Raw genomic sequence first — 57,671 nt, forward strand, 5'->3', positions numbered from 1 at the left:
TCTCAAATTGGACAATGGAATGAAGAGACTTTAGACTATAACAAAAAGTTTGAAGCAAAATGGCAAAATCCATCTCAAGAGACTCTTGAGGCTATGGGTAGTTCATTATACTTAGTACAATGTGCTCCTTGTCATGGTGTTGATGCTGAAGGTATTAATGGTAAAGCCCATAATTTAACAAAAAGAATGGCTAAAGAGCAAGTTCTTGATGTTATTAATAATGGTGCAAATAACTTAAAATCTGCATACCCAGGTGGAATGCCAGCTGGTATGGCTTCTGGTGCTGATGCTGTTGCTATTGCTGAATATGTTGCAAATGGATTCCAAGGTGAACAACCAGCATCATACGCAGTTTGTGCAGGATGTCATGGAGTAGATGGAAAAGGTATGCCTTATGTAGCTCCAAACATTAGAGAATATGACGACGCAATCGTTATGGCTGTATTAAAAGATGGTAAAAAAGGAAGCATTGGTGTTATGCCAAGCTTTGACGGAAGACTTAACGAAACTCAACAAAAAGCATTAGCAGCTTACCTTAGAAGTTTAGGAGAGTAATATGGCTGGAAATACACAAATGAACGAAAACGAAAGAGGAATCTTTAAATTACATGGTATTACAGGAATGCTAATTGCAACTGCTTTATTGCTTACAATTTTAGTAGTTTTAACTGTAAATGGAATTAAGGTTCAACAAAATGAGGCTGATAACTATTATAAAGTAAACCAAGATTTAAATGGTTTAAAAATGAATAGCAGCGAAAACCACAAGCAATATGAGCTTGTTGGTAATGGTAAGTAAGGAGTAAAGTATGGAAAAAATTATTGGTGTTTTACTTTTAGTTTCTGCCGTTATGACAGCTTACTATGCTTTTTTTGAATCTACACGTGTATTTGTAGGATAAATAAATATAAATAGGAGAATTAATGGCTAACAAAGAGTTGTCAGAATTAGAAAAATTAAAAGCATCAAGAAATCCATTAAGAGTTATAAAGGATATTTATAAGGAAGCTTTAGAAGGAGTTCCTTTGAGTAGTGATTCTATTAGTTTATTAAAATGGTATGGAATGTATCCCCATGTAAATAGTGATGGATTAGAAGAAAAAAAATATTTTATGAAAAGAATAAAAATCATTGATGCGAAAATAAACTTAAAACAATTAGAAGTTTTAGCAACAATAGGTGAAAAATATGCAAAAGGTTTAGTTGATTTTACAAATAGACAAAATATTCAATACCACTATATTGAAATAAAAGATTTACCTACAATTTTTGAATTATTAGACTCAGTAGGGTTAACTTCTAAAATGGCATCAGGTGATGGTCCTAGACCTATTATGACTTCGCCTGTTGGTGGAATTGACCCCAAAGAGATAATCGATGCTTCTTATTTAGTAAAAGAATTAGATTCTTATTTTGATGAAAATGATGATAGATTTTGTAATTTCCCAAGAAAATATAAAGTTGGTATTTCAGGTTGTGGAAGACATACTGCAGCACATGAGATTCAAGATGTTGCATTTACAGCTTTTAAAAATGATGAAGGCGAAGTTTTATTTGATTTAACGCTAGGTGGAGGTTTATCAAAATCTAAACAAATAGCCTATAGGGCAAATAGATATGTAAAACCTGAAGAAGTAAGAGATGTAGCTGTAGTATGTGCAGAGATTTTTAGAGACAATGGAAATCGGTATAATAGAAATAAAGCAAGAGTTAGACATCTTGTAAATGAATGGGGTTTAGAAAAGTTTGTAAATGAGATTGAGCAAAAACTTGGTTATTCTTTACAAGAAGGTTTAGTAGAACCACAAATTACACCTTTTGAAGAGAGAACTCATTTTGGAATTCATAAAGCAAAACAAGAAGGTGAATATTTTATAGGTTTTGCAACAAACTCAGGAAGAGTTGCTGGTGAAGATTTACGAAATATTAGTAATATTTGTAATAAATATGAAGTTGGTGGACTTGCTCTTACTTCTACTCAAAACTTTATAATATATGGAGTACAGAAGGATATTGTTGAGAAGCTTGCCAATGAAGTGGATGCTTTAGGTTATCCATATGAACCAAGCCCTTTTAGAGCAAGATTACAATCTTGTACAGGAAGAGAATTTTGTAAATTTGGTATAACTGAAACTAAAGAGTTCGCAAGAAAAGTAGTAAAAGAGTTAGAGTGGAACCATCCAAACTTTAAAGAGAATATAACTATGGCTATTTCAGGTTGTGGCAATGCTTGTTCTCATCCTCAAATCTCTGATATAGGTTTTGTAGGTACTAAAGTCAGAGATGAAAATAAAAAAAGAGTAGATGGCTATGATGTTATTTTAGGTGGACATTTACATGGTGAAAAAGGAAGTAGAATAGCTCATAAAACAGGAGTTAAAATAGAAGCAGAAAAGCTTGTAGATTTCATGGGAGAATTAATATCTTCTTATGAAAAAAACAACTTAGAACAAAGTACATTTAAAGAGTTTTTGAATGTAGTAAAATTAGATGGATAAGAAGAATTGATTTCTTCTTATCTAACTTAAAAAAACAAGCTTTATTTTATAAAAGTAAGAGTTATCTTAGTTCCTACTGATACTTCACTTTCTATATCAATTTTTATTTCTAATATATCACAAAGTTTTTTCACAATACTCATACCAATTCCAAGGCCATTTTCATTCTCTTTATAGTATCTTTGAAATACTTTGTTTGTATCTTTTATTCCTACACCTGTATCTTCTACAATCAGACTATTTTCTTCTACCTTTATAATTACTTTTCCGTTTTTCTTGTTGTATTTACAAGCATTTGTAAGAATGTTATCTATTATTCTATCAACTGCATTTTTATTACTTTTTATATGTAATTCATCTTGCGTGTTTTCAAAGCTTACTCTTGGATATAGTTTTTGTAGAAGTTCTATTTTATTTTCTACTAACTCTTTGATTGAAACATCTTCATCTCTTACAACTTGCTTTGGATTAATAAATTCCAAGTTTTTATACAAAGAAGAGATAGTTTTTGCACTTAATTCAATTCTCTCAATCTCTTTAAAATCACCTTTTCTTCTTAAAAGTTTTGTGTTTAGTAAAATAGAGGTTGCTGGTGTATTTAGGTCATGAATCAAATCTTTTAAAAAAGTTTCTAAAAGATTTAGTGCTTCTCTCATTGGTCGTATAGAGTATAAAGCAAAGGCTATTGATATAAATAGAATAAAAATAAAAATTACAACACTAAATTTAAAAATCTCAATTAAAAAATCATCATAAACTTTTTGATATTTTTCTTTATCATAAATTACTTTTAGTAAGTAAGGATTTTTAGTTGGCATTTTAAAATAGGCACATAATCCACCATTACATTCATATATTTTAAAGGTTTCAAGTTTATCACTGTATTCAACAATATCTAAAGTAAATTTCTCACTTTGAAAATCAAAAGTATAATCTTTCATTTGATAAAGAATATTCTCTTTTATATATTTTATTCTATCTTGATGATACATATAAAGTACGATAAAAGCAAAACTTATTAATGGAACAAAAAATAAAAAAGTAGTTGTTAGTAAGGATTTTTTTTCATAGTTTTTCAAGTTTATATCCTATACCTTTGATATTTGTTATATCTAAATCAAGTGTTTTTTTTAGTTTGCTTATTAAAACTCTAAGTGCAGTATCAGATGGTTTATTCATATAGTCAAAAAAAGTAGTTTTGTTAACTGTAAGTCCAATATTTCTAATAAGAAGTGAAAATACATCTTTTTCTACACTTCCTAAAGCTACTTCAACTTCATCTTGAAAAACTCTATTTTCTAGTAAATCAAAGCTGATATTTTTATATTTTATAGTCGGGTTTCTTCTTTTTAAAGTAGCTTTTATTCTAGCTAAAAGCTCTTCTGGTTCGAAGGGTTTTTTTATATAATCATCACAACCACTATTAAAACCCTCCAAAGTTGACTTTGTGTCAATAAGTGCAGTTATAAAAAAAGTAGGAGTATTGTCTTGGGCATCTCTTAGTAGTTTTAAAGTCTCTTTCCCATTTAATAAAGGTACATTTATATCAAATAAATATAAATCATATTTATTTTCATATGTTGCTTCTAGTACTTCTTCACCGTCATTAACTAAAGTGACTTCATAGTTTTCTTCTTCAAGTAAATCTACCATACTAGCTGCTAAAACACTATCATCTTCAAGTAATAAAATCTTTAATTTACAGCTCATGTTTTACCTTAAGGCTCTAATTTAAAAGCTTTTGAAGGAAGTTTACTTTTTGCTTTTATTATTGCATTTGATTCTTCTTGAGCTTTAATATTTCTTTTTGCAAGTTTTACTTTTAATTCTTCAAGTAACTCTTTTTTTTCCATTGGATTTTTTGTTTGGTTTATTTTTAAAAGTAGTGTATCAATTTCATTTGATTGTGAAAATAGAGTTGTAGAAATAAATAAAAAGGCAATTATAAATTTTTTCATTTTTTACCTTCTTCTATATTTTTTTTAATAGTTGAAATAGGGTGAATTTTAAAAGCTTTTAAACTACAACTATTCTTTTTTGCTTTTTCAAAGTTTTCATCATAAACTTTTATTGCTGCATTTATGTTTTTTGCAAAAACTGTAGGAGAGTTGCTTTCAACTAAAAAAAGTTGAGCTTTTGCTCCTAAAATATCTTTTTTGTCAAAATAAGCTTTATTAAATTCATTTAATATATAGTTTTTTGCAAAAAGCATGTCTTTTCTATGTTTTGAGCAATATTTATAAGTATTGTAAACTTTTTTAGGTTTTATAAGCTTTTGTGTTTTTATCTCTTTAGGTTCTTCTTTTATAGTGGGTTCATTAGTTTTTAAATCTTGTTTTTCTATTTGTTTATTTACACATCCACTTAAAATAAATATGAAAATGGTACTCAAAAATATTTTTAAAATATTTAACATTTTTACCTCTTAAGTATTTTTATTTTTGTGAAAAAAGGAAGATTATAATGGAAAAACTATTAAACATCAAATGAAAACAGAACTTACACTTAACTAACACATCTTATTTATAATTCCATCACATTTAAAAAACAGGAGATTAAAAAATGAAAATTATCGTAAAAAGTTTAGCTTTAGTATTAGTAGGTCTTACAAGTTTAGTGGCACTTGAAGTAAATGATAAAGCAAATGAGCAACAAATTGTAAAAGTTAAAGTTAAAAAAGAAGTTGAAAACAAAAAGCAAGAAGCAAAAGAGCTTAAAGAAGACGAAAAATTAAAAGCTTTTAAAGACTCTATTAAAAAGTAATTTTATAAAAGAGCTAAGCCTAAATTTTATAGGTTTATCTCTTTTAATTGCTTAAAAATTAAAGGTTTATTGTCTTTTCTACATACCATATATGTTGATAAATCACTGATGTTTTTATCAAGTTTCTCTAATTTTAATTTATCTTTATATCCAAATTTTTCAATAATAGTAATAGGAACAACTGATCTTCCCATTCCTGCATTCACGCACCCTAAAATAGTTTCATAGTTTTCAAATATTGTTGTTTTAAAATCATTATTACCAGCATTTTTTAAATAGTTTTTAAAAAAAGTATAATAAGCACAACTATCTTTATATGCAAGAATCGCATTTGAACTTTGAGAGTTTTTTTCATCAACAAAATATATATCTTCCTCAAAAACTTTTATAACTTCTAAATCTTTATGATTTGGATTTCCACTTACAAAAGCAATATCAATTTTATAGTTTAAAAGTTCATTTACAACTAATGGAGTTGTATTTGTATAAACTTCAAGTTTCATTTTTGGATATTGTTCATTCATTTTTGTAATAAAAGGAAGCAGTCTAACTGTTGCATTTGATTGTGTTGACCCAACTCTAAGAAGACTTTGATGACTTATATTTTTCATATTTAAAACTAATTCTTCTACTTTATTTACTACATCTAAAGCATAAGGATAAAGTCTTTCACCTTCAATTGTAAGTTCAACACCTTTAGGCACTCTATGAAATAACGAAAAACCTAAAATCTTTTCAAGTTGTTTTATTCTTGAAGTTACGTTTGATTGAGCAAAACCCAACTCTTTTGCTGCAATAGAAATACTTTTATTATTTGTAACTTCAATAAAAACTTTTAAAAGTTTTGAATCCATATCACTAATCCTTATATCACATATCATGATTTAATATTTGACTTAATATCATTTATGGTGATATTATACATGAAATTTTATTAATAGGATTAAAAATGTACCTTTTAAATAAAAATAACAATGCCTCAATCATTTTAGCTGGTATTTTAGCTTTAATTGTTGGTGTTGGTGTTTCAAGATTTGCTTTTACTTCTTTATTGCCTTCTATGTTAGATGATTTTTTAAGTGTTAGTTTTGCAGGATATTTAGCTTCAATAAATTATGTAGGTTATTTAAGTGGTGCAATTTTTGCTGTTTTTATAAAAGATATAAATACAAAAGTAAAATATTTTAGAATTGGAATGTTTTTATGTGTCTTTACAACAGTTTTTTTAGCAACAACACAAAATGAAACGGTTTGGATGCTTTCAAGAATTATTGCAGGTTTTGGCTCTGCTATGGCATTGGTTGTTGGTTCTGCAATTGTTATGACTAAGCTTAATATGGAAAGTAAAACAAAAGCAATGGGAATACACTTTTCAGGGATAGGTTTTTCTATTTTGGTTTGTGATTTAATAATGAGAGCAGTTTTTCAAGCAAATGGTTCTTGGGAAAATTCATGGATGATATTAACAGTTTTTGCTTTTTTTGCAACAATTTATAGTACATATATTTTATCTTTTGATAAAGAACAAAAAACAGCAAGCACTCGTCATAATTTTGATAAATCAATATTTTCTATGTATGTTATTTTACTTATAATCGCATATTTTGCAGTGGGAATTGGATTTGTAGTTTTTGCAACATTTTTACCTGATATTATAAACTCCCTTGATGGGCTTGAAGGTTATGGTAGTTTAACTTGGACTTTAGTTGGACTTGCAGGAATTCCATCTTGTATTTTTTGGATGAACTTAGCCCATAAAAAAGGCAGTGTAAATATTATAATTGTGTCAATGTTTTTACTTTTTATTGGTATTATGATACCAACACTTACAAATAATGTATATTTAAACCTATTAAGTGGTGTTTTATATGGAGGTACATTTGTAGGACTTGTTGGGCTATTTTTAAATGTTGGTGGAAAACTAGCAGGAAAAAATCCAGTAGTTTTAATGGGTGCTATGACAACAGCATATGGAATAGGCCAAGTAGTAGGCCCTTTATATAGTGTTGCTTTGATTGATTATTTTAAAGATTATAATTTTGCTTTATATGTAACAGCAGGGATAGTTTTATTTGGAATAGTTTTATTATTTATTGCAAAAAATATTGCAACAGAAGAACAAAAAAGTTTATAAGGATTGGATTATGTATGGAGTGATTTTTGAAGTAAAGATTGCACAGATGAAAAAAGAAGAGTATTTAAAAATAGCTTCAATGCTAAAAGAACAATTAGTTAAAATGCCAGGTTTTATTTCAATAGAAAGATTTCAATCTTTAGTTGAAGAATCAAAGCTTTTATCTTTATCATTTTGGGAAGATGAAGAGTCTTTACTTAAATGGAAAGCAAATATTGACCATATGGCAGCTCAGAAAAAAGGAAGAAACTCTATTTTTGAGGATTACAGAATTAGAATAGTTGAAGTAAAAAGAGACTATACGATGCAAAGCAGCACATTTAAAAACTAAGGAGAGAAAATGCCAATAATAAATGTAAAAATGACCCATGAAGATGGAGGTGCTACAAAAGAGCAAAAAGAAGAGTTATCAAAGAAGTTAACAGATGCTTTTGTAGAAGTTTTTGGAAGAGGTGAAAAGACTTGTGTTGTAACTATTGATGAAGTTTCAACAGACAATTATGCAATAGGTGGGAAAACTATTTCAAATATCAGAAAAGAGCAAGCAGTTTAATCTGCTTGATTCTTTTCTTTCTTGATATGTAAATCAAGTTGAGGGAATGGAATTTCAATATCATGCTTATATAAAGCATTGTAAATTAAAATTAAAAAATCAGATCTTAAAGAGTTTGGTTGAAGCTTATCATTAGCTTTTATCCAAACTAAAAGTTCTAAATCAACACTACTTGTATTCATGTTTTCAAGTCTTATTTCAGGCTTTTTATCTTCATTATCTTTTATATATTTTAAATCACTATTTTTTAACTCTTCTAAAACAACTTCTTTTACTTTCTCAATTTTTGTTCCATAAGCAACTCCAAAAGGAATATGAAGTCTTCTTGATGGGTCTTCTAAAGTCCAGTTTATTACATTGTTTTGAATAAAAGATGAATTTGGCACTACAATATCAATATTATCAAAAGTTTTAATAGTCGTTGACCTAATTCTAATATCAGTAACTGTTCCTTTCAATAAATCATTTATTTCAATAATATCTCCGATTCTAATAGTTCTTTCAAACATTAGAATAATTCCCGCAATTAAATTTGAAACAACAGTTTGTAAACCAAAACCAATACCAATAGATAATGCCCCTGCAATTAGTGAAATAGAAGACATATCAATTCCAAGACTACTCATCGTAATCATAAAAGTAATAATTACAATAATATAAAAACCAACATTTGATGAAAGTTTTATAGACATTTGACTCATGTTTGGCCATTTTTTAGCTAAATTCATCAACCATTTTTTATATAAAAGACCTATTGCAAATCCAATTACTATAAACATTACAGCTTTTATTAGACTAAATAGTGTGATAGCTTGTTCGTTGTATACAAATATTGGAGAAGTTATATATCCCCATGCTTGTTTTAAAATATCTTGACTTTGGTATAAAGAATTACTTAAAAAAAGTTTTGTATTTCCTAAGTGTTTTTTAGCCAAGCTTTTAATAAACTCATCAACTTTTTCATATTGATTTTTATCTTTTGATGAAAGTTCATCAATTCTATTTTCTTTTAATGAATATACTTTTAGAAGTTCTTTCTCTTTTTTATTTTTTATATGAAAAATTGCTTGTTTAAAAAGTATATTTAAACTCTTTTCTAGTTGCTCTTGAATTAAAGCATTTTTACTTTCAAGTTTATTTGAGAATAGTTGTATATTTTTACTGTTTTCTTCAATACTCTCTTTTTCTAATTCTATTTCATAAGCTGTTTTATCTTCAATAAGTTTTTTGATTTTTGTATCTATATCTTCTAAATCTTTTGATAAAACTTGAATGTCAAATTTTTTAATTTTTGAAATATAATCAAAAAGTGATTCAATATATTTAGCCTCAACTTTTTTTAACTCTTTTATTCTTAGTTCAATATTACTTTTTTGAATTCTATAGTAAGCATATTGTAGTTGATATGATAGTAAATTGTGTTTATTCTCTTCAACTATATCTTCAATACTTTTTTTAAGAAATACTAATCTGTTTTGCATGTCATTTAAAAGACTATTTTGCGTGTCTATTTTTACTTGAGTTTTTGCTAAAGTTGTAATGGCTTCAAAATATGTATTTATATCAATATTACTGTTTGTAAAATAAGAGTTATCAAACTTTTCAACAACAACATTTCTTGAAATTATCTCTTTTAATCTTTTTAGATTAACTTTTTGAGTATTTATAATCTCTTGTGAAAACTCCTCTTTTTTAGCTGAGTCTTCAATCTTTTTTTCTATCTCTTCATAAAATTTTGCATTGTTTCTATTTTCAAATAGAGTATTATCAATTTGTGCTGAATTTAAAAAGAGTGCTAGTGAAAAAATCACTAATAAACTTCTCATAATTTTTACCTTTTTTTTGCATAATTATATCAGAAATTTAGATATAATTAGCCAATTTAATTAAGTAGGAAAAATGGAAAATTTTTATGATATTTTAAAGCAGCTTGTAAGAATACCAAGTGTGGTTGGAGCTGAACACTCTTTCTTTGTTTATTTAAAAAGAGAACTAGAAGAAATGAATATAAAAGTAGAGTATTATGATGGAATTTTAGTAGCAATTGGTGATGAACCAACAAGTGGTTATATCTCTGCTCATGCCGATAGACACGGACTTATTTGTACTGGACACAATGAGTTCCAGTATGCAGCTTTTATTACAAAAAACCAAGCGGATTTAGAGGGTAATTCTAACTCAGAGCAGATATTAAAAAACTTTGAAATGAGATTTGTTAATCAAAAAGTTCAAGCTTATGAACCTTGGTCTGGTTCATACTTAGGACTTGGTATGATTGAAGATGCTTTTTTATGTAAAAGAAGAAACAATGTTATCTTTAAAGTAAAAGATTTAGAACATCTTTTACCTGGAACACCAATTGCATTTTTAGATAAATTAAATATAGAAAATGATTTAGTTTCAGCACAAATTGATAATGTTTTATGTGTAGCTATGATTTTACATCTTTATTCATTAGGATATAAAGGAACTGCATTTTTTACAGCTTCTGAAGAAGCAGGAAAAAGCTGGAGATTTTTATTAGAGTATTTTAGAAGACATGATATCTCTACAAATGAATTACTTGTTTTAGATACAAGTCCATATAAAGAAGTGGAAGATTTAAATCATTTAGATATCGTATTAAGAAATAGAGATGAAAATGCATATTTTAGATCACCACTAAAAGCAAAAATTAAAAAAGTAGCTTTAAGAAAAAAGATTAAATACCACTATAAAGATGAATATATGAAAAATATTATGAATCAAACAGGTATAAAAACTTCATTGGGTGTAACTGAACTTGGAAGAATCATAAAAGCAAGTAAAGGAACAATTCAAGGAACAACACTTCAAGTTCCAACAATTGGTTATCATACTGTTGAAGAAACAACATCAAAAAATTCTATTGAAAGTATGTTATTGATTTTAGAAGAGTTATATTTATAGGTTGAATTATGGAAAACATAGATGGATTAATTTATGCTTATCTTTTAGATAAAAAAGGTGGAGCGAAAAAAATATCGTTACAGGAGTATGAAAATAGAAAAGCTGATGATATTATTTGGCTTCATTTTGATTATACAAATGAAAATAGCGTAAATTGGTTGGAAAATAATAGTGGCTTAGATGAGATAGTAACAACAGCTTTACTAACACCTGAAACTAGACCTAGAACAGTATTTTTAGATGATTCTATTTTAATAGCTCTTAGAGGAATAAACTTTAATGTAAATGCTCAACCTGAAGATATGGTATCTTTAAGAGTTTTTATTAATGAAAACCAGATTATTACAACTAAGAAAAGAGATATGCTTTCTGTTGCTGAAATTGCACAAGAGCTAGAACTTAAAAAAGGTGTTAAAAACTCTTCTGAGTTTTTAATCACTTTAGTTGATAAAATTACTTCAAAAATGCAAGAGACAATTGATGAACTTGAAGAGAGTAGTTTAGATTTAGAAGAGAATGTTTTAAGTGATGAAAGTGCAAGCATAAAAACTAAAATTTCGTCATTTAGAAAAGAGCTTTTATCTTTAAAAAGATATTTATATCCTCAAAAAGATGCTTTAAATAAATTAGTTTTTAATTCAATTTCATGGTTAACAGACTATGATAAAATCAAATTAAAAGAAGTAACAGACCATTTAATTAGGTATATTGAAGAGATTGAGACATTAAAAGATAAACTAAGTTTAATTCAAGAAGAGTTTACAAATAAGATTAGTGAACAAATGAATCAAAGGGTTTATATCTTATCAATTGTTTCAGCAATTTTCTTACCACTTGGTTTTTTCACAGGTTTATTTGGAATAAACATAGGTGGAATGCCAGGAGTAGAGAATAAAGATGCTTTTAATCTTTTCCTTGTAGCTTTAGTTGTTCTATTAGTAGTTCAGTTATTTATCTTTAAAAAGAAGAAATGGATTTAAGGATTCTATATTATTCTATAGAATCCTCTGTATTTAATTCAACAAATTCACTTGTTTCAATGGCATCTTCGCTGAAATACTCTATTTTATTTTCAGCTGTTTCTAGGTTTTTAAATCTTCCTACATGGAAAACTGCATCTCCCTCATGAACTAAAGGAATCTCTGATTTTCCTATAATTACCCCATCAAAAGAGGCTTTTATATTGTATGAAATATCTTCAATTGGATCATCAATATAAGCTATGATTTCATCAGTTTTAACTGTATCTCCTAAGGCTTTTATTGTTCTTAGAATTCCACTTTCACAAGCTCTTATCCAGTTGCTACTTCTTGTGATTATTGGAAGTTTTCTTGCTTTTCTTTTTGGTGTTTTAGGAAGCATATCTATTTCTCTTAAGATATTAATAACTCCTTTTACACCAATTCTAATTGAAGTTTCATCAAATCTTAGTGCTTCTCCTGCTTCATAAAGAAGTACTGGAATTCCTTTTTCTTGAGATTCAGCTCTTAATGAGCCATCTCTTAATGAAGAGTGTAAAACTACAGGAGCTTCAAAGGCTTTTGCTAGTTTATATGAAAACTCATCATTTAGGTTTGTTCTAATTTGAGGTAGGTTTGATTTGTGAATAGAGCCTGTATGTAAATCAATACCTAAGTCACAAATGCTAACAATTTCATCGAAAAATATTTTTGCAACTCTACTTGCAAGAGAACCTTTATTTGATCCAGGGAAGCTTCTGTTTAAATCTCTTCTATCTGGTGTATATCTTGAAAGAGTCATAATTCCATAAATATTTACAATAGGAATTAAAATTAGATTACCTTTTAATCTTTTTAAAATATTTAGTTTTCTAAGTCTTCTAATGATCTCAATTCCATTTAACTCATCACCATGAACAGAAGCACTTACAAACATTGTAGGTCCTTCTCTTTTTCCTCTAAAAACATAAATAGGAAGGTTCGCTGGTGTCCCATAAAGTTTTGGAAGTTTGATATTAACTCTTTTGTTTTCACCTTTTAATATCTCAACTCCTCCTAAGATAAAAGGTTTTTTCTCTTGCATTTAGGCTCCTATTTTGTCTTTTTTTATTTTTCTTTTTGTTGGTTCATTTGGTGTAACATTTCTTTCAATGTAGTTCATTATTTCACCAGCAATATCAATTTGTGTAGCTGTTTCAATTCCTTCAAGCCCCGGAGAAGAGTTAACTTCCATAACTAAAGGGCCTCTTTTAGAAGGAATCATATCTACACCACAAACCCCAAGTCCCATAGCTTTTGCAGCAGCTAGGGCAGTTGATTTTTCTTTTCTTGTAAGTTTATGTGCAACAGCTGTTCCACCTTGGTGTAGGTTTGACCTAAAGTCACCTTCTGCACCTTGTCTTTTAATCGCTCCAACAACTTGTCCATCAACAATAAAAGCTCTAATATCCGCACCGCCTGCTTCTTCTATAAACTCTTGAACAAGTAAGTTTACATCCATGCCATAAAAAGCATCAAGTACAGATTTAGCTGCTTTTTCACTATCAACTAAAACAACTCCAACACCTTGTGTTCCTTCTAAAATCTTAAGAACTAAAGGTGCTCCACCACTTAGAGCTATTACGTCTTTTGAGCTTGACATGTTTGATGCAAAAACTGTTTTTGGCATATCAATGCCTTTTTTTGAAAGTATTTGTAAACTTCTTAGTTTATCTCTACTTCTTTTTATAGCTAAACTTCCTGTTACAGTAAATACATCCATCATTTCAAAGTGTCTAACCATTGCTGTTCCATAGAAAGTTCTACTTGCACCTATTCTTGGAATAATTGCATCAGGAACAGGAAGTTCAACTCCTTCATAGTTAATCTTTAATTCACCCTTCATTATTTCAATACTACATTTTAAAAAATCAATTACTTGAATATCCCAGTTTTTAGCCTTCCCCGCTTCAACAAGTCTTTTTGTAGAATATAAAGATGAATCTCTTGATAAGATGTATACTCTCATTATAATTATGCCTTTTGTAATTGTTTAACTAATGTATTTAGGTCACCTAATACCCAAACACTTTTGATTTTATTTTCACTAAATTTAAAGAATGTTGCACCATTGTATAAAATTCTATTATCAGATGCTTCGTATTCAAAAAGTTTTCCAGTATGCTTACCTGTGTAAAGTGCTCTTACAGCAATACTGTTATTGTCTACAACCATATCAATTATACTATGAAATAATGAAGGAATACCTTCATGAATCATATCCATGTAAGAAGCAAACTCTTCTTTACCATTTGCTTCAACTCCTAATGAACCATGAAAAGAGATATTATCATCAAATAGAATATCAATAAACTCTTTGTTTTTTTTATTCCATAATTCTTCATAATATAGTTTTACAAGATCTTTATTTGTTAAATTTTTCATTTTTTTCCTCAATAATATATAGAATAAGAAGATAAAAGGAAGCCTAATTTATATTAGTTTTGGTTTTGATTGTCTTCTTGGTACTCTTGGTACGTTTCATTTTGAATATTTGACTCTTGTGTAATTAGACACTTATCAAATTCAAACTCACATTTTTCAATACACATTGGATCTTTAGTACTTTTTTTTGTTTTTTCACATTTTTCCACACACTTTTCAAATGTATTTTCACAATCAGTTTCATCTGTAGGGATGTTGTTTGCATTTAATGCAACTGCTAATACTAAAGAACTAAATAAGATTTTTTTTAACATTCAAACTCCTATATAACAAATTTAACTTTCTCATAAGTTATATTTGTTACTATAAAAGTACTCTAATTTTTAGAGCACAACATTTTAATCTAGAAACTCTATACAAGCACCGCCAAATGCACATAGTATTAGGTTTCTAGAACTCTTGATAATTACAATTCTTCTTATTCTATTTGCGAATTATAAATCATAAAAAAAGATTTTAATCTTAAAATAATCTTAATTTAAATCTTGTTGTTACAAAGGGGCTTTTTTAGGAGTTTTTAGTAAAAAATTTTAATAAAAAAAAGAAAATATAAGTAAATGTTTTTTGTAAAATAGTGAGATTTTTTTGATTTTTTTAGTTTATATAGGGGTATTAAAAATACCCTATATATTTGTGATATTTATAAATAAACTTTCTTGAAGCTTCAAATAACTCTAAAAGAATAGAGTTTATCTCCTCAATAACACTTTTTTGTACATAAGAATTTGAAATCGTAGCCATAATAAATCCTTTCTAGTAAAACTTTATTATATAAATATTTTATTAAAAAGTAAAATAAAATAGTAAAATAAACTTTACTAAAAAAATAAAACATGATAAAATACACAAAAATAAAAAGGAAGACTATGTTTTTTCAATTAAATGAAAGAGTTTTTATTAACTTAAATAGAATTACAAGAACTAAAATTGACCATGTAGAAGATGGCATTAGAGTTAGATTCTATGAAGGTAAAGACCAAGTTGCTAAGTCTCAAAAATTTGATGATGTAAAAGCAGCTCAAAAATGGCTAAGAAAAGTATTAAACGTTAGAAAATAGCTAAAAAAGGGGTAAAACACTAGTTTTATCCTTTAAATTCTGTCAAAAACACAAAATCCCACTTTTAACACTCTTTGTACTGCTAAACTGCTTTTAACTAAAAAGGAGAAAAAATGTTAGCTGAAATTAACGACTTTTTAAATAACCTGATTTGGGGAAATATTTTAATTTATTTACTTCCTGCTTTAGGTATATTTTTTACAGTTACGTCAAGATTCGTACAATTTAGATATTTCTTTAAGATGTTTAGAGTTTTAAGAGATACAGTTCATGATAAAGAAGGACATATTAGTTCTTTCCAAGCATTAATGCTTAGTGTTGCTGGTAGAGTTGGTGGTGGAAACATCGCTGGTGTTGCTGTTGCTATTACTCTTGGGGGTCCAGGTGCTGTGTTCTGGATGTGGGTAATTGGTTTAATTGGTATGAGTACAAGTTTCTTTGAGTGTTCATTAGCACAATTATATAAAGAAAAAGATGGTCAAGACTCATGTGTATATAGAGGTGGACCAGCATACTATGTAACAAAAGCTCTAGGTCAAAGATGGCTTGGCGTTATTATCTCTGTTTTATTAATGATTACTTTTGGTTTTGCTTTTAATGCTACTCAATCATTTATTATTTCAACTTCTTTTGAATCATCATTTGATATTCCTACTTGGGTTACTGGATTTGTTGTAACACTAATTTTTGCTGCTGCTATTTTTGGTGGTGTAAAAAGAATTACTAAATTCTCAGAAGTTATTGTACCTGTAATGGCAGTTGGATACTTACTTATTGCTATTGTTGTAATTGCATTAAACTTAGAAAAAATTCCAGGTTTATTTAATATGATTGTAACTGAAGCGTTTAATCCTTCTTCTGCTATTGGTGGTGGTATTGGTGCTGTTATTTTACAAGGTGCTAAAAGAGGTATGTTCTCAAATGAAGCTGGACTTGGTTCTGCTCCAAATGTAGCAGCAGTAGCTTATGTAGCTCACCCAGTTCAACAAGGTATTGTTCAATCATTCTCTGTATTTATTGATACAATTATTTTATGTTCTTGTACAGCATTTATTATTCTTTTATCTGGTGTTTATGTTCCAGGTCAAGAGGGTGTTCAAGGTGTACTTTTAACTCAAAATGCTTTAATTGAGCATATTGGACCATTTGGTGGATACTTTGTAACAGTAGCTTTATTCTTATTTGGACTATCTTCAATGTTATATAACTACTACCTTGCAGAAAATAGTTTAAACTTCTTCTCAAAAGGTAATACATCATTATTTAATGCTTTTAGAGTTTTATGTGTTGCATTAATCGTTTGGGGTTCATTCCAAGATTTAGGTTCTATTTTCTCATTTGCTGATTTATCTATGGGATTATTAGCAGTGATCAACTTAGTTGTAATTGCTATTTTATATAAACCTGTTTTAAGACTTATCAAAGGTTATGATAGACAATTAAAAGAGGGTAGAAAACCTGTTTTAAGATATAACGATTATCAAGAGTTCAAAATTGATAAAGAGACATGGAAAGAGATTGTTGATAATATCAATGATAAAAAATCTTAAAAAGTAAGGGGAAATATACCCTTTACTTTTTATGTGATATTATATAAACATAAATCAATAAGGTGAAAGTTATGTTTAACAAAGAAGGAATCCCTTTTTTTACTGTTATTATTCCTTTTTTAAGTATATTATTTGTCTCATTTTTTTCTACTTCATACTACTTGAAAATTTCAAATGATAGTTTTGAAAATCAGAAAAAAGAACTAAGAGAATTATATGTTTTAAAAAGCAATAATGATAAAAAAGATATAGATTTTTTACTACTACAAAAAGAGAAGCAACACAAAGAAAGTCAACAAAAATTTAAAGATTTTATGTTTGTTCTTACAAGCTCAATTATAATTTTCATGGCACTTTTCTCTTTATTAATGAGTTCAATTATAAATGATGTTGTTAAAAAATATAAAGAACAAGTTCAATATAAAGAATCCAAACTTCAAAAATTAAACAAAAGTCTTGAATCTAAAGTACAAAAAGGTATTGAAGAGGGAAAAAGAAAAGATAAGGCTATTTTACAACAATCTAAACTAGCAAGAATGGGTTCTATGATAAGTATGATTGCACATCAATGGAGACAGCCTTTAACAGAGCTTTCAGGTGTTTTAATGGAGCTTGAAACGGCAACTAGATTTAAAAAAGTAGATGAGAATCATATTTTAAACTCAATTGAAAGATGTGATGGAATGATTGAGTTTATGTCAAATACAATTGATGATTTTAGAAACTTTTATAAACCTGATAAGAAAAAAGAGGATTTCTATGTATTTAACTCTTGTCAAAAAGCAATTGATTTAATCAATGCTTCATTAAAAGAGGCTAATATCAATCTTATTTTAAATGTAAAAAAAGATAAATTAATACATGGTTATCCAACAGAATTCTCACAAGTTATTTTAAATCTCATAACAAATGCAAGGGATGTATTACTTGAAAAAAACATAGATAATCCTAAAATCGAACTAAGTGTTGAGAGTATGGGAGTTTTATGTATTGTAAAAGTAAAAGATAATGCTGGTGGAATAAAAGAAGAGAATTTGGATTTGATTTTTGATCCATATTTTAGTACGAAAGATGAAAAAACAGGTACGGGTTTAGGTCTTTATATCTCAAAACTGATTATTGAGAGAAATATGGGTGGAGAGCTTAGTGTTAAAAATGATGAGCATGGAGCAGTTTTTAAAATAGTTTTAACAGGATGGAATAATGGATAAAAGTTTATTAGAAGAATTAAAAAATATACCAATTTTATGTGTTGAAGATGAAGATGGAATAAGACAAATTGTTGTTGAAACATTAAAGTACTATTTTGATGAAGTTTATGAGGCTAGAAGTGGTGAAGAAGCTTATGAAATTTATGAAGATTATAAGCCTAAGATTATTCTTTCAGATATTCAAATGAAAGATGGAGATGGAATTGAGCTTGTTAAAAGAATTAGAAAAGAAGACAGAAATGTATTTATAATTATGTTAACTGCTTATTCAAATGAAGAGTATTTAGTAGACTTAATAAATCTGAATATTAATCATTTTATTTTAAAACCATTAAATCTAAAAAAACTAAATGAGGCTTTAACTAAATACTTAAGTATAAAAGCAAAACCTATTAGATTATGTGAAGATTTACTTTTAGATATTCAAAAAAGAGAACTGATTTATAAAGAAGAAGAGATTATTTTTTTAAGAAAAAGAGAAAAAGATTTTTTACAAATACTTTTTGAAAAGAAAGATTCAATCTTAACTTATGAGCAAATTGAGTTAGAACTTTGGCAAGATAAACATATGACATCTCATGCTTTAAAATCTTTTATAAAAGATTTAAGACATAAATTACCGGTAAATGTAATCAAAAATGTACCTCAAGAAGGATATACCCTAGCAAAAATAGATGAGCAGTAAAATTATAATAACTTAAAGTAATAATAAATATTATAATTTAAGCTTATGTTAAAACTAAGCCTTTATTAAGTATAATTTCTATCAAATAATAAATTTTATCCACAAGGAGATGAAATGTTAAAAGATATGAAAATATCACAGAAATTATACACTGGCTTTGGATTAATGATTTTTATTCTAATTGTAGTAACAATTATTGGAATAAATAGAGTAAATTTTATTGATGATACCCTAGAAGAGATTGTAGAAGTAAACTCTGTAAAACAAAGATATGCTATTAACTTTAGAGGTAGTGTTCATGATAGAGCAATTGCTATTAGAGATATAGTTTTATCAAAAGGTAAAGAGGATGAACTTTTTAAGAAATCCTTAGAAAACATCAGAACACTTGAAAAGTTTTATGTTGAATCTGCAAAACCTATGCAAGATATATTTTCAAATAAAAATAGCGTTGATGAAAAAGAGATTGAGATTTTTAATAAAATCAATGAATTTGAAGCAAAAACCCTTCCTTTAATAGAAAAAATAATCTCATATAAACAAAATGAAGAACATCAAAAAGCACAAGAAGTTTTAATCAATGAAACAAGTTTTTTAATAACACAATGGTTAGGAACAATAAACGAATTTATTGATTATGAAGAGAAGAAAAATTTAGTTGCAACTCCTTTAGCAAGAGATGCTGCAAATGGTTTCGCTAAGATGATTATTACTGTTCTTATAATTGCTTTAATAATTGGTATATTAATTGCATACTTTATTTCAAAACAGTTATCACAATCTGCAAGTAAAATACAAAATGGTTTAAAAAGTTTCTTTGATTTTGTTAATAAAGAAACAAAAACAACAACTCAAATTGATTTAAACTCAAATGATGAATTTGGTCAAATGGCAAATATGCTTAATGATAATATTCAAAAAACAAAGAAAAATCTTCTTGAAGATGAAGAGTTTGTAAAAGATGTAACAAGAGTGATAAATGAGCTTAGTAGTGGTAATATGCTTGTTAAGTTTGAAAAAGATACAAATACTCATAGTCTTAAAGAATTAAAAGAGCTAATTGAGCATTTACAAGACTATTTAGAACATACTATTGCAAGAGATTTAAATCAACTAATTAAAGTATTAGAGACTTTTAAAAATAAAGATTTTACACAAAGATTCCCAGACCCTTATGCAACAGTTGCTGTAATTGTAAATGGATTAGGAGATGAAATATCAAACCTATTAAAACAGTCTTTAGATATTGGAAGATTGGTTGAAAAATCATCTGATGAGTTAATCAGCAATGTTAATATATTAAATGAAAGTACTAATAATGCTGCACTTAGTTTAGAAGAGACATCAGCTTCTTTAGAGCAAATCACTTCAAGTGTTATTAGCAATTCAAGAAATGTGACTTTAATGACTCAATATTCTAATAACTTAATAGATTCAGCAAATAAAGGTCAAGATTTAGCAAAATCAACTTCAAATGCAATGGAAGAAATAAACACTCAAGTAACAGATATAAATGAAGCAATTTTAGTAATTGATAATATTGCATTCCAAACAAATATTTTATCACTAAATGCTGCAGTTGAAGCAGCAACAGCAGGTGAAGCAGGTAAAGGTTTTGCCGTAGTTGCACAAGAAGTAAGAAATTTAGCAAATAGAAGTGCTGAAGCTGCTGCTGAGATAAAAAGAATAGTTGAAGCTGCAACAAATAAAGCAATCGAAGGAAAAAATATCAGTTCTCAAATGATAGAAGGCTATGATCATTTATTAAATGATATATCTAAAACTACTGAAACAATAAATGAAATATCTATTTCTTCAAAAGAGCAAGAAAAAGGAATTGCACAAATTAATGATTCTATTTCTAAATTAGATAAACAAACTCAGCAAAATGCACAAATAGCAAGTAAAACACATGAAGTTGCAAATCAAACAGGAAAAATAGCTAAGCAGATTGTAACTGATGTTTTAGAAAAAGAGTTTATAGGAAAAAACAGTTAATTTAAATAGCTATATTTTTATCAAAAGAGAACTATGATTTTATAGTTCTCTTTTATATCACTTTTTAAAACCCTTCAAAATGTAATCAAAAATGTTCTCCAAAAGGGCTATACTTTAGTAAAAGTTTAGTTTGCACTATAAAACACACTTTTTACATACTTTTATTTTATATGATTTTGAAATATTTGATTAAAAGGTTAAATTATGGAAGAGAATTACAGAATTGAAAAAGATTTTTTAGGTGAAAAAAAGATTGATGTTCACAGCTACTATGGGATACAAACATTAAGAGCAAAAGAGAATTTTGATATTACAAAAACAAGTATATCACTATTTCCAAACTTTATAAAATCCCTTGCAAAAGTTAAAAAAGCTTGTGCTTTAACAAACTATGAATTAGGAGATTTAAATGATAAGCAAAGAGATGCAATAATCCAAGCTTGTAATGAGATTATTGATGGAAAGTTTAATGACCAATTTATAGTTGACCCAATTCAAGGGGGAGCTGGAACTTCTACAAATATGAATGCAAATGAAGTTATTGCAAATAGAGCATTAGAGATTTTAGGTGAAAAAAGAAGTAGTTATGATGTTATTCATCCAAACAATCATGTAAATATGTCTCAATCTACAAATGATGTTTATCCAACTGCTATTAAAATTACACTTTATGAGTTAATTTATAAGTTAAAAGATTCACTTAGATACTTAAGAGATGCTTTTGAACAAAAAGCAGTAGAGTTTAAAGATGTACTAAAAATGGGAAGAACTCAGCTTCAAGACGCAGTACCTATGACTTTAGGTCAAGAGTTTAAAACCTTTGCAATTATGGTTGATGAGGATATTTATAGATTAAGAGATGCCCAAGCTTTATTAAAAGAGGTAAATCTTGGAGCTACTGCTATTGGTACTGGAATTAATACTAAAAAAGAGTATAGAAGAAAGGTTATAAATAACCTAAGAGAAGTAACTGGAATAGATTATGAAAGTGCAGGGGACTTAATAGAAGCTACACAAGATACAGGAGCTTTTGTTCATATCTCAGGAATTTTAAAAAGAGTTGCTATTAAAATCTCTAAAATTTGTAATGACTTAAGACTTTTAAGTAGTGGTCCTAGAGCTGGTTTAAATGAGATTAACCTTCCACCAATGCAACCAGGAAGTTCAATCATGCCAGGAAAAGTAAATCCAGTAATTCCAGAAGTTGTAAATCAAGTAGCTTTTGAAGTAATCGGAGCTGATGCTACTATTTCTATTGCTTGTGAAGGTGGACAGTTGCAACTAAATGTATTTGAGCCATTAGTTGCTTATAAACTTTTCACTTCTATTAATATGATGAGAAGGTCTTTTTATTCACTTGCAGAAAAATGTATAAAAGGAATTACAGCAAATGAAGATGTTTGTATGGAAAATATCTTAAACTCAGTTACTTTAGTAACTTGCTTAAATCCTATCTTAGGATATGAAAAAAGTTCAGCCTTAGCAAAAGAAGCACTAGCAACAAATAAAAGAGTATATGATATTATTCTAGAGCAAGAACTATTTACAAAAGAAGAGTTAGATGAACTTCTTCACCCAAAAAATATGGTAAGCAATTATGAAGGAAATTAATATATGAAAATTACAATTATAAATACAGGTGGAACTTTTAATAAAAGATATAACCCTTTAAAAGGTGAGCTTGAAGTACCAAGTGATAATATAGCTTTAGATGAAATTTTAGAATCTTGTTTTAATATAGATTTTGAAATCAAAAATATTATTTCTAAAGATAGTTTAGAAATAGACAATGATGATAGAGATATGATGATTGAAGCTATAAATAAATCTGAGAATGAAAAAATAATCATAGTTCACGGAACAGATACTATTGATATTACAGCACAATATTTAGAGAATAAAGATTTAAATAAACAAATCGTTTTAACAGGGGCAATGGTACCTATGAGTATCAAAAAAGTTGAAGCTACGATGAACTTCTCGCAAGCTATTGGCTTTTTAAACGCAGATATAAAAAATGGTGTTTATATCTCTATGCATGGTTCTGTTGTATCTCATGCAAATATCAAAAAAGACAGACAAAAAGGTCAGTTTTTAATAAATCAATAAGAGTTAACTCTTATTGATTTGTAGGGTCTACGAAAGTTCTTCCTGATAATTCTTTATCAATTGTATAAAGTCCGTATCCATTATCTCCCACTAATTTAATATGGTCAATAATAGCACTTACAGTTGCTTCTTCTTCAACTTGTTCAGTTACATACCATTGTAATAAATTATAAGTAGCATGGTCTTTTTCTTTCATTGCTAAATCTGATAGGTTATTTAAATTCTTAGTCATCTTTTGTTCATGTGCTAATGATTTTTTAAATACATCTAAAAGTGATTTATACTCAACTGATACTTCTTCAATTTTTGGAAGTTTAATCTCTACATCTTGATCTTCAAGATATTTAAAAAGTTTCATTCCATGAGCAACTTCTTCTTGGTATTGAATTAAAAACCAGTTTGAAGCACCATTGAACCCTTGTTTTGAACAATAAGCACTCATACCTAAGTAAATATAAGCAGAGTGGTACTCTTTATTTAGTTGTTCTATTAAAGATTTTTGTAATTCTTTACTAATCATAAATTTCTCCTTTAGTGTAAAAACTCATTATAGCCAAAGCAATTTAAATAAAATTTATTAATTTCAGTTTGATTATGAGAAAATATAAATAATAAAAAACAAAGAGTTGAAATGAAGTTAAAAAATGAGAAAGAAATACTATTTTTAATACGTTATGCCCTACCTATCTTCACATTATTTGTAACTTTCTTAATTTCAATATTTTTATATTTTGAAAATAAAGCTAATTTTCAAAAAATCAAAAAAGACACAAAAGAAAACTATATAAAAGAACATAAACTAATAGTAAAAGAGCAAGTTGAAAATGTTTATAGTTATATTTTAGAAGAACAAAAATATACAGAATCTCAATTAAAAGAGTCTTTAAAAAATAAAGTTGAAGAAGCACATAAAATTATCGTAAATATTTATGAGAAATATAAAGATACTCACACAAAAGAAGAGATAAAAGAGATTATAAAAACTGTAATTTATAAAATGAGATTTAACAATGATAGAGGATACTTTTTTATAAACAATAAGCAAGGATATAATCTTATTCATCCTTTACTTCCTTTTTTAGAAGGCAAATATCTTTTAGATTCACAAGATACAAAAGGAAAGTATTTTGCAAGGAAAGTATTAGAGATTTTAGATAAAAATGATGGTGGCTTTGACCAATGGTACTGGAGAAAAACTAAAGAAGATAAAAAAGAGTATAAAAAAATAGGATATGTTAAAAATATCTATGAACTTGACTGGTTGATTGGTACAGGTGAGTATGTAGAGGACTTTGAAAAAGATATTCAGAAGAAAGTTTTAGCTCAAATTGACAAGTTTAAATTTTCGAAAAATGGATACTTTGTTGTTTTTGATAAAGATGACAAGTATTTACAGCATCCTAAAAAAGAGCTTTTAGGTAAAAGTGTGTCTTCAAAAGTTGATACAATGAATAAAGTTAATATTGTGGAAAAAACAAGGGAACTTACTTCTTTGGGCGGAGGTTTTATTACTTTGAATTTTCCAAAACCAAATACAACAAAAGCTTTTACTAAAATCTCATATGTAAAAGAAATTCCTAAATGGAATTGGATTATAAGTACTGGTTTTTATCTTGATGATTTAAATAAAGAGTTAGAGAAAAAAGAGTTAGAAATGACTCAGAATTTCAATGAAAACACAAAAAAAATATTTATTATTGCAATTGTATTTAGTTTAGTTTTATTAATTATTTCTTTTTATATTTCTTTAGTTATAGAAAAAAGATTTAAGAAATACAAAAAAGATATTGAGAAGCATGTTGATGAAAATAAAAGACAGTATGAACTACTTTCACAACAATCAAAATTAGCTTCAATGGGTGAAATGATGGAGAATATTGCCCATCAATGGAGACAGCCTTTATCCTTAATCACTACAGCAGCAACTTCTATTAGTTTCCAAAAGGAAATAGGTGTTTTAAGTGATGAGATATTAAAAGATTCTGTTGATACTATCAATAATTCAGCAAATCATTTATCTGATACCATAGAGGATTTTAGAGGATTTTTTAGAGCAAATAAAGAGATATCAAAATTTACTCTTTCTTCAAGTTTAGATAAAACATTTAAACTTTTATCTTCTCATTTAGAGAAAAAAGATATTGAAGTTGTAAAAAATATTGAGTTTATTGAATTGGAAAATTATGAAAGAGAACTTCTTCAAGTTCTTCTAAATATACTAAATAATGCAAAAGATGCTTTAGAAGAAAAAGATGGTTATAGAGCTATTTTTATAGATATCTATACAAAAGAAGAATTTGCAATAATCGAGATAAAAGATAATGCTGGTGGTATTGATGAAAGTATAAAAAATAAAGTATTTGAACCTCATTTTACTACTAAAGGTGAAGTAAAAGGTACAGGTTTAGGTCTTTATATGTCAAAGCAAATTATAGAAAGAAATATAAAAGGTTCATTGAGTGTAGAGAATGTACAGTTTACACATAATGATATTTTAGAAAATGGAGCGAAGTTTACAATTAAAATTCCTAAATAAATTAATCTTTTTATTTAAAAGTAACATAACTATATTTTAGGTAAAATGCCCAAAAAATTAAATTTAGGATATTTTATAATGGCAATTTATACATGTGGACATACAACTCCTGATTCAGATTCTATCTGTTCAGCGATTTCATTAGCATACCTTTTAAATAAAACTGGAAGAGAAGCAATTCCAGCTAGACAAGGACCAGTTTCTCCTGAAACTCAATTTATTTTAGATAGATTTGGTTTTGAAGCACCAGAGCTTAAAACTGAATTTGCTGGATGTGAATTATTTATTACTGATTATTCTGATAGAGGTCAAGCTCCAAAAGATATTGATGAAGCTACAGTTGTTGGTATTGTAGACCACCACAAATTAGGTGATATTGAAACTTCAACTCCATTAGAGTGTTGGATTAGACCTGTTGGTTGTACAAACACAATCGTAAAAGAAATGTATGACTATCACAAAGTAGAAATTCCTGCAAATATTGCTGGTGTTATGTTATGTGCAATTTTAAGTGATACAGTTATCTTTAAATCACCAACTTGTACTCCAAAAGATATCGAAATAGTTAGAGAGTTAGCTGAGATTGCTGGTGTTGAAGACTTCGGTGCACTTGGTATGGAAATGTTCAAAGTTAAATCAGCTGTTGAGGGTGTTCCAGTTAGAGAATTAATTTTAAGAGATTACAAACCATTTGATATGCATGGAAATGCAGTTGGAATTGGTCAGTTAGAAGTTATTGATTTAGCTATTTTTGATGGAATCAAAGCTGAATTACAAGCAGATTTAGATGCTTTAAGAGAAGAGAATAACTTACATACAGCATGTTTAATCTTAACTGATATTATGAAAGAAGGTTCTGAAGTATTAGTTTCTTCAACTGATTCATCAATTTTTGAAAAAGCATTTGATGTTAAATTAGTTGATGGAAAAGTTTGGTTAGACGGTTGTCTATCTAGAAAAAAACAAATCATTCCTTTCTTACAACCTGCATTTGCATAAATAATAAGATAGCTTTTGCTATCTTATTAAATTTCTTGAAATAAAATATAAAATGAATCTTGCCTTATTTAAAAATGAGAAACTACCCTTTATAGAACTTAGGTATGTAAAAAATATACCTGCGTGTACAAAAATACATTTACATGAAGAACTAACTCTTACTATAATAAAAGAAGGCTCACTAAAAATCATCTTTAATGAAGATTCTTTTGATTTACTTCCTAATGAAGTTGTACTTATAAATGAACAAGTTCCTCACTGTGCAACAATAAATAAAAAATCATATGATGGGTATGTTTTATACTTAGATAAGAAATTTCTTTTAAAAAATCATCTACAATATTCTTTACCTTACACCTTACTACAAAATAAAACTATTTACACTGAATTTTTATTATTATGTAATTGTTTACTTGATGAAAAATGTATTGATTTAGAAAAAGAAGAAAAACTATTTAACTTTTGTTTTTTAATATTTTCATTAGATAAAAAAGATTTTTTATTTGAAAAAAAAGAACAAAAGTTAGCTAATGAAATAAAAGATTATTTAGATATAAACTATTTAGAGAATTTTTCTTTAGAAGAACTTTCTTTAGAGTTTGAACTTAGTATTGTTCATTTAATTCGAGTATTTAAAAACCAATTTGGTTTACCTCTTCATTCATATATTTTAAATAAAAAAGTACATAAAGCAAAAGATTTACTTACTACTAATCTTTCGATATCTCAAGTTGCACAAGATAGTGGTTTTTTTGATCAAAGCCATTTAAATAGAAACTTTAAAAGAGTTTTTCAAATTACACCAAAAGAGTATCAAAAAAATATTTCTTCAAAATGTTAATTTTGTACAAGATTTAATCTTTTCTCATAGCTATAATTTCTAAAATTTTAAAAGGAGTTTCTTATGAGTATACATATTATAAAACAAGTTATCTCATTTTATTTCCTCTTCCTCAAAACTTTCTAAAATCAAAATATACAAAAACAAATCAAAAACAAAAATTATAATGGAGTAAACTATGAGTTTCAAAAAATATCAACAATATCCAAATATTAAAGATTTTAAAAGAGAGTGGGCAGATAAAACTATAATTAAAGCACCAATTTATTGTAGTGTAGATTTAAGGGATGGCAATCAAGCTTTAATAAATCCATTAACTGTCGAAGAAAAACTAGAGTATTTTAAAACTTTAGTGAAAATAGGATTTAAACAAATAGAGGTTAGTTATCCAAGTGCTAGTCAAACAGATTTTTCTTTTACCCAAAAATTAATAAAGGAAGATTTAGTTCCAGATGATGTATCTATTCAAGTATTAATTCCTGCAAAAAAGGAGTGGATTAAAAAAAGTGTTGAAGCCATGATGAATGTCAAAAATGGAATTTTTCATTTATATAATCCAACAAATAAATTTCAAAGAAGAGTTGTATTTCAAAAAAGTGATGATGAAATAATACAAATGGCAGTTGAATCTATGAAATATTTAGTTGAACTTACACGAGATTTTAAAGGAAATGTAACTTATCAATATTCCCCTGAAAGTTTTTCTCAAACAGATTTAGAGTTTGCTGTTAAAATTTGTAATGAAGTTATAGATGTTGTAAAACCGACAATTGAGAAGAAAATGATAATTAATTTACCAAATACTCTTGAGGCTTGTACTCCAAATATTTATGCAGATAGAATAGAGTGGATGTGTAAAAATTTAAAAAATAGAGATGCTTTAATTATTAGTATTCATCCTCATAATGATAGAGGAACCTCTGTTGCAAGTGCAGAATTAGCAATACTTGCTGGTGCAGATAAAATAGAAGGAACATTATTTGGAAATGGAGAGCGAGCGGGGAATTTAGACTTAATAAATTTTGCTTTTAACATTTATTCGCAAGGAATTGACCCAAAACTTGATTTATCAATAATTGATGAAGTAAAAGTTATGTATGAAGAGAAAACAAAATTAAAAGTGCATCCAAGACACCCTTTTGTTGGAGATATGATATTCACAGCTTTTAGTGGTGGACATCAAGATGCTATTAAAAAAGGAATAGATTTTTATAGAAAATCAAATGCTCAAAATTGGAATGTACCATATTTGCCAATTGACCCAAAAGACATTAAAAGAGGATATGAAAATGTAATAAGAGTAAATTCTCAATCAGGGAAAGGTGGAATAAGCTTTATTTTAAGTGAGTTTTTAGGTGTAAATCTAAATAAAAATGAAGCTATAGAGTTTGGTTTAATTGTAAAAAATGAGTCAGATAAATTAAAAAGAGAGTTAGAAAAAGAAGAAATTATACAATTATATAAAAAACTAAATAGTTAAAAGTAAGTTAAAAAACTTACTTTTAGACTCTATTTATATTCTATTTTACCTTGACTTGCAAGTAGGGCTCCACAAAGTTGATATAAAATTCTTGCCCCAACATTTGCATCCCATTCATCATCACTAGTTCCAACTTCACATAAATCAAAACCTATGATATTTCTACCACTTTTTACAACCATAAAAATTAAGTGTTCTAATTCGCTATATCTTAAACCACCTGGTACGGGAGTTCCTGTATTTGGACAGTTTAGTGGCTCTAATCCATCAATATCGATTGATAAGTAAACATTTTGTGGAAGTTTTTCAATATATGGAGTAAAAACCTCTTCTAGTGTTTTCCCTGAAGCTAATTGTTGTTGCATATTTGAGTCATACAAACAAGCCCCTCTTTGAGCATAATCAATCATTCTTTGCTCTTCTTCACTACTATAATCTCTAATTCCAAACTGAACTAATTGTGAGATTTTTTCACACTCATTTAGTGCGTTATAAAAAATTGAAGCATGTGAGTAAGTAAAGTCTTCATAGGCTTGCCTTAAATCGTGGTGGGCATCTACATGTAAAACTCCAAACTCTTCATCTTGTGTATCATTTAATGCTTTTAAAAGTCCAAGAGGACAAGAGTGATCTCCTCCAACAACAGCTACAGCTTTTCCTTTTTTTAGTTGTTTCATTGCTTTTTTATAAACAGCGTCATTTAAAATATCAGAAGCTTCATTTACAAACTTGATAGCTTTTTTATTTTTGCTTCCATTTTCTAAAGCTTCGATTGCTTTAACAGCTTTTTTTCTAGCTTTATTACTTAATTTTAATAAATCCTTATCAGTTTCAAGCATAGCAATTCCAGCAGTATAAGGCTTGATATAATGATAAGTTTCAACATCTAGTTGATGACTTGAAACTCTTATGGCATCAGGAGCATGTGCTGTTCCCTCACCAAATGAAACTGTTGCTTCCCAAGGAACAGGAATTAGAACTAAACTAGCTTCCTTTGGATTTAATCTTCCTCCAATAAAACCATCACCTTCTTGTGGAGGTAATCCTTGTTCTAATATTTCTATTTCTTGTTCTAGTGTTCTATATGACATTAGTTTTCCTAAGTTAAAGTAAATTTTATTGCTAATTATATACAAAGAAAGTCAATAAAAAAGTAAAATTGTTTTATTTAAGTATTTTATGATTAATATCTTAAGTTCAAAACAGATAAAATCCAATTTTTAAATTGAGTAGGTGAATTAAGAAATTCACGGGAAATAGGTGAAAATCCTATACTGCCCCCGCAGCGGTAATATGTGCATGAAATACATGTAAAAGTTCTAATCCACTGTCATTTATGATGGGAAGGAAACTTTGCTTTAAAAAAGTTCATTAAGTCCGAAGACCGACCTAGTTAATTAAAATGCAAATATCAGGCGGGGTGACCTGAAAGTAAGCATGTATTCATACTTCTTTTTAGACATTTTACTGTTTAACCCTAAATGATTCTTGTATTAATAAAAGTATTAATAGGAAGTTTCATGCAAAAACTAAAAGTTTTTTTAGTTTTTTTCTTCTTTGTTTTTAGTGTGTTATCTCTAAATGCAAAAGAAAAAACTATATTCTCTATCGTATCAGATAGGTCTGTTTCAAGTTTAAATCAAGGTGCAATTCATTACTTAAAAAACTCAAATGATAAAATTGCTATTAGAACAGAGTCACAGGTTTTAAATATGACTCAAATGCAATTACAAGAGTTAGTTTCAAATGCAAATACTGTTTTATATGTTGCTGTATTTGGAGAGTTAGTTGAAAGATTAATATCTTTAGACTATAAAAAAGAGCAAACAGTTTTAGCCTTACAAGGCGATAGAAGACTAATAACTTTAAATCAAGATATTTCAAATGCAAATTATAAAAATCTACCTTCAAGTCTTTTATCAAAAAAAGATTTTAAAAATTCATATGAAAAAGCTTTAAAACAAAAGCAAAAAGAGTTTCCTTCATATGCTTGGTATTTACAAGCTAGAGCTTATTGGGATAATAGAGGTGTTGAAAACAGTTTGAATTTATTTAAATTTTTATCTTTAAATACAAATGATAGTTCAACATGGCCTAAGTTTAAAGAGTTAAAACAAATAAGATATTTCTTGAATTCTGATAATTCAACAGCTTTTACAGATGTGAAGCAGTTAATAAAAAAAATTGATTTCTCAAAAGATATTCTTTTTATCTTAGATAATGACAAGGCAGATAATACTTCTTGGCAAATACATAAAGCAATAAACGAAAATTCAAATTTACAAACTATTTCTATTTTAAGCTCATGGGGAGAACCTAGTAAAATCGCAGTAAAAAGTATAAAAGATATTGTACATAATTTAAAAGAAAATCAAAGTTTTTCAATAATCTCTTTACATGATTTTGTAATTGGTGCAGGTGAGGGAAGAAGTGAAGTTTTAAAAGAGTTTGAAGAGTTAAATGTACCTATTTTGAAAGCAATTAAGGTTTTAGATTCTACTGCTTTATCATATAAACTTTCATCTCAAGGTTTAGATAAAAACTCTATTCATTATAGAATCTCTATGCCTGAACTTCAAGGAATAGGTCAAAGCCATGTGGTTGCTATAAATGATTTAGCTTCTAAAGATGAGTTAACTGGTGCAAATATTTTTCAATTAAAGCTTTTAGATGAACAAATAAAAAACATAGTTAATAAAGCTAAAAAATGGATGCTTTTAACTAAAAAAAACAATAAAGATAAAAAAATTGCAATAATATATTATAACCATCCTCCTGGACGTCACAATATCGGAGCAGATAACTTAAATGTTCCTACAACACTTTTTGAAATGTTAAAGAGTCTAAAAAAGCAAGGTTATCAAGTAGGAGAACTTCCAGCTTCACATGAGGATTTATTAGATGTTCTTCAAGAAAGGGCAGTAAACCTTCCAAATGATAAAAAAGCTTTAAAAGAGCAAAGTGAAAAAATAGAAAAACTAAGTTTACAAGAGTATAAAAACTATTTTGAAACACTGCCAAAAGATATACAAGGTGAGATGACAAAAGGACCTTTAGAAGCATTACATATAAAAATAGTAGAGTTTTTACAAAAAGAATCTACAAATATAAATAGTTTACAAAAGCAAAAGATATATACCTCTTTAAGTGACTATGTTTCAAAAACTATGGATAATCTTCATCATGCTCTTGATGGAGTTAGAAGTAAAAGTAGACAAAGGGCTATTAATCTTTTGGAGCAATTAAAAGTAGAGTATAAGACTATTTTAGAAAATGCAAAAGAGAATAAAAACTATAGTTTAAAAAATGCAAATGATTTAAAAAATGCAATTATAAATTTACAAATTGAAGGTATAAAAGGTTGGGGTGAACTTCCTGGTGTTGTAATGACTTGGAATAATGAACTTCTAATTCCTTCTGTTAAGTTTGGAAATATTATATTAGCACCGCAACCTCCAAGGGGATGGGAACTAAATGAAGAGTTGCTTCATGCAAATCTTTCTTTTCCTCCTACTCATCAGTATTTAGCTTTTTATAACTATTTAAAAAATAAATTTAAAGCAGATGCTATAGTTCATGTTGGAAGACACTCTACTTATGAGTTTTTACCAAGAAAAAGTGTTGGTTTAAGTGCAAGTGATTATCCTTCTCTTATTATTGAAGATATACCAAGTATTTATCCATATATTGTTGATGGTGTAGGTGAGGGAATTCAAGCTAAAAGAAGAGGTCAAGCTATTATGATTGACCATTTAACTCCTCCACTTGCAACAACTAAACTTTATGATGATTTATTAAAATTAAGACAATTAATAGAGAGTGCAGAAGCTGCTGTTGATGATAATATTAGAAAAAGTGCAATTAAAAACTTAAAAGATTCAATTGAAAAAATGAATCTAAAAAATGAAATTATTGCAAGTATGGATGAGGAATTAAAAGTAAGAGGTATTGGTTTTGATGAGGTTGATGATGAGTTTTTACTTCATGAAGTAGGACATTATTTAACGCACTTACAAGAAGAGTTTATGCCCTTAGGTCTTCATACTTTTGGAAAAGATTGGAATAATAAAGCTATTGAAACTATGCTTAAATCAATGAGTAAAGAAGATGTTTTATCAAAAGAAACTAAAGAGAATTTAGTTGACTCTCCCAAGGCTGAAATGAACTCATTTATAAATGCTTTAAATGGTGGATTTGTAACTGCAGGAAAAGGAAATGACCCAATTAGAACAAATGAAGCCTTACCCACAGGTAGAAACTTTTATGCTATTGATGGTGGTTTAATACCTTCAAATGTTGGATATGAAGTTGGTGTAAAACTGGCTTTAAAAGCAAAGCAAAAGAAAAAAGAGTTTCTAAAAAAAGAAGCAGTAATTTTATGGGCTTCTGATACGGTAAGAGATGAAGGTGCTATGATAGCCTTTGGATTTGAGCTGTTAGGAGTAAAACCTATTTGGAATAGTAGAGGAATTGTAAAGGGCTTAAAAAGGTTATCTTTAGATGAAAGAAGACAGAAAAGATACGATATTATTTTTACAGGTTCTGGACTATTTAGAGACCTTTATGGAACACAGTTAGCACTTTTACATAAAGCAGTTCTTATGGCATTAGATGCTTCATATGATACTATTTTGAAAGATTATCCTGCTTTAACTCTATCTTTAGATAGTGCTTTAAAGCCATTAGGTGATTTAAAAGAAGGTGGAAATGAGAGTTTAGAAGTAAATGCTGTTGCTGCAAACTTTGTAAATGAATTAAGAGAACTTCTAAAGCAAAATCCAAATGCTAACTATGAAACTTTAGGAAAACAAGCTATTCAAAGAGTATTTGCTACAGCCCCTGGTGCTTATGGTGCAGGAATAAATAGGTTAGTTGAAAGATCAGGTTCTTGGGAAGATAGAAAAGAGTTAGCAAAAGTATTCATAAAAAGAATGTCTTACTCTTATAGTATTCAAGATGAACCACAAGTAGCTACACAAAGTTTTATAAGACAATTAAAAGAGGTTGAAAGTACATATCTTGGAAGAGCTAGTAACCTTTATGGTTTAATCGATAATAACGATACTTTTGATTATCTAGGTGGTTTAAATCTAGCAATAGAGTCTTTAACAAACAAACAACCAAAATCTTATGTATTAAATCATTCAAACACAAATGATTTAAAAATTGATGGTTTAGAAACAGCACTTTTAAGTGAATTAAGAGGAAGATTTTTTAATCCTCAATGGATTAAACCACTTATGAAAGAAGGTTATGCTGGAGCTAGGACTATGGGAAGTGAGTTTATAGAGTATTTATGGGGATGGCAAGTTACTAATCCAGAGATTATTAAAGATGGTGTTTGGGAAGAAGTAAAAGCTGTTTATGTAGATGATAAGCTAAATCTTGGTTTAGATGAGTTTTTATCTTCAAATCATCAAGTTCATGTACAAACAAATATTTTAGCAATTATGCTTGTTGCAATTCAAAAAGATTTTTGGCAAACAAGTGAAGAGACTAAAAAGCAGTTATCTGAAAAATTTGCACAAAATATTATAGAAAAGGGAATTCCAGGAAGTGGTCATACTCATTCAAACCATCCTATTTATGAGTTTGTAAAACAAAATATTTCAAAACAACAAGCTTTAAAACTTGCACAAAAAGTTGAAGCTTCAAGATTAGAGAAACAAGAAATTAAAAAAGATAATTATAAAGCAGTAAAAGAAATAGAGTTAAAACAGCAAGAACAAAATCAAAAAAAAGAAGTAAATAAAAGTCAAGATGAAAACAAGAACTCTCAAGAAAGTTATCTTATATATCTAATACTGGGTGCTTTACTAGTTTTATTTGCAGGTTTATTTAACTCTCTTATTTTAAATAGAAAAAAAGGAATTTAGATGTTTTCTTCAATATCATTAGGTTTAATGCATCAAATCACAAGTATACTTTTAGAACCAGTTTCTTGGGCACTTTTATTTTTTGTAGCTTTTGCAATTTATGAAGTTGGAATTACAATAGGTGAGAGAACTGTAGAAATAAAAAGATTAAAAAACAACAGTGACATTTCATATGTATTAGCTCATGCAAAAAAAAGAATTGAAAGGGCTGATTTTATTACAAGAATATCTCCAATGTTAGGGCTTATGGGAACTTTGATTCCTTTAGGTCCTGGACTTGCGGCACTTGGTGATGGAGATGTAAAAATACTTAGTACAGCAATGCTTGTAGCTTTTGATACAACGGTATTAGGTTTACTTGCAGGAATGATAGGTTTTGTAATAGCAAGGCTAAGAAGAAGATGGTATGATAATGCTTTAACTTTTATGGAAAATCAAAATGAGAAATAGATTTTCAAGTGAGCATTTTTCTAAAGAAGATGACGAGCCTTTAGGACCTTTAGCAAATCTTGTTGATATTATTTTGGTTTTTGCTTGTGGGTTAATAGCTGCTCTTGTTGCAATAAACCCAAACTTGCAAGAGCACTTTAATGTTGAGCAAAAACAAGAGATAAAGCAAGGCAAAGAGTTAGCAAATATTCCTAAAGATTTACAAAATAATGAAGCTTCAAATAATGGTTATGAATCTTTAGGGCAAGTTTATAAAGACCCTAAAACAGGAAAATTGATATTAATAAGTGAATAAAAGAGTCTATTTTGAGTGAGCCTTTAAAAAATGTATATACAAAAGAGTATATAAAAAATCTAGCAAATGAAATAAAAGTTTTTTATAAGGATTTTGATGAAAAATCTTTTGAAGCTTCTATTTTTGATAAAACATGGAATAGTTTAGAATTAAAAGATAGAATGAGACATATAGCTTTATGTCTTCATGCTTATCTACCTCTTTCTTATATGGAACAACTTGAGGTTTTAAAGCCAGCTTCAAAAAAATTCACTAGCTTTGAAGCTATGTTTTTTCAAGACTTTGTTGGTGTTTTTGGTTTGGATTATTTTGATGAATCAATGAAGGCTTTAGAGGTTTTTACTATTGATAGTAGTAGTGAGTTTGCAATTAGAGAGTTTATCTTAAAATATGAAGATAAAACTATGAAGCAGATGAAACTTTGGGCTAAATCACCAAATGAACATATAAGAAGACTATCTTGTGAAGGGTGTCGTCCTAGACTTCCTTGGGCAATAGCTCTTCCAAAGTTTAAAAAAGAGCCTTCAAAAGTTTTAGAGATAATTGAACTTCTTAAAAATGATGAGAGCAAGTATGTTCAAAAAAGCCTTGCAAATAATCTAAATGACATCTCAAAAGATAATCCAAAAATAGTAATAGATTTTGTTTCTAAAAATCTTGGGATCTCAAAAGATTTAGATTGGATATGTAAACATGCAAGTAGAACCCTTCTTAAAAAAGGTGATGTAGAAATACTAAAACTTTTTGATTATGGAACTACTTCTCATATTGATATTAGAAATTTTCAGTATGATTCTTCTGTAAATCTTGGAGAAGATTTTACTTTTTCTTTTGATTTAAATAGTTTAAAAACTTTAGGAAATTTAAGAGTTGAGTATGCTATTTATTATAAAAAAGCAAACAGTACAAACTCTAAAAAAGTTTTTATGATAAGTCAAAATGAACATAAAACAAAAAATAAAAGTTTTATAAAAAAACTAAGTTTTAAAGACTTAACAACAAGGAAACACTATTTAGGAGAGCATTTTGTCTCTATTATTTTAAATGGTGAAGAGAAAATAAAAAGGAGTTTCATTTTAAATGACACCAGCAATTAATCTACTTAAAAAAAATAAATGTGAATTTAAAATACATAAGTATGACCATGACCCCGCTTGTGAAAACTATGGAGAAGAAGCAGCACAAAAACTAGGTTTAGATGAAAATCAAGTTTATAAAACACTTTTAGTTGAATTATCACCAAAAGAGTTAGCTGTTGCTGTTTTACCTGTGGCAAATCAACTGAGTTTAAAAGAAGTTGCAACAGCTTTTAAATCAAAAAAAGCTGTAATGGCAAATAAACAAGAAGCACAAAAAGTAACAGGATATTTACTTGGAGGAATCTCTCCTTTAGGTCAGAAAAAAAGACTTAAAACTGTTCTTGATGAGAGTGCAAAAAACTATGATACTATCTTTGTAAGTGGTGGTAAAAGAGGTTTAGATATTGAGGTTAAACCAGAAGATTTAATAAAGCTATTAAATGCAAGTTACTATAAGGTTACATCATAGTAAGAAATATATTATTAGCTTATAAAAAATCTAATATTTTAATAATCTCTTAACATTTAAAGAGTAAGATATTATAAAATAATTTATAATATAAAGGAAGAATGATGGCTAATTCGGATATGCATGCAATATGTTCACAACTTTTAACTCCTGATGATTTAGCTGTAAGCGATGAGCTTTTTGAAGAGGTTTTAAAAGAAGGAATAGTTGCTAAAATTTTAGATGGAAAAGATACAAAATATGTAAAGATTTTTTCAACAAAAAAACTTTTCTTATCGCATATAACTCCTTTACTTCATAATATTAGTTTTGAGATTATTGATGAGGTTACGTATAGTGTATCTCACAATGAAAAAGATATTTATATTTCAAGATTTAATTTAAATGTTAAAGATGCAACAAAACTTGAAGAAGCAAAGGATAATTTAGAGTATATTATTGCTACAAGTTTAAAAAACACAGGTCTTAAACACTCAAAAGCATTTTCTTTAGTTTATAAACAAAACTTATCACTAAGAAAGATAAAACTTTTAAGAGCATTTATTGAGTATATTGACCAAGCGGTTTTAACTATCAACTCTGCAACAATTTTAAATACTTTGACAAAACATGATAAATTAGCTTGTCTTTTTGTTAAATATTTTATTGCAAAATTTGACCCTGAATTAAAAGATAGAAAAAAACTCTTAGTAGAACTAGAAGATAAAATCAAAGATGAGATTAAGGCTATTCCTCAAATTATTGATGATAAAGTTTTAAATATTACATTACTATTTTTAAAATCACTTTTAAGAACAAACTACTTTTTAGATAAAGAGACTATATCTTTTAAAATTGATACAAAAACTTTTGGAAAAGACTTAAGAGGTTTACAACCAAACTTTGAAAACTTTATTTATCATCCAGAATTTTACGGTGTTCATTTAAGAATGTCAAAAGTATCAAGAGGTGGTCTTAGATGGTCAGATAGACATGATGACTATAGACAAGAAGTTAAATCTTTAATGATTACTCAAGAAGGTAAAAACTCTATTATTATTCCTGATGGTTCAAAAGGTGGCTTTGTTATAAATAGACCAAGTGCTGATGTAACAAAAGAGTTTTTTACTTATGTTTATTCAGAGTTTATCAATGCTAATTTAGACTTAGTTGATAATATGGTTAATTCTGAAGTAGTAAGAGATGAAAGAATCATAGCTTATGATGGTGATGACCCGTATTTTGTAGTTGCTGCTGATAAAGGAACTGCTTCTATGAGTGATGTTGCAAATGATATTGCAATTAGTAGAGGTTATTGGCTTGGTGATGCTTTTGCTAGTGGTGGAAGTAATGGTTACGGTCATAAGGACTTAGGAATCACTGCAAGAGGTTCTATTATGTCTACAAAAAGATTCTTTATTGAAGATGGTATTGATATTTACAAAGATGAAGTTTCTGTTGTTGGTATTGGTTCTATGAGTGGAGATGTTTTTGGAAATGGTATGATTGAATCAGAAAAATTCAAACTAGTAGCTGCTATTTCTCATAGTGATATTTTTATTGACCCAACACCAGATTTAAAAGCCTCTTACAAAGAGAGAAAAAGACTATTTGAATCAAAAAATGGTGGTTGGAAAAACTACGATACTAAACTTATTTCAAAAGGTGGAGGAATCTTTAAAAGAAGTGATAAAGAGATTACTTTAACACCTGAAATTAAAAAGCTTTTAAATACTACTAAAAAAGTAATATCAGGTGAAGAATTATGTAGAAAGTTACTTACATTAGAAGTTGATATGTTATTTAACGGTGGTGTTGGAACTTATGTAAAAGCAAGTGATGAAAATAACCTTGATTTAGGTGATAAACAAAATGAAGCTGTAAGGGTTGATGCAAATGAAATCAAAGCAAAGATAGTTTGTGAAGGTGGAAATTTAGGATTTACTCAAAGAGCAAGAATTGAATATGCTTTAAATGGAGGAAGAATACACCAAGATGCAATTGATAATGCAGCGGGAGTTAATACTTCTGACCATGAAGTTAACTTAAAGATTTTATTAAATAGTATTAAATCACAAGGTGTTTTAACTCAAAAGCAAGTACAAGATACACTTTACTCTTTAACTGATCAAGTAGTTGATATGGTTTTACAAAGTAACTACGACCAAGCTTTTGTTATATCTATTGATGAGCAGTTTTCAAGAAAATATGTAAATGATTTTATAAAAACAATAGAAGTTTTAGAAAACAATATAGAAGCTTTTAATAGAAGAGATTTCTATATTCCTAAAAATGAAAATATAAATGAAATAATTGATATTCATGGTTCAATTGTAAGACCAGTATTAGGTTCATTACTATCTTATAGCAAGATTTTTGTGAAAAAAGTATTATTAGATTCAACACTAATAGATGAGCAATTTGCGCAGCAGTTCTTATATAGATACTTCCCAAAATCTTTTGTAGGTGCTTATGAACATGATATATCAAATCATCCTTTAAAAAGAGAGATTATTGCTACTATGATGGCTGATATAATTATCAACTCTCAAGGGTGTACTTTTGTTAGTGATTATGAAAAACTAGGAAATGATAGATTCTTATTAAAGATTAAATCTTATCTTATTATCAAGCAGTTATTTGGTGCTAGAACTATTAGACAAAAGATTTATGACCAAGATTATGTTATGAATGTTGAAAAACAGTATAAATTAATCAATAAACTAGAATATACATTATATGCAAGTACAAGATGGATGTTAAAATATTTAAAGAAAAATCAATTAGATTCTTCTCATATTTTAGACCACAAAGAAGAGTTGTTCTTGTTATTATCAGAAGTTCATAATCAAAGAGTAGAAGTTCTTATTGAAGATGATAATGACTTTAATCAGTTCTATTCTGTAATTGATTATTTAAGATTTGCAATTGCTGCAATTATGATAAAAGAGAGTACAAATCATTCATTTAAAGATGTAATTATTCTATTCTATTCATTAATTCACGAATTTAATATTCTAGAGATAGTAATTGCATTAAATAGAGTAAAAATATCAACACAAAGTGATATGACTCTAAGAAATCAGGTGTTACAATTCATTGACTTTATTGTGGTACACTACACTAAGAAAGTTTTAGAGTTTAAAAGATTAAACGAAGAACCTGATGTAGCTTTTGCAAATTTTGTAACAAATGAGAAAGAGGTTTTCTATAAAGTTAGATCTCATTTAGATTCATTTATGGCAAAAGAAGTAAAAGATATTAAAGAAATAGCTATTACTGTTAATCAGTTAATGGTTTCATTGATATAATTTTAACTTATAATTAACACTTGATTGTTAAAATTAAATTAGTTATACTTATAGTAAAATGTGAAAGGATATAACTATGAAAAAGACAGATTTTGACGATGAATTAAGTATGGATAAAATTGAAGATTATGATGGAAATGAATCTCAAGAAAAAAGAAATATAGTAAGAAATGTAATAGTAGTTTTATTAATTGTAGGAGCTGTATTTGCTTATTTTAAAGCAACATCAACACCAAATGATTATGTTGGAACACCAGAAAATCCAGGAATTACTGCTACTAAGAAATAAAGGTAAAAATGACACAATTTTATGATTTTTTTAAATATCATTTAGAAACAAAACACTCATACCATTCTGTTAGGGCTTTCCCTAACAGATTAGATTGGGATAATCAACCAAGTACTTTTAAAAACTATCCAAATGAGTTTGAAAGAATAGATTTAAATACAAACTTAGATAACCACAATTTTATATATTTAATAGCAGGGGTTAGTGCCAAAAAGGTTTATCCTTCTGTTGAATATTATCTTCGAGTAAATCCAAGTGCAGGAGCACTTTATCCAAATGAAATCTATTTTCAAGTTAGAAATGAAGAGGGTTTCGAAGATGGAATTTATCATTTTGAGATTAGCTCATCTAGTGCAACTTTGCTTTATAAACTCAAAGAAAATGAAGGAATAGAAGCAAATTTAGGTTTAGATAGTTCTTTAGATGGTTTTATTTTTTTAATTTCATCTATATATTATCGTTCATCATGGAAATATAAAAATAGAGCATTTAGATATTGTTTATTAGATGCAGGGCATATTTTAGGTTCAATTGAAGCCTCTTCTTACCTTTTTGAAAAAGATTTTTCAATTTTATATGATTTTAATAGGGAAAAACTTAATACTCTTTTTAATTTTGATGAGAAAGAGTTTTTTACATCAGTTGTTTTATGTTCAAAGAATGAAAATAGCTTAAAAAGCCCTATAACCTTGACTCTACCAACTATAGATGGTTTAAAAGTTGAGCAAAATAGTAAAGATGAGATTTTTGAGAGAAATAAACTAATAGAAGAGGCATATTCTCTCTCATCTAAATTAAATAATAAAATAGTACAATTATCTAAAGCAAATTTTGTATATAATAAAGAACTTTTTAAACAGACAGTTTTTCAAAGAAGGTCTATTAGAGGCTTTTCTAAAAAAGCTATCACAAAAGTTGAATATGAATCAATATTAAATATTTTAAATCAAGCAATTACATCTGATTGTGATGAGCAAATAGATATTTATTATGTTATAAATAGAGTTGAAAATATGCCTATTGGTTTATATAAAAATGGAAAGTTGATAAAAAAAGGCGATTTTAAAACTAAGGCTGGTTATTTATGTTTAGAACAAGACTTAGGTTCAAGTAGTGCTATAACTTTTTATTTAACTTCAAAAGATAAAAACTATCAGGCTTTATATCAAAAAGCTGGAATAATTGGTCATAGATTATATTTAGCAAGTAACTATATGCAAATTGGTTGTAGTGGAATAGGTGCTTATTATGATGATGAAGTTTGCGAGTTTATAGATGAGTATTGTATGGTTTTATACTCATTAGCGATAGGAAATTAATAAAGGGGTAAAATTGGATAAGATTAGAGTACTTTTAATCGAAGACGAAAAAATGATTGCTGAAAATTTAAAATCAGTTATTGAAAACTTTGGATATGAAGTAGTAGATATTGTAGATACTGCTGAAGATGCTTTAGAAGTGGCTTTTGATACAAGTATTGATATTGTTGTTTCTGACATTGAGATTAGAGGTTTAACAGATGGAATAGAGGTTTCTAAGATTTTACAAAATACTTATAACTTACCTATTATTTTCACAACTGCTTACAATGATGAAGAAAAAATTAAAAGAGCTTCAGATATTACTAATATGGTTGGATATTTAGTAAAACCAATTAGAATTGATGAACTTGATACAATGATTAAAATTGCAATTTCAAAATATCAAATTTTAGAAAAAAGAAAAATGAAAGACATCAATGATGTTTATAAATATGACTTTACAAATAAAAAGATTTTTGAAAATGATGAGGAAATCGTTCTTACAAGAAATGAGAGTATTTTACTTTCTCTATTAGTAAATTCAATGGGTGATATTTTACCTTATGATGCTGTAAATACTGCAATCTGGAAAGATAAAAAAGGTTCAGATGTTGCAAGAAGACAATTAATTCATAGATTAAAGTCTAAATTAGAAAAAATCGATATTGCCTCTGAAAAGGGAATTGGTATTTATATAAAAGAGTAAGTTTTTCTTACTCTTTTAAGCTTCATTTGTATTCATCATCCAAATAGAAAAGATATCTAGGTAGTTCCAAAAAGATACTTTTAATTCTTCTGGCATTTCATGTGTTCTTAAAACCATTGCATATGATTCAAGCCAAACTCTTCTAGCTTCAGGATTAATTTTAAATGGTGCATGTCTTGCAGCCATCATTGGTCTTCCTCTTTTTTGATTGAAGTATTGAGGTCCACCACAAATTTGAATAAAGAAATCTGCTGAATGTTCTTTTGCTTTTGCAAACCCTTCGTCTGTAGGAGGGAAAAGTCCTTTGATGTTACTTTGTCTTAATAAATCATAATGATCAGAAACAAGTTTTCTCATTCCTTCTTCACCAAGATATTCTAAAACTGCTGGGCTTGGTTTTTCAACAGGTGGTCTAGTTCCAACTTGAGCAGGAGTTATATTAAATTCCATTTTATTAACCTTTTAAATTTAAAAATTGTTTGTATTTATGCTAAATAGCAAAGTAATAATACTATGGTAAAGTAAAATACTCACTTAAAACTATTAAAGCATAAAAAAGTTAATTATGTTAAAATATATCTTAACTAAAGGGAAATAATGTCAGTAGATACAAATAAAGTAATTGAGTGTTATGGATGTGGACTTTTTATTGCTAAAGAAAAAAAGCAAAAAGGCAAAAAGTTTAAATGTCCAAGATGCAATTCTAGATTATTACTTGAAAACAATCATAGTTTTGACTCATTATATTACGCAGTTTCTGCGCTTTTACTTTTTGTACTTTTAAATATATATCCTTTAATTAGTTTAGATGTTAATAACTCATATTTAAAGACAACTTTATATGATACTATTTTGATTTTATTAGAACAAAATCTTTTTTTTGTGGCATTAATTGTCTTTTTTACTATTTTTTTAGCACCTGTTCTAAATTCGCTTATTATAATTTTTTCATTTATTCAAATGCATACTAAAATAAAGTTTTTTACAGATACTTTACTTCATGATAGTTTAGTGTTTTTTAAACATTGGGGATTTATAGAAGTTTTTATTATAAGTGTTATCGTAACATATATCAAGCTTGTTGGGATGGCTGATAGTACTAAATTTGATGTTGGTTTTTATGTTATGTTAGTATATTTGTTTTGTTTGTATATGTCTAATATAAAGTTTGAGGGTAAAAATGTTTTTGGAGAGTAAATGCCTTTAATTTCATGTAAAAACTGTCACAAAGTTTTTGAAAAATCTAATTATGATAATTTTGTTTGTGATAGATGTAATCATATTGTAAGAAAAAGAGTTCATTATTCTTTACAAGTATCATTAGCTTTAGTAGTTAGTGCAATACTTTTATATATTCCTGCTATGGTATATCCAATGATGGAGATTACAAAGTTTGGAGTTACAACACAAAGTACAATTTTAGAAGGTGTTATTAGTTTTTTAGAGTATGAAAACTATTTTATAGCAAGTGTTGTTTTTATAGCAAGTGTTGTTATTCCTGTGGTAAAACTTGTTGGATTATTATTGATTTTTGTAAGTTTGAAAATACGTATAAAAATGAGTAATAAAACAAAACTAGTAGTTTTTAAGTTTATTGATATGATAGGAAAATGGTCTATGATTGATATTTATGTAGTTGCAATCATGGCTTCTGTTGTGCAAATGGATGAACTTTTTAACATAAAAGGTGGTATCGCTGCTACTTCCTTTGCTTTAGTTGTTGTTATTACTATGATAGCTGCTTATAGATTTGATACAAGGATAATTTGGGATGAGTAATCAAAATGAAGAAATAACTGATGTAGTATATAAAGCAAAAGAGAAAACAAGTAAAAGAGCTGTATCTTTTATTTGGGTTTTACCTTTAATTATTTTAGGTATTTTATCTTGGATTGCTTATGAATCATATATGAAAAAAGGAACAAATATTGAAGTTGTTTTTAAAAGTGCTGAAGGATTAAAAGAGAATGTTACTCCTTTAGAGTACAAAGGACTACAACTTGGTAAAGTAACTAATATTAAACTTCATGATGATTTAAAAAGTGTAAAAGTAAATATCCTTGTAAAAAATGAAGTAGCTAAATATGTGGCAAGTGAAAGTTCAAGATTTTATATCAAAAGACCTACAATCTCATTGACAAAAGTATCAGGATTAAGTACTTTAATTAGTGGTTTTAAGATTGAAATCTCACCAAAATTTAGAACAAAAGAAGAGTTTGAAACAGGAAAAGAGAAGTACATCTTTGAAGGGCTTGATAGTAGACCTGACGATGAGCTTTCAGCAGATGGGTACTATATCACACTTCTTGCAAATGATAAAGAGAGCTTAGAAGTTGGAACACCTATTTTCTATAACCAGTATCAAATCGGTGAAGTTGTATCAAAAGAGTTTAAAGCAGAAAAAGCATTTTTAAATGCCTATATTTATGATAAATTTAATTACCTTGTAAATAATAGTTCAAAGTTTGTAATGAATAGCGCTTTAAAAGTAAACTATGGTCCAAGTGGATTAAATGTAGAGTTAGGTTCATTATACTCTGCAATAGTTGGTGGGATAACAGTTATAACTCCTAAGAAAGATGATGAAAAAATCAAAAGAGAAGAAGTTCATATTCTTTATTCAAGTAAAGATGATTTAAAGAAGAAAAAATATTTTCATATCAAATTTGCAAATGCAAGTGGAATAGGGGAAGACACACCTATTATTTATAAAGGTATTACAGTAGGAAAAATCACTGAAATATCTCTAACTCCTGATGATATTTCAACAAAAGCTTTTGTATATGACAAGTATAAATATCTACTTACAGATAAGTCAGAATTTTTCATTAAAAGAGCAAATGTAAGTATAGATGGAGTGGAGAATCTTGGAAATATTGTAAGGGGTGATTATATTTCTTTAGATTATAAAAAGGGTGAAGAAAAAGAGATATTTATAGCTAAGGATTATCAAGACTTACAAAAAAGCTTAGATAGTAAAATCATTACTTTATATGCAAATGATTTAAACTCTATTACAAAAAAATCAAAACTATATTTTAAAAATATTGAGATTGGAAAAGTAGTAGATTTTAATTTTAGTAAAAACTACTCAAAAGTAGAAATAAAAGTCTCTTTAGATAAAGAGTATGAAAACTTAGTAAATGACCATACTTTATTTTATGATATGAGTTCAAAACTTATAGATATGAAAAATCTTGATTTAGATATAAATTATAGTGGTTTTACACCTTTATTAAATGGAGCTATTGGTATTTTAAGTGAAAAAAGAGCTTCTAAACTTACAAAGAATAGTTTCAAACTTTATGAAGATTATAAAGAAGTTAGAGATTTAAAAAGAGTATATAACCAAGGAAGTTTATTTACTGCTTACTTTGATAATAGTTTTAGTTTAGAAGAGGGTATGGCTGTTGTTTATAAAAATAAAGAAATAGGTTTTATTAAGTCTGTCTCTTTTTCTGAAAATGAATCAAAAGCTAAGCTTTTTATTTATAAAGGATTTAAGAAATATATAAATAATACAAGTGCTTTTTATAAGAAGTCAAAGTTAGATTTCAAAGCTAGTTTAAATGGAATAAATCTAAATATTGATAACTTTACTTCCTTTTTAGAGGGTTCTATTCACTTAGAGAGTAAAACAGATAAAAGTTATACTAAAAGAAAAATATACTCTTCTTATGATGAGTTAAAAAATATTTCAAACAGTATTACTATAGTTTTTGATGATGTGGAAGGTTTACATGAGGAGTTCTCACAGCTTACATACAAGGGTGTAAAGATAGGGAAAGTTACAAAGATATCTTTAAATGAAAAGCAAAAAGCAGTTGTAAAAGCACAAATTTATGATGACTATGAAAGTTTTGCTAAAAAAGGTGTTATTTACTATCTTAAAAAACCTATTATTTCTTTACAGCAAGTATCAGATGTAGGTTCAACAGTAATGGCTGTAAATATTGGAGTTGTAACTTCAAAAGCCAAAAATATTTTTGAAAATAGCTTTGTAGGATTTGATGAATTACCTGCTATTGATAAAACTCATGAGGGAGTTACTTTTAAAGTGAACTCTATTCATGCTTCAAAAGCAGATGTAAATGCACCTATTTATTATAAGTTTGTACAAATTGGAAAGATACATAAAAAAGAGTTATCTCATGATGGTTCTAAGGTTATAATGCATTGTCAAATTGAAAATAGATACGCTCATTTAGTTAGAAAGAACTCAAGTTTTTATGATATAAGTGGTTTTAATGTTAAGTTTTCTATTTTCTCAGGTTCTAAAGTTGAGTCAAATACCTTTACAAGCATTTTAAAAGGTGGATTAGTTTTAGTAACTCCTGAACAATTTACTCAAAAAGCAAGCAGTAGTGATGAGTTTAGTTTAATTGAAGAATTACCAGATGGTTGGGATAAATTAACTCCTCAAATAAAATAATAAAAAAGATAAATCTATTAAAATGGATTTATCTCTTTTAAAAACTTTTCTTTATTCTGATTAAAAGCTTGTACGCAGTTTTGACAAATACAAGCTTTCATTTGTAGCTCTTTTGGAATCAAAGCTCTTAAATCTTTAGGTACACTTATTTTATTGCACCAACAGTTATTGTTTGGAATATGTGCCTCACATTTGTTTTCATTTTTACAAAAAGGGCATAGTTTTTTATTTATTTCCATAATTCTCTTTTTATATGATTTAAACAAATTATAACTAAGCTTCTCTTTTATTTTGTAGAGGCTTTTTTTACAATACTTTCTATCATATTTGTAAATACAAAATAGTGAAGAGGAATAAGTGCGTACCAATACAATCTTCCAAAAACACCTTTTGGATAAAAGTATGCTGATTGAATTAATTTATTATCTTTTATTTTAAATTCAAGCCAAGCACTTCCTGGGACTTTCATTTGAGCAAAAAGTAAAAGTCTTTCATTTTGTTTTATATCCACAACTTTCCAAAAGTCTAAACTCTCTCCAACTCTTAACTCATCTTGGCTTCTTCTTCCTCTTTTTAGTCCAACTCCACCTATTAATTTATCAAGTATTCCTCTAAGTTCCCAAAGAAAATCATAATCAAACCAACCATGCTCACCACCAATGTTGATAAAGCTTTTAAAGACTTTTTCTTTATCAAGATTAGAAATATCCATCTCTTTTCTATCTATAAAAATAGCATCAGCTATCTCTTTTGAGTGGTCTTTCTCCCAAATTTTTCCAGCATTATCACTCCATCTACTTATTACTTGATTTGTTTCTATCTCTTCAACAGCTTTTTTTACAGCTTCTATAAAAGGCATAGGTTTTATATTTGGGAAATATTTTAAAGCATTGTCATTTTGAATAACAACTTCTGATTTAAGTCCCTCAATTAAAGCTTTTGCTACTTGAAAAGGTACGGGAGTGAATAGATTTAACCAATAAGAAGATAAATTTATTGATAAAAAAGGAAGAGGTATAATAACTCTTTTTAATCCCAAAGCTTTACCTGTCTGAATCATCATATCTTTGTATGTAAGTTGTTGTGTTCCTATATCAACTATTAGGTTATCTTTTGTATCTAAGTAAATTGATTCTTGTAAGTAAGAAAGAACATCATCTACAGCAATTGGCTGAGCTTTTGTAAATACCCATTTTGGCGTGGTCATAACTGGAAGTTTTTCTGTAAGATTTCTAATAATCTCAAAACTAGTACTTCCAGAACCAATAATAACCCCAGCTCTAATCCAAATAGTTTGAATTCCTTCTTCTTGACATAATACTTCACCTGTTTCAAGTCTACTAAGTAAGTGTTCACTTGTATCATCATTTTTAACACCAAGACCACCTAAGTAGATGATTTTTTTTACACCACACTCTTTGGCTATTTCTACAAAGTTTTGAGCTGAAATTTTATCAAGATTTTTATAGTCACTTCTATTTAGTGAGTGAATTAAATAGAAAGCTACATCCACACCTTCAAGTGCTTTTCTAAGGCTACCTTTATTAAAAGTATCACCTTCTATAACTTCCACATCTTTTTTCATATTTGAAGATAGACTTTTTTTATTTCTCACAAAAAGTCTTAAATTTATATTTTTATCTGCTAGTAGTTTTTGTTTTAATCTTCTACCGATATATCCTGTTGAGCCTGTTAATAATACTTTCATAATATATCCTTCTAACAGTTTATTTTATTTTAGCATTATAAATTGTGTTTTTATAGAGTTATTTTGTAGTTATATAAACAAAAGGTTTCCCTTTAGTTTATATAGTTTTCTTTTTTATCTTCTGTATCTAACTCTTGACCAATTTCTTGGTATCTTTTAAAGTAGTATTTTACAAATGAGTTGATTTTTTTGTTTACTGGCATGAAGTATTTTTCTTCTTTTACTGCGTATTGATTTAAGAACTGTGTTGCGTCTTTTTTATCAAGGTAGTGTTTTGCTAAATCAGTGTAAGTTTGAACATACCATTTTTTAAGTGCTTCATGTTTTTCATCACTCATATCAACGATTAGGTTTTTCTCATCCCAATCTAAAATACCACTATCAAAAAGTCCAGCTAAATGAATAAGCCCTTCACAATAGTATGGTTGTACTTCATCTACTTCCATCCATCCCATAAGTCCAACAGCTCTTTTTACTGTATCAATAAGTACTTGTCTTTCAAGCTCTTTTTCATCATCTTGTTCATCTAAGAAAAATGAAACTAATCCACCAGTTGTAGCTTTGAACTCTTCTATATTTTTGAAGTTTCCTGTTTTATTCATAGCTGATTCTGTTTCATCATCACACCATAAAATATGACCAAACTCATGTCCAATAGTTGTGATATCGTAAACTTGGTGCCATTTTGAAGTTTCATTGAAAAGGAAAGTTCTATCTTCTGTAAGTAGCTCTTGTCCAAAAGTCTCTTTTGAGATTTTTAAAAATGGCTTTGCACGACTGCTTTGAAGTATTTCATCACTAAATGCAAAGATTTTTTTACCTTCTTCTTTTGAAACTATCTCATCATTTGGTACAACTTGTGCTGAAAATAGTCCATTGAATTCAGCCCCAAAAAACACAGCAGGTCTTCCTATATAAAGTTGAACTTTATCAAGTGATTTTAGCGAGAAGTTATAGATATTTTTGTACTCTTGTGTTTGCTCAATTCTATCAAATACTTTTGCAAAAGCTGATTTGATTTTTGTTACTCTGTGGTCATTTTGTGCAAACTGTGGATTTGAAAGTCTTATATCCCACTCAAGTGCAACGGCTTTTCTAAAGTGATCTTCATAGTACTCTAAAGGGTGACCTATTTGAATAGGTGCTTTGATTTTCATCCAAGCTCTATCAACATCTGCCCATTTTGCTACTAGTTTATGCTCTTTGTCTTCACTAAAGGCTTTGATTAGTGATTGGATATATAAAATATAGTTCCATTTTTCACCATATACATCATCTTCAAGCTCAATAAGTCTTTCTTCAAACTCTTCAAGCTCATCTATTACCGCTGTTGTTTGCTCTTTGAAAGACTTGATATATGCTTGTGATTTATACTCCTCTTTTTGTTTTACAAGTGCTGAGTATGATCTATCTGCTATCATGTCATTGTGACCTAAGTCATAAAGATGATTGTTTTCTAAGTACTCATATACTTTTGACTCATCACCATCAAACTTAGCTAATAACTCTTTGTTTATACCATTTATAATGTGTGCAGTCCATACACTTTGCCATGATGACATTTTTAGACCTACATTGTAAACACCTTGAAAAATCTCTTGGTAAAAAGGAGTTAATAAGTTGTTGTTTTTGATGTATTCAAGTGTGTTTTTATGTTTTTCATGCCAAAAGTCTCTTACAAAGCAGTATGCTTTCTCTTGAAGTTCTATTATCTCTTCTTCACTTTTTTCGTACTTTTTAAGTACTTGTACAAGTGAATCATCTCTTAAACTTACAAGTCTAGTAACAAGTGCAAATCTTAAATCGTCTCTCATCTCTAAGTCTAAGTTTTTTGCAAACTCATCTATGATAGTAAGTTTCTCATAATCTTTATTTTCTAAATATGATATTAGTTTATTTGTATTTGTTTTTTGAGCATCTAAATACTCATATACTTCATTTAAATCTTCTAAAAATTTGTTTTTATCCAAAACTTTATCCTTTAGTTTATCTATTTTGTAAGTCTATCTAGTTATATCTTTTTTTTATATAATATATTAAATTTTATCTTTTAAAAAGTAAGATATAGCAAGAACTACAAGTAAAACTAAAGGGGCAGCTATTTTCTCTATAGGGTCACCTACAGCAAAGTGTGAATATGAAGCTGCAATAAAATCAAAAGTAAAACCTGCATAAGCCCACTCTTTTATTCTATTAAAATCCTTTGGTAAAAGAAGTATAATCCCTCCCATGATTTTAAATACACCAAGCATAGGGAAAAAATATAGAGGATACTTTAGTGAATCATTTGCCATGATTACTTGCTCTTCAAGTAAAATATCAATAGCTCCTCCATAAAAACCTACAAGTAAAACGATTGGCAATGTTGCTAAATAAAATAAGACTTTTAGTGCTGTCATTTTTAAACCTTTTATATTTATTTAATATTATATTTTATTAATGTTTAGTGTATGTATAATGCAAAAAGTTTAAAAAATTAGCACTTGATATATAAAAGTGCTAAAAATTATTAAAACTTTAGCTTTCTTTTATAAAGTTTTGTTAAAATTATCCAATAAAAATAAAATATTATAGGAGAAATTAGAATGGCAAAACATCAATTTCAGACAGAAGTAGGACAATTATTACACTTAATGACACACTCTTTATACTCAAATAAAGAGATTTTTATAAGAGAATTAGTATCAAATGCAAGTGACGCAATTGATAAGTTAAACTATTTAAAATTAACTGATGATAAACTAAAAGAACAATACGCAGATTGGTCAGGTGAGATTAATATCGCTTTTGATGAAGCTGATAAGTCTTTAACTATTATTGATAATGGTATTGGTATGAATGAAGAGGATTTAATCGCTTCTATTGGTACTATCGCAAAATCAGGAACAAAATCATTTGTTGAAGCTCTAACAGGTGATGCTAAAAAAGACTCAAACTTAATCGGACAGTTTGGTGTTGGTTTCTATTCAGTATTTATGGTAGCTTCAAAAGTAGATGTTATCTCTAAAAAAGCAGGTGAAGAGCAAGCTTACAAATGGTCTTCTGATGGTACTGGTGAGTTTGATTTATCACCTTGTACAAAAGAGTCTTCAGGAACTGTTATTTACATCAAACTTAAAGATGAAGAAGCCCAAGAGTTTGCATCTAAGCCAAGAATTGAAAATATTATTGGTAAATACTCAAACCATATCGCTTACCCAATTTTCTTAAACTATAGTGAAGAAGTAGAAGAAGAGTTAAGTGAAGAAGATAAAAAAGCTGGAAAAGAAGCTAAAAAAACAACTGAAAGAAGACATGAGAAAATCAATGAAGCAACAGCTTTATGGACTCAACCAAAATCAAAAGTAAAAGAAGAAGAGTACAACGACTTCTACAAATCAATCTCTCATGATTCACAAGACCCAATGGTTACTATTCATACAAAAGCAGAGGGTGTAAATGAGTATACTACACTTTTCTATATCCCTAAAACTGCACCTATGGATATGTACAGAGCTGATTACCAACCAGGTGTTAAGCTTTATGTTAAAAGAGTATTTATTACTGATGATGAAAAAGAGTTATTACCAACTTACTTAAGATTTGTTAGAGGTATTATTGATAGTGAAGATTTACCACTAAATGTATCAAGAGAAATCTTACAAGAAAACAGAATCTTAGCAAACATCAAACAATCTTCTGTTAAAAAGATTTTATCTGAAATCAAAAAACTTTCTAAAGATGAAGAAAAGTATGCTGAATTTATTGAGCAATACAATAGACCACTTAAAGAGGGTGCTTACCAAGACTTCACTAATAAAGATAAGTTATTAGAATTAATTAGATTTAAATCTACAAAAACAGAAGCTGGAAAAATGACTTCATTAGAAGCTTATAAAGAAGCTGCTGATAGTGAACAAAAAGCTATCTTCTATATCGTAGGTGAAAATGAAAAAGTTCTTAGAAACTCACCACTTTTAGAAGCATATAAGAAAAATGACATCGAAGTTTTAATCTTAGATGACAAAGAAATCGATGAAATCGTAACTCCAATGTATGGTGCATACAAAGAGTGGGAATTCAAAGATATCACAGCTTGTGAAGCTCCAAAAGTAGAGCAATCAGAAGAAGAGAAAAAAGAAGTTGAAGAGAAGTTTGAAGACATCACTAAAAAAATCAAAGATATTTTAGGTGAGAGTGTATCTGATGTAAGAGTTACAAACAGACTTTCTGAGTCACCATCTTGTGTAGTAAAAGACGCAGGTGATGCACAAATGGCACAAATGATGCAAATGATGAGAGCTATGGGACAAACTATGCCAGAATCAGCACCAATCTTAGAAATCAATCCAGACCACGAAATCGTAACAAAATTAAATGGTTTATCAGATGATAAAATGGTAGAAGATGTATCATGGGTACTATTAGACCAAGCAAAATTAAGTGAAGGTATGGAAATCACAGACGCAGTAGCGTTTGCGCAAAGATTATCAAGAATCACAGCAAAAGCTCTTTAAAAATAAATCAACTATTTGCACGCATTTTCTGCGTTGCAAATAGTTTTTCTTTCAATCACCTACTTATTGTAGGCTCAATCAAGAAAAAATATTTACGCCTTGAATATACATACAACTAGTTGTTTATTTAATTGTTATATACTAATAGATTAAGTTAAATAATTTAAGGAAATAATTTGAATTTAGAAGATTTTAATAGTGATAAATATGTAGCTCATTACACTAACGTTCATAGAGTCTTAAAAAATATACTCCCCTCTAATAAAATACGTATCAGTTCTGTTTCTAAAGTAAATGATCCATATGAAAGAGATTCTACTTGGATTGAAAACGAACCTTGTTTTTCAGATAAAGACGCTATTGAATGTTGTAATTTATTAAGTGAATTAAAATCACATGTTTATAATTATATAAAACTTTTTTGTGTGTCTTCTTATGACAAAAAAAGTAGTAATTGTTTTGATTTATCTCTTGATATATATGGTAAACCAAGAATGTGGGCAAGTTATGGAGATAATTGTAAAGGTTTGTGTTTAATTTTTGATAAAGAAGAATTATCAAAAGAGTTTAATAAAATTGATAATGTAAAGATATATGAAGATAAAGTTGAATATTTAGATTTCATACCTTTAATTGAAAATTCTACTTGTTTTTCACTTTATGACTTGAAGAATATAAAAACTAACTCCGAAGAAATGAAGTTTAACCCAGAACTATTATATAAGGCAATAGATAAAAACTATTTATTAAAGTTCAAGTATTTTCGTAAACATATTGATTGGAAAACAGAAAATGAATACAGATGGCTAGTTTTTTCAAGAGAAACAAAAGATTTAGATATTAATTTTGGAAATTCTTTGAAAGCTATTGTTTTAGGAGTTGATTGTAATTCTAAGTATAAGTGTTTATTAGAATATTATAATATACCATTATTTAAGTTATCACTTCAATATGGAAAATATATAGCTATAAAACTATGAAAGAATAGTATTTTGGTAAAGAATATTTTTTGCTTTTTATTTTCAAACCCCTTTAATAAACTTTTGATATAATGATTAGTAATACTATTTGGTATTACACATAGTTATATGTAATATTAAAGGTAGTCATATGGAAACTGAATTTCTTATTGTTTTTACTCTTGTTATACTGATTTCTTCTTTTATTCATGGAAGTATTGGTTTTGGTTTTGGGCTTATTTCTACGCCTGTTGTTGCACTTTTTACTGATATTCAAACAACTATTACTTATATTATTGTTCCTACTATGATTGTGAACTTGGTTAGTATTTTAAGTGAAGGGAAGTTTTTTGAGGCTTTGAAGAAGTTTTGGTTTATTATACTTCTTATGGTGATTGGTTCTTGTGTTGGAACTTATATACTTGTTTATTTTAATTCTGAGTATTTTAAGTTGCTATTAGCTTTTATCATTTTTGCTTATTTGATTCAATCAGCTATAAAAGTTAGAGCTACTTTTATCTCTTCTTATCCAAAATCATCTACTTATGGTTTAGGACTTATAGGTGGTGTTGTATCTGGTCTTACAAATGTTGTAGCACCTTTGACTATCATGTACACTTTAGAGCTTAAATACTCTAAAAAAGATACGATTCAGCTATCAAACTTATGTTTTTTATTTACAAAAGTAGGGCAGATAGCAACTTTTGTATATTTTGGAGCATTTAGTAGTACAGCTGTTGAAATATCATTTGCTAGTATGTTTTTAGTTGCTATTGGTTTATACTTTGGTATAAAAATAAAGAAAAAAATCGATGGGAAGTTTTATGCTAAGATTTTAAAAGCTTTATTATTTATCATAGCTGTTGGTTTAGTAGTTCAAACAATAGCTATTTAAACACAAAAGATTATAGGGATTTTTATGGACTCAAATTTATTAAAAGCATTTATTACTGTTAAAAATGAAAAAAGCATATCAAATGCAGCCAAAAAGTTAGGATACACTCAGTCAAACATAACTTCAAGAATCAAACAGCTTGAAAAAAACTTAGGTTATAGTCTATTTCATAGAACTAACAGAGGTGTAGTGCTTACAAATGAGGGTGAGAAACTATACCCTTTTGCTGTTGATATTGTAAAAAAAGTAGAAGAAGCAACTTCACAAATGAGAAATATAAATCATCAAGAAGTCCTAAAGATGGGAACAACCCAATCAAATGCAACAATAAGACTTATTCCTATAATCGAGCAGTTAAATAAAGACTTCCAAGATATGAAAATAGAGTTTAACATAGATAGTAGTCTAAATCTAGTAGAGCAACTTTTAGATTATCAAATTGATATAGCTTTTATAAATGGAAATCCAAATCATAAAGATTTAGAAGTTTTAAATATCTTTAAAGATGAAATATATTTTGTAGAACCTAAAGATAAAGAAGCTAAAGCTAATCTTTTAGTTTATAGAGATACCTGTGCTTATTGTCTTCATTTGCAAGATTATGCGAAGCAAAATAGTGATTTAGAGTATAAAACAATTGCTTTACAAAATTATGAGTTAATGTTAGGACTTACAAAAGCAGGATATGGTGTAACACTACTTTCAAAAAGTATCATAGATAAGTTTGGTTATACAGATAAACTAAAGCTTTCAAGAATACAAAGTGATTTTGATGCTCATTTAGTTTGTAGAAAGGATTATCGTCCTATGATAGAAAACTATTTAAGAAATGAACTTTGATAATTTTATACTATATAAATTAGTTTATTTTCAGAATCTTTAGATAAAGTTCCATCATTCAAAATGAAAGGAACTTAAATATGAATAATTTTAAAAATTTAACTAATATAAATAAGTATAAACAAATATTTCAAAACAATGAACTAAAAAAAGAGCTTTTTTTAAAGGCTTTACTATCAAATGCAAATGAAGCAGTAAATAAATTAAAAAAATTAAAAGATAGTTCAGAATTTAAAGAAGAATTAAAAGATTGGGAAGGTATGATGGAGGTCTATTTTGAGCCATCAGATAACTCAATCACTATTGTTGATAATGGTATTGGTATGAATCAAGAAGAGTTAAACTCTTTTGTTGAAGAACAAGCTTCAAAAAAAATAGAAAGCTCTATAGAAAATAAAGAAATATCTTTAAAAGAAGTAGGATTGTATTTTCTGTTTTTAATCGCAAATAGTGTGAATATAATTTCAAAAAAAGTAGCAGAGGAAACAGCATATAAGTTTAATACAAAAGATTTAACTACTTATACCTTAGCTCCTTGTATTAATGATGAGGGTTCAGGAACAGTTATTTATATCAAACTAAAAGATGAATTTGCTAAAGAGTTTACTACAAAAGAGAATATCATAGCATATATAAATGAGTTTAAAGATGAGTTGAATAATGACTTATTTATTAGTTATTATGAAAACTTTGAAGAGAAAATAGAAAAATTAAATTAAGGAAAAGAATGTCTATAGTTATAAGAGACGCCATAGCAAGTGATGCACAAACAATACTAGATTTTATTATCGAACTTGCTGTTTATGAAAAAGCAGAACATGAAGTAAAAACAAATGTAGAGCAAACAAGGGAAGCTATTTTTGGAGATAACTCTACAGTTAAAGCATTGATTTGTGAAGAAGATGGTGTTGCTATTGGTTATGCAGTATATTTTTACAACTACTCAACTTGGCTTGGTAAAAATGGTATTTATTTAGAAGATCTATATATTACTTCTTCAAAAAGAGGAAATGGGGCAGGAAAAATGATGTTAAAACATCTTGCGAAAAAAGCACTTGATGAAAACTGTGGAAGATTTGAATGGTCATGTTTAGACTGGAATACTCCATCAAGAGAGTTTTATGAAAGTCTTGGTGCAAAAAGTCAAGATGAGTGGATAGGATATAGACTTGAAGGTGAAACTTTAGAGAGTTTTGCAAGAAGTTAATAATAAATCAAGTATACTTTTGTTAAAAATAATTATTATCAAATATTAAAAGGATGAAATTGAATCAAGAAAACTTTGAATATTTATATAGTCAATTTAATCAAAAGATGCAAAACAAAGAGTTTGAAGAAGCTTTACTTTTAGTACCTGAATTATTAGAAATTGCTCAAGATAATCAACTTGATGTATTTTATACTCTAATGGGTAAGGCTTCAGCTCTTACAAACCTAAATGAAGATCACGATGTTATCGAAACATATAATGAAATTATAGAAAGATTTGATGACACAAATAACGAAACAATATTTAGATATTTAGCTTATAGTTACTATAACAAAGCATTGATTTATGCAAAAGTTAAGGATTATACTAAAGAGCTTGAGTGTTATGATAGACTTTTAGAAAAATTCATAGAAGATACATCTTCTCAACTTGAAATTGTTTTAGTAAAAACTTATTTAAATAAAGCAGTTTGCGTAAGTCAATTAAAAGAGAAAAAAGAAGCTATTTCTGTTTATAAAGAGCTTCTTACAAACTTCAAAGACTCAATAAATCCAGAAGTTATAGATAACCTTGCATATGCTTCATTTAA

Annotated in this window: 57 protein-coding genes and 1 riboswitch (1 of these 58 running past the window's edge); of the genes, 39 read left to right on the forward strand and 18 right to left on the reverse strand. The window is 27.9% G+C overall.

Annotated features, from left to right (window positions below; translation table 11 throughout):
* The 3 genes from ACH5BF_RS11590 to ACH5BF_RS11600 all read left to right on the forward strand — a co-directional run.
* Window positions 1-555: c-type cytochrome (locus tag ACH5BF_RS11590; protein WP_423274397.1), on the forward strand; the 555-nt coding region annotated here is incomplete at its 5' end.
* Window position 556: 1 nt separating this feature from the next.
* A complete protein-coding gene (locus tag ACH5BF_RS11595; RefSeq protein WP_423273221.1) occupies window positions 557-799 on the forward strand; it encodes a DUF4006 family protein in 243 nt (80 codons plus the stop codon).
* 125 nt (window positions 800-924) lie between these two features.
* Window positions 925-2,499 (forward strand): nitrite/sulfite reductase, encoded by a 1,575-nt coding sequence (locus ACH5BF_RS11600; RefSeq protein WP_423274398.1) that lies wholly within the window; start codon window positions 925-927, stop codon window positions 2,497-2,499.
* 41 nt (window positions 2,500-2,540) lie between these two features.
* Here ACH5BF_RS11600 and ACH5BF_RS11605 read toward each other — a convergent pair whose 3' ends face one another.
* Genes ACH5BF_RS11605 through ACH5BF_RS11620 form a run of 4 tightly spaced genes read right to left on the reverse strand, consistent with a single transcriptional unit; the run spans window position 2,541 to window position 4,915 of the window.
* Entirely contained in the window at window positions 2,541-3,578 is a 1,038-nt protein-coding gene (locus ACH5BF_RS11605; protein WP_423274399.1) for a sensor histidine kinase, read from the reverse strand.
* Entirely contained in the window at window positions 3,565-4,209 is a 645-nt protein-coding gene (locus ACH5BF_RS11610) for a response regulator transcription factor (protein ID WP_423274400.1), read from the reverse strand. The genes ACH5BF_RS11605 and ACH5BF_RS11610 overlap by 14 nt, the downstream gene beginning before the upstream one ends.
* An 8-nt stretch (window positions 4,210-4,217) precedes the next feature.
* A complete protein-coding gene (locus ACH5BF_RS11615; RefSeq protein ID WP_423274401.1) occupies window positions 4,218-4,457 on the reverse strand; it encodes a hypothetical protein in 240 nt (79 codons plus the stop codon).
* Window positions 4,454-4,915: a hypothetical protein gene (locus ACH5BF_RS11620; protein ID WP_423274402.1), complete on the reverse strand. Its 462-nt coding sequence runs from the start codon at window positions 4,913-4,915 to the stop codon at window positions 4,454-4,456. The genes ACH5BF_RS11615 and ACH5BF_RS11620 overlap by 4 nt, the downstream gene beginning before the upstream one ends.
* A gap of 146 nt (window positions 4,916-5,061) precedes the next feature.
* Between ACH5BF_RS11620 and ACH5BF_RS11625 the strand changes: the two genes are divergently transcribed.
* Window positions 5,062-5,262: a hypothetical protein gene (locus ACH5BF_RS11625; protein WP_423274403.1), complete on the forward strand. Its 201-nt coding sequence runs from the start codon at window positions 5,062-5,064 to the stop codon at window positions 5,260-5,262.
* Between the two features lie 26 nt (window positions 5,263-5,288).
* Here the strand turns inward: ACH5BF_RS11625 and ACH5BF_RS11630 are convergent, their stop codons facing one another.
* Window positions 5,289-6,116, reverse strand: a complete 828-nt coding sequence (locus tag ACH5BF_RS11630) for a LysR family transcriptional regulator (protein WP_423274404.1) — start codon at window positions 6,114-6,116, stop codon at window positions 5,289-5,291.
* A 95-nt stretch (window positions 6,117-6,211) separates the two neighbouring features.
* Between ACH5BF_RS11630 and ACH5BF_RS11635 the strand changes: the two genes are divergently transcribed.
* Genes ACH5BF_RS11635 through ACH5BF_RS11645 form a run of 3 tightly spaced genes read left to right on the forward strand, consistent with a single transcriptional unit; the run spans window position 6,212 to window position 7,949 of the window.
* Complete coding sequence (locus ACH5BF_RS11635; RefSeq protein WP_423274405.1) at window positions 6,212-7,396, forward strand: YbfB/YjiJ family MFS transporter; 1,185 nt, start codon at window positions 6,212-6,214, stop codon at window positions 7,394-7,396.
* A 10-nt stretch (window positions 7,397-7,406) separates the two neighbouring features.
* Complete coding sequence (locus tag ACH5BF_RS11640) at window positions 7,407-7,727, forward strand: antibiotic biosynthesis monooxygenase family protein (protein ID WP_423274406.1); 321 nt, start codon at window positions 7,407-7,409, stop codon at window positions 7,725-7,727.
* Window positions 7,728-7,736: 9 nt separating this feature from the next.
* Window positions 7,737-7,949 carry a tautomerase family protein gene (locus tag ACH5BF_RS11645; protein ID WP_423274407.1) on the forward strand — a complete coding sequence of 71 codons (213 nt, stop codon included), beginning with the start codon at window positions 7,737-7,739 and terminating at the stop codon, window positions 7,947-7,949.
* Here ACH5BF_RS11645 and ACH5BF_RS11650 read toward each other — a convergent pair.
* A complete protein-coding gene (locus ACH5BF_RS11650; RefSeq protein WP_423274408.1) occupies window positions 7,946-9,775 on the reverse strand; it encodes a mechanosensitive ion channel domain-containing protein in 1,830 nt (609 codons plus the stop codon). The genes ACH5BF_RS11645 and ACH5BF_RS11650 overlap by 4 nt on opposite strands.
* 73 nt (window positions 9,776-9,848) lie before the next feature.
* On the opposite strand from ACH5BF_RS11650, the gene ACH5BF_RS11655 reads away from it, so the two are divergent.
* Both ACH5BF_RS11655 and ACH5BF_RS11660 read left to right on the forward strand, forming a co-directional pair.
* The gene (locus ACH5BF_RS11655; protein ID WP_423274409.1) at window positions 9,849-10,877 is read left to right on the forward strand and encodes a zinc-binding metallopeptidase family protein; all 1,029 of its coding nucleotides are present in this window, start codon (window positions 9,849-9,851) and stop codon (window positions 10,875-10,877) included.
* 8 nt (window positions 10,878-10,885) lie between these two features.
* Window positions 10,886-11,857 carry a zinc transporter ZntB gene (locus tag ACH5BF_RS11660; RefSeq protein ID WP_423274410.1) on the forward strand — a complete coding sequence of 324 codons (972 nt, stop codon included), beginning with the start codon at window positions 10,886-10,888 and terminating at the stop codon, window positions 11,855-11,857.
* 10 nt (window positions 11,858-11,867) lie between these two features.
* Here ACH5BF_RS11660 and ACH5BF_RS11665 read toward each other — a convergent pair whose 3' ends face one another.
* From ACH5BF_RS11665 to ACH5BF_RS11685, 5 genes are all read right to left on the reverse strand, one after another.
* Window positions 11,868-12,920 carry a succinylglutamate desuccinylase/aspartoacylase family protein gene (locus tag ACH5BF_RS11665; protein WP_423274411.1) on the reverse strand — a complete coding sequence of 351 codons (1,053 nt, stop codon included), beginning with the start codon at window positions 12,918-12,920 and terminating at the stop codon, window positions 11,868-11,870.
* Entirely contained in the window at window positions 12,921-13,844 is a 924-nt protein-coding gene (gene rimK / locus ACH5BF_RS11670) for a 30S ribosomal protein S6--L-glutamate ligase (protein WP_423274413.1), read from the reverse strand. It lies immediately after the preceding gene.
* Between the two features lie 5 nt (window positions 13,845-13,849).
* Window positions 13,850-14,260, reverse strand: coding sequence for an ester cyclase (locus ACH5BF_RS11675; protein ID WP_423274414.1), 411 nt, complete (start codon window positions 14,258-14,260; stop codon window positions 13,850-13,852).
* Window positions 14,261-14,313: 53 nt separating this feature from the next.
* The gene (locus ACH5BF_RS11680) at window positions 14,314-14,574 is read right to left on the reverse strand and encodes a hypothetical protein (RefSeq protein WP_423274415.1); all 261 of its coding nucleotides are present in this window, start codon (window positions 14,572-14,574) and stop codon (window positions 14,314-14,316) included.
* 358 nt (window positions 14,575-14,932) lie between these two features.
* On the reverse strand, window positions 14,933-15,061 hold the full coding sequence (locus tag ACH5BF_RS11685) for a hypothetical protein (RefSeq protein ID WP_423274416.1): 129 nt from the start codon (window positions 15,059-15,061) through the stop codon (window positions 14,933-14,935).
* Between the two features lie 125 nt (window positions 15,062-15,186).
* Between ACH5BF_RS11685 and ACH5BF_RS11690 the strand changes: the two genes are divergently transcribed.
* The 7 genes from ACH5BF_RS11690 to ACH5BF_RS11720 all read left to right on the forward strand — a co-directional run bounded on the left by ACH5BF_RS11690 (window position 15,187) and on the right by ACH5BF_RS11720 (window position 22,931).
* On the forward strand, window positions 15,187-15,378 hold the full coding sequence (locus ACH5BF_RS11690; protein WP_423274417.1) for a sodium-dependent tyrosine transporter: 192 nt from the start codon (window positions 15,187-15,189) through the stop codon (window positions 15,376-15,378).
* Window positions 15,379-15,491: 113 nt separating this feature from the next.
* Window positions 15,492-16,928 carry an alanine/glycine:cation symporter family protein gene (locus tag ACH5BF_RS11695; protein ID WP_423274418.1) on the forward strand — a complete coding sequence of 479 codons (1,437 nt, stop codon included), beginning with the start codon at window positions 15,492-15,494 and terminating at the stop codon, window positions 16,926-16,928.
* Between the two features lie 71 nt (window positions 16,929-16,999).
* Window positions 17,000-18,139, forward strand: coding sequence for a sensor histidine kinase (locus ACH5BF_RS11700; RefSeq protein WP_423274419.1), 1,140 nt, complete (start codon window positions 17,000-17,002; stop codon window positions 18,137-18,139).
* Window positions 18,132-18,824, forward strand: a complete 693-nt coding sequence (locus ACH5BF_RS11705; protein ID WP_423274420.1) for a response regulator transcription factor — start codon at window positions 18,132-18,134, stop codon at window positions 18,822-18,824. Before ACH5BF_RS11700 ends, ACH5BF_RS11705 begins: the two co-directional genes overlap by 8 nt.
* Window positions 18,825-18,938: 114 nt before the next feature.
* Window positions 18,939-20,822 carry a HAMP domain-containing methyl-accepting chemotaxis protein gene (locus ACH5BF_RS11710; RefSeq protein ID WP_423274421.1) on the forward strand — a complete coding sequence of 628 codons (1,884 nt, stop codon included), beginning with the start codon at window positions 18,939-18,941 and terminating at the stop codon, window positions 20,820-20,822.
* A 204-nt stretch (window positions 20,823-21,026) separates the two neighbouring features.
* Complete coding sequence (gene aspA, locus ACH5BF_RS11715) at window positions 21,027-22,433, forward strand: aspartate ammonia-lyase (protein ID WP_423274423.1); 1,407 nt, start codon at window positions 21,027-21,029, stop codon at window positions 22,431-22,433.
* Window positions 22,434-22,436: 3 nt separating this feature from the next.
* Entirely contained in the window at window positions 22,437-22,931 is a 495-nt protein-coding gene (locus ACH5BF_RS11720) for an asparaginase domain-containing protein (RefSeq protein ID WP_423274424.1), read from the forward strand.
* A 10-nt stretch (window positions 22,932-22,941) separates the two neighbouring features.
* Here the strand turns inward: ACH5BF_RS11720 and ACH5BF_RS11725 are convergent, their stop codons facing one another.
* On the reverse strand, window positions 22,942-23,451 hold the full coding sequence (locus tag ACH5BF_RS11725) for a ferritin (protein ID WP_423274425.1): 510 nt from the start codon (window positions 23,449-23,451) through the stop codon (window positions 22,942-22,944).
* A 111-nt stretch (window positions 23,452-23,562) separates the two neighbouring features.
* On the opposite strand from ACH5BF_RS11725, the gene ACH5BF_RS11730 reads away from it, so the two are divergent.
* From ACH5BF_RS11730 to ACH5BF_RS11745, 4 genes are all read left to right on the forward strand, one after another.
* Complete coding sequence (locus ACH5BF_RS11730) at window positions 23,563-25,467, forward strand: sensor histidine kinase (protein ID WP_423274426.1); 1,905 nt, start codon at window positions 23,563-23,565, stop codon at window positions 25,465-25,467.
* Between the two features lie 78 nt (window positions 25,468-25,545).
* Window positions 25,546-26,466: a manganese-dependent inorganic pyrophosphatase gene (locus ACH5BF_RS11735; RefSeq protein WP_423274427.1), complete on the forward strand. Its 921-nt coding sequence runs from the start codon at window positions 25,546-25,548 to the stop codon at window positions 26,464-26,466.
* 52 nt (window positions 26,467-26,518) lie between these two features.
* On the forward strand, window positions 26,519-27,307 hold the full coding sequence (locus ACH5BF_RS11740) for an AraC family transcriptional regulator (RefSeq protein ID WP_423274428.1): 789 nt from the start codon (window positions 26,519-26,521) through the stop codon (window positions 27,305-27,307).
* A gap of 178 nt (window positions 27,308-27,485) precedes the next feature.
* Window positions 27,486-28,787 carry a 2-isopropylmalate synthase gene (locus tag ACH5BF_RS11745; protein ID WP_423274429.1) on the forward strand — a complete coding sequence of 434 codons (1,302 nt, stop codon included), beginning with the start codon at window positions 27,486-27,488 and terminating at the stop codon, window positions 28,785-28,787.
* A 29-nt stretch (window positions 28,788-28,816) separates the two neighbouring features.
* Here the strand turns inward: ACH5BF_RS11745 and ACH5BF_RS11750 are convergent, their stop codons facing one another.
* Window positions 28,817-29,878, reverse strand: coding sequence for an agmatinase family protein (locus ACH5BF_RS11750; protein WP_423274430.1), 1,062 nt, complete (start codon window positions 29,876-29,878; stop codon window positions 28,817-28,819).
* A gap of 123 nt (window positions 29,879-30,001) precedes the next feature.
* Window positions 30,002-30,194, forward strand: a riboswitch (cobalamin riboswitch).
* 113 nt (window positions 30,195-30,307) lie between these two features.
* Between ACH5BF_RS11750 and ACH5BF_RS11755 the strand changes: the two genes are divergently transcribed.
* The 9 genes from ACH5BF_RS11755 to ACH5BF_RS11795 all read left to right on the forward strand — a co-directional run bounded on the left by ACH5BF_RS11755 (window position 30,308) and on the right by ACH5BF_RS11795 (window position 42,542).
* Complete coding sequence (locus ACH5BF_RS11755) at window positions 30,308-34,663, forward strand: cobaltochelatase subunit CobN (protein ID WP_423274431.1); 4,356 nt, start codon at window positions 30,308-30,310, stop codon at window positions 34,661-34,663.
* Window positions 34,664-35,113: a MotA/TolQ/ExbB proton channel family protein gene (locus ACH5BF_RS11760; protein WP_423274432.1), complete on the forward strand. Its 450-nt coding sequence runs from the start codon at window positions 34,664-34,666 to the stop codon at window positions 35,111-35,113.
* Entirely contained in the window at window positions 35,103-35,408 is a 306-nt protein-coding gene (locus tag ACH5BF_RS11765; RefSeq protein WP_423274433.1) for a DUF2149 domain-containing protein, read from the forward strand. Before ACH5BF_RS11760 ends, ACH5BF_RS11765 begins: the two co-directional genes overlap by 11 nt.
* A gap of 11 nt (window positions 35,409-35,419) precedes the next feature.
* Window positions 35,420-36,505 (forward strand): DNA alkylation repair protein, encoded by a 1,086-nt coding sequence (locus tag ACH5BF_RS11770; protein WP_423274434.1) that lies wholly within the window; start codon window positions 35,420-35,422, stop codon window positions 36,503-36,505.
* A complete protein-coding gene (ybaK, locus tag ACH5BF_RS11775) occupies window positions 36,489-36,956 on the forward strand; it encodes a Cys-tRNA(Pro) deacylase (RefSeq protein ID WP_423274435.1) in 468 nt (155 codons plus the stop codon). The genes ACH5BF_RS11770 and ybaK overlap by 17 nt, the downstream gene beginning before the upstream one ends.
* 104 nt (window positions 36,957-37,060) lie before the next feature.
* Window positions 37,061-40,246, forward strand: coding sequence for an NAD-glutamate dehydrogenase domain-containing protein (locus ACH5BF_RS11780; protein ID WP_423274436.1), 3,186 nt, complete (start codon window positions 37,061-37,063; stop codon window positions 40,244-40,246).
* Window positions 40,247-40,322: 76 nt separating this feature from the next.
* Window positions 40,323-40,535, forward strand: a complete 213-nt coding sequence (locus tag ACH5BF_RS11785; protein WP_423274437.1) for a hypothetical protein — start codon at window positions 40,323-40,325, stop codon at window positions 40,533-40,535.
* An 8-nt stretch (window positions 40,536-40,543) separates the two neighbouring features.
* Entirely contained in the window at window positions 40,544-41,854 is a 1,311-nt protein-coding gene (locus ACH5BF_RS11790; RefSeq protein WP_423274438.1) for a SagB family peptide dehydrogenase, read from the forward strand.
* Window positions 41,855-41,867: 13 nt separating this feature from the next.
* Complete coding sequence (locus tag ACH5BF_RS11795; RefSeq protein WP_423274439.1) at window positions 41,868-42,542, forward strand: response regulator; 675 nt, start codon at window positions 41,868-41,870, stop codon at window positions 42,540-42,542.
* Window positions 42,543-42,557: 15 nt separating this feature from the next.
* Here ACH5BF_RS11795 and ACH5BF_RS11800 read toward each other — a convergent pair whose 3' ends face one another.
* Window positions 42,558-42,992 carry a globin domain-containing protein gene (locus tag ACH5BF_RS11800; protein WP_423274440.1) on the reverse strand — a complete coding sequence of 145 codons (435 nt, stop codon included), beginning with the start codon at window positions 42,990-42,992 and terminating at the stop codon, window positions 42,558-42,560.
* A 147-nt stretch (window positions 42,993-43,139) separates the two neighbouring features.
* Here ACH5BF_RS11800 and ACH5BF_RS11805 point away from each other — a divergent pair, with 147 nt between their 5' ends.
* Genes ACH5BF_RS11805 through ACH5BF_RS11815 form a run of 3 tightly spaced genes read left to right on the forward strand, consistent with a single transcriptional unit; the run spans window position 43,140 to window position 46,974 of the window.
* Complete coding sequence (locus ACH5BF_RS11805) at window positions 43,140-43,739, forward strand: paraquat-inducible protein A (protein ID WP_423274441.1); 600 nt, start codon at window positions 43,140-43,142, stop codon at window positions 43,737-43,739.
* Window positions 43,740-44,321: a paraquat-inducible protein A gene (locus tag ACH5BF_RS11810; RefSeq protein ID WP_423274442.1), complete on the forward strand. Its 582-nt coding sequence runs from the start codon at window positions 43,740-43,742 to the stop codon at window positions 44,319-44,321.
* Window positions 44,314-46,974, forward strand: coding sequence for an MlaD family protein (locus tag ACH5BF_RS11815; RefSeq protein ID WP_423274443.1), 2,661 nt, complete (start codon window positions 44,314-44,316; stop codon window positions 46,972-46,974). Before ACH5BF_RS11810 ends, ACH5BF_RS11815 begins: the two co-directional genes overlap by 8 nt.
* Before the next feature lie 17 nt (window positions 46,975-46,991).
* Here ACH5BF_RS11815 and ACH5BF_RS11820 read toward each other — a convergent pair whose 3' ends face one another.
* The 4 genes from ACH5BF_RS11820 to ACH5BF_RS11835 all read right to left on the reverse strand — a co-directional run bounded on the left by ACH5BF_RS11820 (window position 46,992) and on the right by ACH5BF_RS11835 (window position 51,081).
* On the reverse strand, window positions 46,992-47,213 hold the full coding sequence (locus ACH5BF_RS11820) for a cysteine-rich CWC family protein (RefSeq protein WP_423274444.1): 222 nt from the start codon (window positions 47,211-47,213) through the stop codon (window positions 46,992-46,994).
* A gap of 47 nt (window positions 47,214-47,260) precedes the next feature.
* Window positions 47,261-48,682 carry an SDR family oxidoreductase gene (locus ACH5BF_RS11825; protein ID WP_423274445.1) on the reverse strand — a complete coding sequence of 474 codons (1,422 nt, stop codon included), beginning with the start codon at window positions 48,680-48,682 and terminating at the stop codon, window positions 47,261-47,263.
* Window positions 48,683-48,774: 92 nt separating this feature from the next.
* Window positions 48,775-50,652 (reverse strand): invasion protein CiaB, encoded by a 1,878-nt coding sequence (gene ciaB / locus ACH5BF_RS11830; protein WP_423274446.1) that lies wholly within the window; start codon window positions 50,650-50,652, stop codon window positions 48,775-48,777.
* A 66-nt stretch (window positions 50,653-50,718) separates the two neighbouring features.
* On the reverse strand, window positions 50,719-51,081 hold the full coding sequence (locus ACH5BF_RS11835; RefSeq protein WP_423274447.1) for a DoxX family protein: 363 nt from the start codon (window positions 51,079-51,081) through the stop codon (window positions 50,719-50,721).
* 186 nt (window positions 51,082-51,267) lie between these two features.
* Between ACH5BF_RS11835 and htpG the strand changes: the two genes are divergently transcribed.
* The 7 genes from htpG to ACH5BF_RS11870 all read left to right on the forward strand — a co-directional run.
* Complete coding sequence (htpG, locus tag ACH5BF_RS11840; RefSeq protein WP_423274448.1) at window positions 51,268-53,178, forward strand: molecular chaperone HtpG; 1,911 nt, start codon at window positions 51,268-51,270, stop codon at window positions 53,176-53,178.
* A gap of 176 nt (window positions 53,179-53,354) precedes the next feature.
* A complete protein-coding gene (locus tag ACH5BF_RS11845) occupies window positions 53,355-54,158 on the forward strand; it encodes a DUF2971 domain-containing protein (RefSeq protein ID WP_423274449.1) in 804 nt (267 codons plus the stop codon).
* Between the two features lie 130 nt (window positions 54,159-54,288).
* Window positions 54,289-55,032: a sulfite exporter TauE/SafE family protein gene (locus ACH5BF_RS11850; RefSeq protein WP_423274450.1), complete on the forward strand. Its 744-nt coding sequence runs from the start codon at window positions 54,289-54,291 to the stop codon at window positions 55,030-55,032.
* 24 nt (window positions 55,033-55,056) lie between these two features.
* Entirely contained in the window at window positions 55,057-55,872 is an 816-nt protein-coding gene (locus ACH5BF_RS11855; protein WP_423274451.1) for a LysR family transcriptional regulator, read from the forward strand.
* Window positions 55,873-55,952: 80 nt separating this feature from the next.
* Window positions 55,953-56,591, forward strand: coding sequence for an ATP-binding protein (locus tag ACH5BF_RS11860; RefSeq protein WP_423274453.1), 639 nt, complete (start codon window positions 55,953-55,955; stop codon window positions 56,589-56,591).
* Between the two features lie 8 nt (window positions 56,592-56,599).
* Window positions 56,600-57,079: a GNAT family N-acetyltransferase gene (locus ACH5BF_RS11865; RefSeq protein WP_423274454.1), complete on the forward strand. Its 480-nt coding sequence runs from the start codon at window positions 56,600-56,602 to the stop codon at window positions 57,077-57,079.
* Between the two features lie 59 nt (window positions 57,080-57,138).
* Window positions 57,139-57,671: the 5' portion of a tetratricopeptide repeat protein gene (locus ACH5BF_RS11870; protein WP_423274455.1), read on the forward strand. It continues 418 nt past the right edge of the window; only the first 533 of its 951 coding nucleotides appear in the window; it begins with the start codon at window positions 57,139-57,141; its stop codon lies off the right edge, out of view.

Source organism: Arcobacter pernae (assembly GCF_049472135.1).
Classification (GTDB): Bacteria; Campylobacterota; Campylobacteria; order Campylobacterales; family Arcobacteraceae; genus Arcobacter_B.

Excerpts from the sequence above, each read along its gene's own strand:
- ACH5BF_RS11595 (WP_423273221.1), top strand. The coding sequence starts at position 557 with ATGGCTGGAAATACACAAATGAACGAAAACGAAAGAGGAATCTTTAAA.
- ACH5BF_RS11600 (WP_423274398.1), top strand. The coding sequence starts at position 925 with ATGGCTAACAAAGAGTTGTCAGAATTAGAAAAATTAAAAGCATCAAGA.
- ACH5BF_RS11610 (WP_423274400.1), bottom strand. The coding sequence starts at position 4,209 with ATGAGCTGTAAATTAAAGATTTTATTACTTGAAGATGATAGTGTTTTA.
- ACH5BF_RS11615 (WP_423274401.1), bottom strand. The coding sequence starts at position 4,457 with ATGAAAAAATTTATAATTGCCTTTTTATTTATTTCTACAACTCTATTT.
- ACH5BF_RS11620 (WP_423274402.1), bottom strand. The coding sequence starts at position 4,915 with ATGTTAAATATTTTAAAAATATTTTTGAGTACCATTTTCATATTTATT.
- ACH5BF_RS11625 (WP_423274403.1), top strand. The coding sequence starts at position 5,062 with ATGAAAATTATCGTAAAAAGTTTAGCTTTAGTATTAGTAGGTCTTACA.
- ACH5BF_RS11630 (WP_423274404.1), bottom strand. The coding sequence starts at position 6,116 with ATGGATTCAAAACTTTTAAAAGTTTTTATTGAAGTTACAAATAATAAA.
- ACH5BF_RS11635 (WP_423274405.1), top strand. The coding sequence starts at position 6,212 with ATGTACCTTTTAAATAAAAATAACAATGCCTCAATCATTTTAGCTGGT.
- ACH5BF_RS11640 (WP_423274406.1), top strand. The coding sequence starts at position 7,407 with ATGTATGGAGTGATTTTTGAAGTAAAGATTGCACAGATGAAAAAAGAA.
- ACH5BF_RS11645 (WP_423274407.1), top strand. The coding sequence starts at position 7,737 with ATGCCAATAATAAATGTAAAAATGACCCATGAAGATGGAGGTGCTACA.
- ACH5BF_RS11650 (WP_423274408.1), bottom strand. The coding sequence starts at position 9,775 with ATGAGAAGTTTATTAGTGATTTTTTCACTAGCACTCTTTTTAAATTCA.
- ACH5BF_RS11655 (WP_423274409.1), top strand. The coding sequence starts at position 9,849 with ATGGAAAATTTTTATGATATTTTAAAGCAGCTTGTAAGAATACCAAGT.
- ACH5BF_RS11660 (WP_423274410.1), top strand. The coding sequence starts at position 10,886 with ATGGAAAACATAGATGGATTAATTTATGCTTATCTTTTAGATAAAAAA.
- ACH5BF_RS11665 (WP_423274411.1), bottom strand. The coding sequence starts at position 12,920 with ATGCAAGAGAAAAAACCTTTTATCTTAGGAGGAGTTGAGATATTAAAA.
- rimK (WP_423274413.1), bottom strand. The coding sequence starts at position 13,844 with ATGAGAGTATACATCTTATCAAGAGATTCATCTTTATATTCTACAAAA.
- ACH5BF_RS11675 (WP_423274414.1), bottom strand. The coding sequence starts at position 14,260 with ATGAAAAATTTAACAAATAAAGATCTTGTAAAACTATATTATGAAGAA.
- ACH5BF_RS11680 (WP_423274415.1), bottom strand. The coding sequence starts at position 14,574 with ATGTTAAAAAAAATCTTATTTAGTTCTTTAGTATTAGCAGTTGCATTA.
- ACH5BF_RS11685 (WP_423274416.1), bottom strand. The coding sequence starts at position 15,061 with ATGGCTACGATTTCAAATTCTTATGTACAAAAAAGTGTTATTGAGGAG.
- ACH5BF_RS11690 (WP_423274417.1), top strand. The coding sequence starts at position 15,187 with ATGTTTTTTCAATTAAATGAAAGAGTTTTTATTAACTTAAATAGAATT.
- ACH5BF_RS11695 (WP_423274418.1), top strand. The coding sequence starts at position 15,492 with ATGTTAGCTGAAATTAACGACTTTTTAAATAACCTGATTTGGGGAAAT.
- ACH5BF_RS11700 (WP_423274419.1), top strand. The coding sequence starts at position 17,000 with ATGTTTAACAAAGAAGGAATCCCTTTTTTTACTGTTATTATTCCTTTT.
- ACH5BF_RS11705 (WP_423274420.1), top strand. The coding sequence starts at position 18,132 with ATGGATAAAAGTTTATTAGAAGAATTAAAAAATATACCAATTTTATGT.
- ACH5BF_RS11710 (WP_423274421.1), top strand. The coding sequence starts at position 18,939 with ATGTTAAAAGATATGAAAATATCACAGAAATTATACACTGGCTTTGGA.
- aspA (WP_423274423.1), top strand. The coding sequence starts at position 21,027 with ATGGAAGAGAATTACAGAATTGAAAAAGATTTTTTAGGTGAAAAAAAG.
- ACH5BF_RS11720 (WP_423274424.1), top strand. The coding sequence starts at position 22,437 with ATGAAAATTACAATTATAAATACAGGTGGAACTTTTAATAAAAGATAT.
- ACH5BF_RS11725 (WP_423274425.1), bottom strand. The coding sequence starts at position 23,451 with ATGATTAGTAAAGAATTACAAAAATCTTTAATAGAACAACTAAATAAA.
- ACH5BF_RS11730 (WP_423274426.1), top strand. The coding sequence starts at position 23,563 with ATGAAGTTAAAAAATGAGAAAGAAATACTATTTTTAATACGTTATGCC.
- ACH5BF_RS11735 (WP_423274427.1), top strand. The coding sequence starts at position 25,546 with ATGGCAATTTATACATGTGGACATACAACTCCTGATTCAGATTCTATC.
- ACH5BF_RS11740 (WP_423274428.1), top strand. The coding sequence starts at position 26,519 with ATGAATCTTGCCTTATTTAAAAATGAGAAACTACCCTTTATAGAACTT.
- ACH5BF_RS11745 (WP_423274429.1), top strand. The coding sequence starts at position 27,486 with ATGAGTTTCAAAAAATATCAACAATATCCAAATATTAAAGATTTTAAA.
- ACH5BF_RS11750 (WP_423274430.1), bottom strand. The coding sequence starts at position 29,878 with ATGTCATATAGAACACTAGAACAAGAAATAGAAATATTAGAACAAGGA.
- ACH5BF_RS11755 (WP_423274431.1), top strand. The coding sequence starts at position 30,308 with ATGCAAAAACTAAAAGTTTTTTTAGTTTTTTTCTTCTTTGTTTTTAGT.
- ACH5BF_RS11760 (WP_423274432.1), top strand. The coding sequence starts at position 34,664 with ATGTTTTCTTCAATATCATTAGGTTTAATGCATCAAATCACAAGTATA.
- ACH5BF_RS11765 (WP_423274433.1), top strand. The coding sequence starts at position 35,103 with ATGAGAAATAGATTTTCAAGTGAGCATTTTTCTAAAGAAGATGACGAG.
- ybaK (WP_423274435.1), top strand. The coding sequence starts at position 36,489 with ATGACACCAGCAATTAATCTACTTAAAAAAAATAAATGTGAATTTAAA.
- ACH5BF_RS11780 (WP_423274436.1), top strand. The coding sequence starts at position 37,061 with ATGGCTAATTCGGATATGCATGCAATATGTTCACAACTTTTAACTCCT.
- ACH5BF_RS11785 (WP_423274437.1), top strand. The coding sequence starts at position 40,323 with ATGAAAAAGACAGATTTTGACGATGAATTAAGTATGGATAAAATTGAA.
- ACH5BF_RS11790 (WP_423274438.1), top strand. The coding sequence starts at position 40,544 with ATGACACAATTTTATGATTTTTTTAAATATCATTTAGAAACAAAACAC.
- ACH5BF_RS11800 (WP_423274440.1), bottom strand. The coding sequence starts at position 42,992 with ATGGAATTTAATATAACTCCTGCTCAAGTTGGAACTAGACCACCTGTT.
- ACH5BF_RS11805 (WP_423274441.1), top strand. The coding sequence starts at position 43,140 with ATGTCAGTAGATACAAATAAAGTAATTGAGTGTTATGGATGTGGACTT.
- ACH5BF_RS11810 (WP_423274442.1), top strand. The coding sequence starts at position 43,740 with ATGCCTTTAATTTCATGTAAAAACTGTCACAAAGTTTTTGAAAAATCT.
- ACH5BF_RS11815 (WP_423274443.1), top strand. The coding sequence starts at position 44,314 with ATGAGTAATCAAAATGAAGAAATAACTGATGTAGTATATAAAGCAAAA.
- ACH5BF_RS11820 (WP_423274444.1), bottom strand. The coding sequence starts at position 47,213 with ATGGAAATAAATAAAAAACTATGCCCTTTTTGTAAAAATGAAAACAAA.
- ACH5BF_RS11825 (WP_423274445.1), bottom strand. The coding sequence starts at position 48,682 with ATGAAAGTATTATTAACAGGCTCAACAGGATATATCGGTAGAAGATTA.
- ACH5BF_RS11835 (WP_423274447.1), bottom strand. The coding sequence starts at position 51,081 with ATGACAGCACTAAAAGTCTTATTTTATTTAGCAACATTGCCAATCGTT.
- htpG (WP_423274448.1), top strand. The coding sequence starts at position 51,268 with ATGGCAAAACATCAATTTCAGACAGAAGTAGGACAATTATTACACTTA.
- ACH5BF_RS11850 (WP_423274450.1), top strand. The coding sequence starts at position 54,289 with ATGGAAACTGAATTTCTTATTGTTTTTACTCTTGTTATACTGATTTCT.
- ACH5BF_RS11855 (WP_423274451.1), top strand. The coding sequence starts at position 55,057 with ATGGACTCAAATTTATTAAAAGCATTTATTACTGTTAAAAATGAAAAA.
- ACH5BF_RS11860 (WP_423274453.1), top strand. The coding sequence starts at position 55,953 with ATGAATAATTTTAAAAATTTAACTAATATAAATAAGTATAAACAAATA.
- ACH5BF_RS11865 (WP_423274454.1), top strand. The coding sequence starts at position 56,600 with ATGTCTATAGTTATAAGAGACGCCATAGCAAGTGATGCACAAACAATA.